General features: G+C 66.8%; 45 protein-coding genes and 2 pseudogenes (1 of these 47 running past the window's edge). 17 read left to right on the forward strand and 30 right to left on the reverse strand.

Translation table 11 applies throughout. From position 1 onward, the window contains the following. Positions 1-724: 724 nt before the first annotated feature. Positions 725-985, reverse strand: coding sequence for a hypothetical protein (locus J2739_RS10110; protein ID WP_309901121.1), 261 nt, complete (start codon positions 983-985; stop codon positions 725-727). A gap of 374 nt (positions 986-1,359) precedes the next feature. Between J2739_RS10110 and J2739_RS10115 the strand changes: the two genes are divergently transcribed. Next, positions 1,360-1,503, forward strand: coding sequence for a hypothetical protein (locus J2739_RS10115; protein ID WP_309901125.1), 144 nt, complete (start codon positions 1,360-1,362; stop codon positions 1,501-1,503). 318 nt (positions 1,504-1,821) lie between these two features. Next, positions 1,822-2,016 carry an NAD(P)-dependent oxidoreductase gene (locus tag J2739_RS10120; RefSeq protein ID WP_309902104.1) on the forward strand — a complete coding sequence of 65 codons (195 nt, stop codon included), beginning with the start codon at positions 1,822-1,824 and terminating at the stop codon, positions 2,014-2,016. Positions 2,017-2,079: 63 nt separating this feature from the next. Here the strand turns inward: J2739_RS10120 and J2739_RS10125 are convergent, their stop codons facing one another. From J2739_RS10125 to J2739_RS10145, 5 genes are read right to left on the reverse strand one after another with little or no spacing between them, the layout of a single operon-like run. Further along, positions 2,080-2,922: a citryl-CoA lyase gene (locus J2739_RS10125; protein ID WP_309901126.1), complete on the reverse strand. Its 843-nt coding sequence runs from the start codon at positions 2,920-2,922 to the stop codon at positions 2,080-2,082. Beyond that, positions 2,919-4,118: a CaiB/BaiF CoA transferase family protein gene (locus J2739_RS10130; RefSeq protein WP_309901128.1), complete on the reverse strand. Its 1,200-nt coding sequence runs from the start codon at positions 4,116-4,118 to the stop codon at positions 2,919-2,921. The genes J2739_RS10125 and J2739_RS10130 overlap by 4 nt, the downstream gene beginning before the upstream one ends. A gap of 10 nt (positions 4,119-4,128) precedes the next feature. Continuing rightward, entirely contained in the window at positions 4,129-5,091 is a 963-nt protein-coding gene (locus J2739_RS10135) for a Bug family tripartite tricarboxylate transporter substrate binding protein (RefSeq protein WP_309901129.1), read from the reverse strand. Positions 5,092-5,121: 30 nt separating this feature from the next. Further along, on the reverse strand, positions 5,122-6,099 hold the full coding sequence (locus J2739_RS10140; RefSeq protein WP_309901131.1) for a Bug family tripartite tricarboxylate transporter substrate binding protein: 978 nt from the start codon (positions 6,097-6,099) through the stop codon (positions 5,122-5,124). A gap of 45 nt (positions 6,100-6,144) precedes the next feature. Continuing rightward, a complete protein-coding gene (locus tag J2739_RS10145) occupies positions 6,145-7,158 on the reverse strand; it encodes an amidohydrolase family protein (RefSeq protein ID WP_309901133.1) in 1,014 nt (337 codons plus the stop codon). A gap of 176 nt (positions 7,159-7,334) precedes the next feature. Between J2739_RS10145 and J2739_RS10150 the strand changes: the two genes are divergently transcribed. After that, positions 7,335-8,135, forward strand: a complete 801-nt coding sequence (locus tag J2739_RS10150) for an IclR family transcriptional regulator (RefSeq protein WP_309901135.1) — start codon at positions 7,335-7,337, stop codon at positions 8,133-8,135. A 572-nt stretch (positions 8,136-8,707) separates the two neighbouring features. Here the strand turns inward: J2739_RS10150 and J2739_RS10155 are convergent. Then, positions 8,708-8,833 (reverse strand): annotated as a pseudogene (locus tag J2739_RS10155) (2-keto-4-pentenoate hydratase); the annotation flags it as partial. A gap of 385 nt (positions 8,834-9,218) precedes the next feature. On the opposite strand from J2739_RS10155, the gene J2739_RS27995 reads away from it, so the two are divergent. Continuing rightward, a complete protein-coding gene (locus J2739_RS27995; RefSeq protein ID WP_473774980.1) occupies positions 9,219-9,668 on the forward strand; it encodes a YunG family protein in 450 nt (149 codons plus the stop codon). Here J2739_RS27995 and J2739_RS10160 read toward each other — a convergent pair. The 3 genes from J2739_RS10160 to J2739_RS10170 all read right to left on the reverse strand — a co-directional run bounded on the left by J2739_RS10160 (position 9,662) and on the right by J2739_RS10170 (position 11,568). Further along, on the reverse strand, positions 9,662-10,660 hold the full coding sequence (locus tag J2739_RS10160; protein ID WP_309901137.1) for an ABC transporter substrate-binding protein: 999 nt from the start codon (positions 10,658-10,660) through the stop codon (positions 9,662-9,664). The genes J2739_RS27995 and J2739_RS10160 overlap by 7 nt on opposite strands. Before the next feature lie 482 nt (positions 10,661-11,142). Then, entirely contained in the window at positions 11,143-11,313 is a 171-nt protein-coding gene (locus J2739_RS10165) for a hypothetical protein (protein WP_309901139.1), read from the reverse strand. A 15-nt stretch (positions 11,314-11,328) separates the two neighbouring features. Then, positions 11,329-11,568: a hypothetical protein gene (locus J2739_RS10170; protein ID WP_309901141.1), complete on the reverse strand. Its 240-nt coding sequence runs from the start codon at positions 11,566-11,568 to the stop codon at positions 11,329-11,331. Positions 11,569-11,661: 93 nt separating this feature from the next. On the opposite strand from J2739_RS10170, the gene J2739_RS10175 reads away from it, so the two are divergent. Beyond that, complete coding sequence (locus tag J2739_RS10175; protein WP_309901143.1) at positions 11,662-12,138, forward strand: Crp/Fnr family transcriptional regulator; 477 nt, start codon at positions 11,662-11,664, stop codon at positions 12,136-12,138. 559 nt (positions 12,139-12,697) lie between these two features. On the opposite strand, the gene J2739_RS10180 is transcribed toward J2739_RS10175, so the two are convergent. After that, on the reverse strand, positions 12,698-13,675 hold the full coding sequence (locus J2739_RS10180; protein WP_309901145.1) for an ABC transporter substrate-binding protein: 978 nt from the start codon (positions 13,673-13,675) through the stop codon (positions 12,698-12,700). Between the two features lie 323 nt (positions 13,676-13,998). Here J2739_RS10180 and J2739_RS10185 point away from each other — a divergent pair, with 323 nt between their 5' ends. The 3 genes from J2739_RS10185 to J2739_RS10195 are packed head-to-tail and all read left to right on the forward strand — an operon-like array spanning position 13,999 to position 17,185. Next, on the forward strand, positions 13,999-14,628 hold the full coding sequence (locus J2739_RS10185) for a TetR/AcrR family transcriptional regulator (RefSeq protein ID WP_309901147.1): 630 nt from the start codon (positions 13,999-14,001) through the stop codon (positions 14,626-14,628). Further along, positions 14,612-16,306, forward strand: a complete 1,695-nt coding sequence (locus J2739_RS10190; protein ID WP_309901149.1) for a PEP-utilizing enzyme — start codon at positions 14,612-14,614, stop codon at positions 16,304-16,306. Before J2739_RS10185 ends, J2739_RS10190 begins: the two co-directional genes overlap by 17 nt. 15 nt (positions 16,307-16,321) lie before the next feature. Next, positions 16,322-17,185, forward strand: a complete 864-nt coding sequence (locus tag J2739_RS10195) for a PEP/pyruvate-binding domain-containing protein (protein ID WP_309901151.1) — start codon at positions 16,322-16,324, stop codon at positions 17,183-17,185. Here the strand turns inward: J2739_RS10195 and J2739_RS10200 are convergent. Together J2739_RS10200 and J2739_RS10205 are read right to left on the reverse strand one after the other, a co-directional pair. Further along, a pseudogene (locus J2739_RS10200) lies at positions 17,186-17,587 on the reverse strand (IS630 family transposase); the annotation flags it as partial. It lies immediately after the preceding gene. Between the two features lie 214 nt (positions 17,588-17,801). Continuing rightward, the gene (locus J2739_RS10205; protein ID WP_309901153.1) at positions 17,802-18,749 is read right to left on the reverse strand and encodes an alpha/beta fold hydrolase; all 948 of its coding nucleotides are present in this window, start codon (positions 18,747-18,749) and stop codon (positions 17,802-17,804) included. 115 nt (positions 18,750-18,864) lie between these two features. Here J2739_RS10205 and J2739_RS10210 point away from each other — a divergent pair, with 115 nt between their 5' ends. Next, positions 18,865-19,791 (forward strand): LysR family transcriptional regulator, encoded by a 927-nt coding sequence (locus J2739_RS10210; RefSeq protein ID WP_309901155.1) that lies wholly within the window; start codon positions 18,865-18,867, stop codon positions 19,789-19,791. 388 nt (positions 19,792-20,179) lie between these two features. On the opposite strand, the gene J2739_RS10215 is transcribed toward J2739_RS10210, so the two are convergent. Continuing rightward, complete coding sequence (locus J2739_RS10215) at positions 20,180-20,626, reverse strand: cupin domain-containing protein (RefSeq protein ID WP_309901157.1); 447 nt, start codon at positions 20,624-20,626, stop codon at positions 20,180-20,182. Positions 20,627-20,687: 61 nt separating this feature from the next. Here J2739_RS10215 and J2739_RS10220 point away from each other — a divergent pair, with 61 nt between their 5' ends. Beyond that, positions 20,688-21,299, forward strand: a complete 612-nt coding sequence (locus tag J2739_RS10220) for a TetR/AcrR family transcriptional regulator (protein WP_309901159.1) — start codon at positions 20,688-20,690, stop codon at positions 21,297-21,299. Positions 21,300-21,461: 162 nt separating this feature from the next. Here J2739_RS10220 and J2739_RS10225 read toward each other — a convergent pair whose 3' ends face one another. The 5 genes from J2739_RS10225 to J2739_RS10245 all read right to left on the reverse strand — a co-directional run bounded on the left by J2739_RS10225 (position 21,462) and on the right by J2739_RS10245 (position 28,864). Continuing rightward, positions 21,462-22,967, reverse strand: coding sequence for a sensor histidine kinase (locus tag J2739_RS10225; RefSeq protein ID WP_309901161.1), 1,506 nt, complete (start codon positions 22,965-22,967; stop codon positions 21,462-21,464). Beyond that, positions 22,968-23,774, reverse strand: a complete 807-nt coding sequence (locus J2739_RS10230; protein ID WP_309901163.1) for an alpha/beta fold hydrolase — start codon at positions 23,772-23,774, stop codon at positions 22,968-22,970. It abuts the gene before it with no gap. Between the two features lie 312 nt (positions 23,775-24,086). Continuing rightward, positions 24,087-26,408 carry a CHASE2 domain-containing protein gene (locus J2739_RS10235; RefSeq protein WP_309901165.1) on the reverse strand — a complete coding sequence of 774 codons (2,322 nt, stop codon included), beginning with the start codon at positions 26,406-26,408 and terminating at the stop codon, positions 24,087-24,089. A gap of 25 nt (positions 26,409-26,433) precedes the next feature. Beyond that, the gene (locus tag J2739_RS10240) at positions 26,434-28,158 is read right to left on the reverse strand and encodes a FecR domain-containing protein (RefSeq protein WP_309901167.1); all 1,725 of its coding nucleotides are present in this window, start codon (positions 28,156-28,158) and stop codon (positions 26,434-26,436) included. Beyond that, entirely contained in the window at positions 28,148-28,864 is a 717-nt protein-coding gene (locus J2739_RS10245) for a response regulator transcription factor (RefSeq protein ID WP_309901169.1), read from the reverse strand. Before J2739_RS10245 ends, J2739_RS10240 begins: the two co-directional genes overlap by 11 nt. A gap of 274 nt (positions 28,865-29,138) precedes the next feature. Here J2739_RS10245 and J2739_RS10250 point away from each other — a divergent pair, with 274 nt between their 5' ends. Both J2739_RS10250 and J2739_RS10255 read left to right on the forward strand, forming a co-directional pair. Further along, on the forward strand, positions 29,139-29,459 hold the full coding sequence (locus tag J2739_RS10250) for a hypothetical protein (RefSeq protein WP_309901171.1): 321 nt from the start codon (positions 29,139-29,141) through the stop codon (positions 29,457-29,459). Between the two features lie 21 nt (positions 29,460-29,480). After that, positions 29,481-29,819, forward strand: coding sequence for a hypothetical protein (locus J2739_RS10255; protein WP_309901173.1), 339 nt, complete (start codon positions 29,481-29,483; stop codon positions 29,817-29,819). A 33-nt stretch (positions 29,820-29,852) separates the two neighbouring features. Here the strand turns inward: J2739_RS10255 and J2739_RS10260 are convergent, their stop codons facing one another. The 5 genes from J2739_RS10260 to J2739_RS10280 form a co-directional block, all read right to left on the reverse strand. After that, positions 29,853-31,943, reverse strand: coding sequence for a site-2 protease family protein (locus J2739_RS10260; protein WP_309901175.1), 2,091 nt, complete (start codon positions 31,941-31,943; stop codon positions 29,853-29,855). Next, positions 31,937-33,289 (reverse strand): efflux RND transporter periplasmic adaptor subunit, encoded by a 1,353-nt coding sequence (locus J2739_RS10265; protein ID WP_309901177.1) that lies wholly within the window; start codon positions 33,287-33,289, stop codon positions 31,937-31,939. Before J2739_RS10265 ends, J2739_RS10260 begins: the two co-directional genes overlap by 7 nt. 25 nt (positions 33,290-33,314) lie before the next feature. Continuing rightward, positions 33,315-34,094 carry an efflux RND transporter periplasmic adaptor subunit gene (locus J2739_RS10270; RefSeq protein ID WP_309901178.1) on the reverse strand — a complete coding sequence of 260 codons (780 nt, stop codon included), beginning with the start codon at positions 34,092-34,094 and terminating at the stop codon, positions 33,315-33,317. Next, positions 34,091-35,974, reverse strand: a complete 1,884-nt coding sequence (locus J2739_RS10275) for a TolC family protein (protein ID WP_309901180.1) — start codon at positions 35,972-35,974, stop codon at positions 34,091-34,093. Before J2739_RS10275 ends, J2739_RS10270 begins: the two co-directional genes overlap by 4 nt. A gap of 62 nt (positions 35,975-36,036) precedes the next feature. Beyond that, the gene (locus J2739_RS10280; RefSeq protein WP_309901182.1) at positions 36,037-46,917 is read right to left on the reverse strand and encodes a cadherin-like domain-containing protein; all 10,881 of its coding nucleotides are present in this window, start codon (positions 46,915-46,917) and stop codon (positions 36,037-36,039) included. A gap of 470 nt (positions 46,918-47,387) precedes the next feature. On the opposite strand from J2739_RS10280, the gene J2739_RS10285 reads away from it, so the two are divergent. Next, a complete protein-coding gene (locus J2739_RS10285; protein WP_309901184.1) occupies positions 47,388-47,939 on the forward strand; it encodes a hypothetical protein in 552 nt (183 codons plus the stop codon). Positions 47,940-48,310: 371 nt separating this feature from the next. Here the strand turns inward: J2739_RS10285 and J2739_RS10290 are convergent, their stop codons facing one another. Together J2739_RS10290 and J2739_RS10295 are read right to left on the reverse strand one after the other, a co-directional pair. After that, entirely contained in the window at positions 48,311-48,847 is a 537-nt protein-coding gene (locus J2739_RS10290; RefSeq protein WP_309901187.1) for a cupin domain-containing protein, read from the reverse strand. Between the two features lie 349 nt (positions 48,848-49,196). Beyond that, entirely contained in the window at positions 49,197-50,120 is a 924-nt protein-coding gene (locus J2739_RS10295; RefSeq protein ID WP_309901189.1) for a LysR family transcriptional regulator, read from the reverse strand. Positions 50,121-50,243: 123 nt separating this feature from the next. On the opposite strand from J2739_RS10295, the gene J2739_RS10300 reads away from it, so the two are divergent. From J2739_RS10300 to J2739_RS10315, 4 genes are all read left to right on the forward strand, one after another. Continuing rightward, positions 50,244-51,146 (forward strand): alpha/beta fold hydrolase, encoded by a 903-nt coding sequence (locus tag J2739_RS10300; RefSeq protein ID WP_309901191.1) that lies wholly within the window; start codon positions 50,244-50,246, stop codon positions 51,144-51,146. A gap of 367 nt (positions 51,147-51,513) precedes the next feature. Continuing rightward, a complete protein-coding gene (gene leuC, locus J2739_RS10305; protein ID WP_309901193.1) occupies positions 51,514-52,920 on the forward strand; it encodes a 3-isopropylmalate dehydratase large subunit in 1,407 nt (468 codons plus the stop codon). Beyond that, complete coding sequence (gene leuD, locus J2739_RS10310; RefSeq protein ID WP_309901195.1) at positions 52,917-53,597, forward strand: 3-isopropylmalate dehydratase small subunit; 681 nt, start codon at positions 52,917-52,919, stop codon at positions 53,595-53,597. Before leuC ends, leuD begins: the two co-directional genes overlap by 4 nt. Next, positions 53,594-54,592, forward strand: coding sequence for a tripartite tricarboxylate transporter substrate-binding protein (locus J2739_RS10315; protein ID WP_309901197.1), 999 nt, complete (start codon positions 53,594-53,596; stop codon positions 54,590-54,592). The genes leuD and J2739_RS10315 overlap by 4 nt, the downstream gene beginning before the upstream one ends. 179 nt (positions 54,593-54,771) lie before the next feature. Here J2739_RS10315 and J2739_RS10320 read toward each other — a convergent pair whose 3' ends face one another. From J2739_RS10320 to J2739_RS10335, 4 genes are all read right to left on the reverse strand, one after another. After that, positions 54,772-55,191, reverse strand: a complete 420-nt coding sequence (locus tag J2739_RS10320; RefSeq protein WP_405053867.1) for a hypothetical protein — start codon at positions 55,189-55,191, stop codon at positions 54,772-54,774. A 237-nt stretch (positions 55,192-55,428) separates the two neighbouring features. Then, positions 55,429-55,611: a hypothetical protein gene (locus J2739_RS10325; protein ID WP_309901202.1), complete on the reverse strand. Its 183-nt coding sequence runs from the start codon at positions 55,609-55,611 to the stop codon at positions 55,429-55,431. A gap of 26 nt (positions 55,612-55,637) precedes the next feature. Further along, complete coding sequence (locus tag J2739_RS10330) at positions 55,638-57,344, reverse strand: flavin-containing monooxygenase (RefSeq protein ID WP_309901203.1); 1,707 nt, start codon at positions 57,342-57,344, stop codon at positions 55,638-55,640. Positions 57,345-57,447: 103 nt separating this feature from the next. Next, positions 57,448-57,671: the end of an SDR family NAD(P)-dependent oxidoreductase gene (locus J2739_RS10335; RefSeq protein WP_309901205.1), read on the reverse strand. Its footprint extends 547 nt past the window's final position; only the last 224 of its 771 coding nucleotides appear in the window; its start codon lies beyond the right edge, outside the window — the gene reads right to left on this strand; its stop codon occupies positions 57,448-57,450.

The raw sequence follows: 57,671 nt of genomic DNA on the forward strand, positions 1-57,671 counted from the left end.
AAAGTTGGACATCGGGGGACTTGGTTGGGCAAAGTGCGCGTGCGGCGGGGGACCCAACTCGCGGGGCAAATTTTAGGGGAGAGGAAATTTCCCCAGTTCGACGCGGAGATTGAAATGCCTCCCGCAATCGAATACACGTCAAGTGGGAGCCATGGATGCTTCATCCATGGCAATAAGGAACGGTCAGGCACATAGCGTGACAGTGCACGTAAACGGTCCCGTTCATTTCTCGTTAGTTGACCCCGGGGAGCCGGAGCTCAGGGCAAATCAGGGCTCATCGTCGAATGACTGGCCTCAAGGCCGTATTTCGCAGCGATATCCTTGGCCTCCTGCGAAGCCTGGCGCGTCGGGCTGCCGGTATCGAGCGCTGAGACTTCGGCTTGAGCAGCTTGCCGTCGAGGCGGAAGTCGTAGTGCCCTTCGCAAATGACAAACGTCTCGTCGTAAGTTGCGTGACGGTGATAACCAGGACCAGAGTCCGGCGGCTCGATGACTTCGCAGACCGTATGCATTCCAGCACTCTGCAGCGGTCGTCTTGAACGTCATCGTCATCCTGCCGAGCCAGGCGGCTGTCCGAGCTTCAACTGCTCGCTCCTGAGCCGGAGCATATGCACAGCTACTACCCAACCCTGGCCGAGTTCGAGCAGGGGCAGTTGCCGGCTTAAGACTCGCAAGGGACCGACGCGACGAAGTGAGCCATACCTGCTGAGCGACTCAAGCGGCAGTTACCGTAGTTCGGCGGGCATCGTCTCGACATACCAGTCGGCGCGGATGCCTGATAGCACGGCTCTTGCGCCACTTCGCGCTGTTCGGTGCCAGCGTAGTGCTGCCGAGCCCGCGTCCGCGGCCGCTCTGTGCGTCGGCATTGGGCCGTGCGCGAAGTCCACGACGGACGGATCCTTCCCCGGCGCCTCGCGCACCGAGAGAAGCCAGTAGAAGTGGCCCTTTATCGGCTCGTCGACGACAAGTTCGTAATCGATTTCCATTGCCTGCCCTCAAAGATTGGGAGGTCATGTTGCCGTTCCACATGCGGACTGAGAAAGCGAAAAGTTCACGTTACCGAACTATCGGTTCCCCGAAACCGGATCTGCCGTGAAAAGCTTCACGCACAAATTAGTTCTTAGGTACTACATTTGGCGACATGAAACACGTTTGGGAACCACGCAGGGCCAGGAAACGGAAGCGCAGCCGTCCCTCCATTGTCCTCGCCTCCGAAATGGTGCACCTCGTTTTCCCGCCGACCGGACCTCTCGTCAGCCTGCCAGACACCCACCAATCCCTTGCAGTCATGGCCTTCAATTCGACCCCCACAACCGCTTCGTCGAGGAACTCAAAGGGCGCCCGCTCTCAGGTAGCACCTTTGACCCTCCCCCAGCACCTCAAAGAGCGCGAGCGGCAGGCTGACAACGCCGCGGCTTGGCGGCAGAACCTGTGTCTCGCCGCACTTGCAATCGAGGTTGTAGTCGTCGCATTCCTTATCGCGCGGCGCTGGGGCATGCTGTGAGGGTCTGCAAGGCGATTGCTCACGCCAAGTCGCCGGGAAACCCGACCGGCATCGGCAAAGGGGCCCGCCAGCGAGTGCACCCGTGAGCGGTCTCGATGTGCTCGCCGCTCGGCTCCAGGACGCGGAAGCGATCGTGCTGCTGCGCGAGAGAACGCCGGTCGGCGAGACGCTGCTGCAGCGATCCTGACGTCGCGGCCCTCTTACGCGGCGGCGGAGCTGACTCGGGGCTTGATGATTGCGGCTCTGCGCCACATTCCATTTGACGTCGAAGCACTGAAGCACTGAAGCACTGAAGCAGGGGAGCTGGCAGCGGACGCGATAGGACGCGGCTTGCGGGGCCGCACGCTGGGCATCCTCGGCTACGGCCACATCGACAAGGTAATTGGCGGCTACGCCAAGGCATTCGAGATGCCGGTGCTCATGTCGGGGCGCGGAGGCAGCCGCAGCGCAGCCGAGGGTGACGGGCTCGCGATGGCAAGCGACCGCGCCGACTTTTTTCGGCGCTCGACGTGATCTCGCTGCACCTACACTCAACGATGAGACGCGCGGAGGCAGCTAGCCGAACCTCGAATTTGATTAGCGCTGGTCAGGCACCTCTCGGACGTGTGGACCTTCGTACGTCGGGATGTACTGCCGCGGAATTGGTCCTTTAATGCGCCCGCCTTGCTGGGTCTGCTCCCATGCGTGAGCAAGCACCCCGACAGACCTTGAGAGACAAAACAGTCCGCGGGCCAAGGGTGCGGGAAAGCCAAGCTCGGCGTAGATGACTGCCGTCGCTCCATCGATGTTCATCGGGATGGGCTTGCCCTTGCTTGCACTCAGCTTCGCTTCGACGGCCCGGCCGATATGCGCGAATCGTCCACTGACCTCACCGCGGCCAGCCGCCTCGTCAACGAGTTCCAGAAGTGGTGCACTTCGCGGGTCGACGGGGTGGAAGCGATGGCCGAATCCTGAGATGACCTTGCCGTGCACTTCAACGAATGCCCAAAGCCCTGCGTCGACAGCCTCATCCTCGGGCGAGCCGGCGTCGATGCGCGCAGCGATGTCCTCATAGAGTTCGACGGCCTGCTCGCCAGCGCCGCCATGGACATCGCCAAGGACGTTGACCGCAGATGCCATCGCGCTGTTCAGCCCCACGCCGCAGGTCGCGGCCATACGTGCAATCGCAATGCTCGGCGCCTGTGGGCCGTGGTCGACCGCGGACATCAGCGCAGCCTCCAGAAGCTGGCCTTGGATGCGGGTCGGCAGCTCTCCCCTTGTCATCAGCCAAATCATCTGGGCCAGGCTCACCTTCTGGCGAATCAAGTCTTCGATGGGGTACCCGCGGTAGCGGATGACCCCGGGGGACATGTCGATGATGCTCGTGCGCCACCAGTCTTCCGTGGCCTTTCTAGCGTCCGGGAACGTGGCATCGGTCATATCGCATTCTCCATTCTGAGCGCTTCGATTTCCGAAGCCGAGTAGCCAAGGCTCGCCAGGATTTCCTCGGAATGCTGACCCAGCATCGGCGGAGGCGAGTCGACCTGCGGCGTCTTTCCATTGACCTTGAAGCCCGTGCGGAGGAGCCGGATGTCGCGACCGACACCCGGCGCGTCCGGGAAGGTTCCAACCATGCCGCGCTCGGCAACCTGGGGATGCTCCAGCGCCTGCGGCACGCTGTAGACCGGCCCTGCCGGCACGCCGGCCTGATTGAAGAGCTTCCACCACTCGTCGGTGGACCGAGAAGCCATGGCCTCCTCAAGGATGGCTTTGAGCTCGAAGCGATGCTGGAGCCGATTCTGGCGCTCGCTGAAACGACCATCTTGAATGAGTTCCGGCCGACCGACCACATGGCAGACGGCCTCGAATTGCTCTTGCTTGTTCGCTGCAATGTTCAAGAGTCCATCGCCCGTTCGGAAGGTCCCCGACGGACTCGCAGTGACGTTCTCATTGCCCATCGGCTTGGGTTCGCGTCCAGCGACCAGGTGATTCGAGACTGCCCAGCCCATGGTCGACATCACGGCCTCCAACATGGAGACGTCGATGAACGTGCCACCCTCGCGGCTTCTGTCCGCCAGCGCTGCAGCAACAGCGAACGCGGCTGTGATGCCTCCAATGGTGTCCGCCATGGGATAACCGACGCGATACGGTGCGTTTTCCGGCGCGCCCGTGATGCTCATGACACCGGACATGCCCTGGATGATTTGGTCGTATGCCGGCAGGTCCCGAAGAGGCCCCTCTTGTCCGAAGCCGGAGATGGCGCAGTAAATGAGCTTTGGGTTTTCCTTGAGCAGCTCTTCGTAGCCAAGGCCCAGGCGCTTCATGACCCCCGGCCTGAAGTTCTCCACGAGCACGTCGGCGGTGCGCACGAGCTTACGAAAGACATCCTTCCCCGACGGATGCTTGAAGTCGATGGTGATGGAACGCTTGCCGGGATTCTGCGCCAAGAAGGACACCCCCATATGGCGCTTGTTCAGGTCGGCGTCGGCGCCGAGCTGGCGTGCCAGGTCTCCACCATTGCGGGTCTCGACCTTGACGACGTCGGCGCCCATGTGAGCGAGCTGGTGACAGGCGAAGGGACCGGCGAGCACGTTGGTCAGGTCCAGAACGCGGATGCCGCGAAGTGCGTTGGTCATGTCGGCCTCTTCAGTCGGCTTTGATGCCGGCCTGCTTGATGACGGTCGTCCAGCGCTGGATTTCGCTGTTCACCAGTTGAGTGGCCTGTGCTGGCGTGTTGGCGACGACGGTCATGCCCATCTCGGCGAACTTCTTCTTGGCCTCAGGTTGAGCGAGCGCAGCGTTGAACGCCTTGTTGAGCTTGTCCACCGTCGCCTGGGGCGTACCTGCCGGCGCACCGATGCCAATCCAGTAGTCGATGTCCATCTTGGGGATGCCGGCTTCCTTGGCGCTGGGTACATCGGGGAGCATCGCGTTGCGCTCGGCGCCCGTCACCATCAGGGCGCGCAGCTTGCCGCTCTTGATGTGCGGCAGCGCGGTGGGGACGGAAGTGATGAGCGCCTGCACCTGGTTGCCCATCAAGTCCGTCAGCACAGCGCCGGCGCCCTTGTACGGAACGTGCACGATGTCCACGCCCGTGGTGCTCTTGAACAGCTCGCCTGCAAGGTGGGTGTTCGTGCCATTGCCGCCCGAGCCGTAGTTGAGCTTGCCGGGCTGCGCCTTGGCCAGTGCGATGAACTCCTGAACGTTCTTCGCGGGCACGGCGGGGTTGACCACCAGCACGTGGGGAACCTTGACCGCCGTCGTGACTTGCGTGAACGCCTTCTGTGGGTCGAACGGGAGCGTGGGAATCAGCCCGGCAGCGATGGCATAAGACAGCTCGACCGTCAGCAGAGTGCTTCCGTCTGGCGCGGAGCGTGCGGCCGCGCCCCAGCCAACTACACCACCGCCACCGGTGCGGTTGTCCACCACCATGGGCGCACCGACGCCAGGTGCGGCGAACTGAGCGAGTGCGCGCGTTGCCAGGTCGGCGCTTCCGCCGGCTGCGTAGGGAACGATGATGGTGATGGGTTTCTGAGCAAGTGCCGATGCACTGAACAGGCCGGCCGCACCGGCAAGAACCAAGGCGCGACGGATCGTGCTGAATTTCATAATGGTCTCCTGAATCGGTTGAAGGAAATCTCAGTCGAGCTTCGCGCCCGACTCCTTGACCGCGGCGCCCCAACGGGTGTTCTCCGTCTTTAGGAACGCACCGAGTTCTGCAGGCGTGCCGCCGCGCGCGACGCTGCCCTCATCCTTCAGGCGGGCAACGACCTCGGGGCGGGCCAGCGCGGCGTTCATGACCTGGTTCATCTTGTTGATGGCGTCGGGAGGCGTGCCGGCCGGTGCGACCACAGCCTTCCAGTCTTCCGCAACAAAGCCGGGGTAGCCGGATTCGGCGACCGTGGGCACGCTGGGCAGGACGTCGATGCGCTTGAGCGACGTCACCGCGACGGCGCGCAGCTTGCCGGCTTTGACCATGGAGATGACGCTGGACGGCGTGGCGAAATAGATGTCGGTCTGCCCGCCAAGCAGGTCGGTCGTGGCCGGGCCGGCGCCCTTGTAGGGCACATGCATGACCTTAATGCCCGCGCGCTTGGCAAACATTTCGCCGCCGACGTGACCGACAGTTCCCGTACCCGCGGAGGCCATGGTGAGCTGTTTCGCCTGGCCCTGAGTCTTGAGGTCTGCCAGGTTCTTGATGGGCGAATCCGCACGCACCACCAGGACCAGCGGCTGCGATGCGAGCAGCACCACAGGTTCGAAGTCCTTCAACGCGTCGAAGGGCATCTTTGTGTAGAGCGTCGGGTTGATGGCCAGGTTGGCCGTCTGTCCGGTGCCGAAGGTGTAGCCGTCCTTCTTTGCCTTGGCGACGGCATCCATGCCGATGTTCCCGCCGGCGCCGGGCTTGTTGTCGACGATGAAGGTCCACCTGTTGTCCTGCAGGGTTACCTCATTCGCTACCAGACGCGTCAGCACATCCGTGCCTCCGGCAGGCGGGAATGGCACAACGACCTTGATGGGCTGTGATGGATAGTTGGCTTGGGCGCTGGCGGCCGTTGCGCAGAGTGCGAGTGCGGCGCAGACGGCGAGGCGGAAGGCGTGCTTCTGGGATTTCAAGGGAAGTCTCCTGATGGATATAGACAGCGGGAAAGGGCCGGGGCGTCAGGCAAGTCGGTACACGCGACTTGCCGTCCCCTCGAACAGCGCTCGCCGCTCATCGGCACCTGCGCTGGAGGTCAGTCGTTTGAAGGCGTTCCAGCACGTCGCATAGCTGTAGGAACCCTTGTCGACAGGGAAATTGCTTTCGAACATGCAGCGGTCTGCACCGAACAGCTCTATGCAGGGCTCCATCCATGGGCGCCATGTGTCGACCAGTTGGTGGGAAGTAGGCGGTGTTGCGCCCTTCTCGAACTCGAAGCCGTTCATGCGCATGCCGAGGCCACCGAGCTTCACGTAGACGTTCGGCAGCTTCGCGAGTTGGCGCATACCTTCCAGCCATGTCTCAAACACCTGAGAGCGGAAGCTCTCGTAGGCTCCAATTCGAACGATGCCGCCGCAGTGGTTGATGACCACGGGGGTGTCTGGTACGGCTTTGGCGAGCTCGAACAGCTCGGGCAGTTGGTGAAAGAACAGCCAGGCGTCGTAGGAAAGGCCAAGCTCGGCCAACTGCGCGACGCCCTGGCGGTAGCCCTTATCCGCGAGCAGGCCTTTCGGCGCGACGGACAACGGGTTGACGAGGGACGAATCCGCGTCCCAGGTGCTCAGATGGCGCACGCCTCTGAACCGGCCTTGGCCCGCCCGGACATGAGCTTCGAGGACTTCGCGCACAACAGCGCCCAGACGAAGGTCGGCATGGCCAACGATGGCCTTGGCAACTTCGGGAACGCCACTGGCGTGCTGCTGGGCAACCGCAGAAACGAATTCAGTTTCGCCAACAGGCTTGAGGGCGGCGGGCCCATCCGCTCGATAGCGGGTTTGAGCCTGCATGTAGACCGAGGCGACGACGTTGTGGCCTGTGCGGGTGTCGTCCAGGAAGTCGTCAGCCAGGTAGGTCCAGTCGGGTCGTTCGTAGAAGTGATGGTGGGCGTCGACGATGCGAAGGCCAGGCTCAAGGACTTCCTCCTGGTGCATAGCCAGCCAATCGGCGCGAACGGCGAGGTAGTGGGTACTGCTCATCTTGAGTTCTATCCAATAGAACCATAGTCTGTTAGATAGAACTATAAGCGCGAACTCGTGCTTTTCGGATGCGGGTAAACCCTTTAGTAGGTGTGTGCTTAGCCGCGGTGGTGGCCATGTCAAACTGCGGTCCGCAGCTCTGAAAGAAGCGCGTCCCCGATTGCCTGGTGATTCCCATGACCGAACCAAAGCCCACCGCTCAAACTGCCGACAACGCCGAATCCAGCGGCGTTGCGGTGTTGGACAGGGCCTTTTCGCTGCTCGCCGCCTTTGGCGCAACGGACGCGGCGTTGACACTCACCGAGCTGTCGAAGAGGACCGGGCTCTACAAGAGCACGGTGTTGCGCTTGCTATCGGCGCTCGAACACGGTGGCTTCATTCGCAAGCTGGCCGATGGGCAGTACGCCATCGGTCCGCAGCCGCTTCGCTTGGCTTCGATATATCAGCGCTCGTTCCAGGTAGGGCATGTCATCGAGCCCATCCTGAAGCAGTTGAGCGTCGCGACGGGCGAGACCGCATCCTTCTACGTCAGGCACGAGGACAAGCGAATCGCGCTCTTCCGGGTCGAACCTTCCAGAGCGGTTCGTGCGTCGGTGCAGATAGGCCAGGAATACGCGGTCGCGCAGGGTGCATCGGGCAAGGTGCTGCTTGCGTTCTCGCTACCTGCACGCCCCGAATTACAAGCCGTTCGCGAGCAGTACTGGGCAGTGTCTTATGGGGAGCGAGACCCCGAGACCGCATCAGTTGCCGCGCCGGTGTTTGGCGTGACCGGAGAACTCCAAGGGGCGTTGGCTATTTCGGGGCCGCGGGCGCGACTCGCACCTTCCGAGACCATGTACGAAGCATGTCGTCATGTGCTGGAGGCTGCTCGCGAGGCAACGATGGCCCTCGGAGGGCCTGCGATTCACTATGCGCAGAGTCTTGAGCGGATGACTGCCGAAAGCTTCGATGCACCCACAGCAGCCTTGGTCAGCTGACAACCGCGTCACCGCCAGGAAGCGACCGACGTTCTGTGCAAGCTCCACGGGACTATGAAGGTCGGTCTTTTGGCCGGAATCTGCCCTCGTTAGGCGCGGACGCAGAATTGAGCCTGCTCGCGAACTTGCGGACAAGGACGAACTGTAGTCTTCGCAGCATCAAAGGCAAGCTAACCCGACGTTCCCAGGGACGTCTGCGCCCGGCCGCATTCCGATGGGCGTCCCTCTGCAACTCGGCTTTTGGCCTGTAGCCGGTCGGCGCCCATAGATTGCGCTGTATCGTTAGCCATGATGATTTGTGTGGAGTGTTGCGTCGGCTATCGCGGTGAACCGGAACCATCCGCTTTCTGGCTTGGTGAGCGCCGACGTACGGTGCGTGGCATCGTTGACCGCTGGTTTGGGCCCGCACAGCGTTGGTTCAAGGTTGACGCAGATGACGGGCATCTGTACGTCCTCCGGTGCGACGAGAACACGGGAGACTGGGAGCTTGCTGCTTTTACGCAGGGCGCCGGCTAGGTCCGGCAGCTCTGCCGCCCCAAGGCGTTTTTCGTCGCCAGCTTGCAAGATTGGGGCTTGGGGAGCGCGGGCGCATCGAGCGCTTCCTGCCAGCGCGGGTCGACCAGCTCGATCGACACGGCCATCGCATCGACCAGCTGCGCCGCGCTCGCCGCATCGAGTCGCGCGGCCTGTGCAACATCGCCGGCGCCGAGCCAGTCGGTCAGGCGGGTCTCCACCACCTCAACACCGGCAGCACCGATTCCGCGCCTATCCGATGCGCGTCTCGCTCGGCAGCCTGGCCGCCGGCGACCGTCGCATGCGCTCAAGTCAGAGAAAGACCGTCGATAGGCCATGGTGCTAATTGACGCCTTGATAGAGAAGTTTCCCGACTGGCTCACAGCAGCTGTCGTCGACCTGGATGAAAGCGCCCGTCCTCGGATTGCTTTGGCCGCTACCCAAGCCATGAATCTTGTCACCAACTCGTCAGAGCGCGCTCCGGATTTTCTGGCTGATTTAGGCTCCCACCCGTAGCGCTAAGCGTGCGCCGTGCGCCGTGCGCCGTGCGCCGTCGGCGACTGCGTATCTATGGATTGCGCACGCACCGTCGATGTCCGCTTCTCTGATCGGGCCCGTCGGTCAACAGCGGGGGCTGGCTCTGTATTGTGGGACTGTGCTGGAATCGTCTCGCGGATATGGTCAACGGATACGTCAAACCCAACCGGCGCCGGGTCGCCGTCCAACCCGGCAAAGAACCATTGCAGCGTCACGTCCTTGATCGTGCAGGATCATTTTGGCGGTGAGATTCTCAGTACCAGGACTCCAGGCGGAACCCATTTCCACAATCTTGTCGACGGCGCGAGGTGGGATCTGACGGTCAGTCAGTTCGCAGAGCCGGTGCCATATGACGATGCGGCCACGTCGCGCGCTGCAGCACTCGCGTCAGGCTTGCGCAAGCCATTTAGCGCCTTGCCGTCTGCCCAGTATGGCCAGAACCGAAAGCGTCGTAGCTCCGGCTTCGGCAAATTCCACTACTGAATCACCTCATCCGCTCGCAGCAGCACCGACTGCGGGATCGTAAGGCCGAGTGCCTTCGCGGTCTTCATGTTGATGACCAGCTCGAAGTTGGTCGGCTGTTGGACGGGCAGGTCGGCAGGCTTAGCGCCCTTCAGTATCCTGTCGACATAGCTGGCGGCACGTCGGAACAGGTCGGGGAGATTCGGCCCGTAGTGGATGAGGCCTCCGGGATCTACCATCTGCCTGACCCCATGCATCGACGGCAGCTGGTTCTTTGCCGCGAGGTTTGCGAGCCGTGCTGCGTGAAGACCAAACATCGGGTCGGACACAACGAGGAGTGCCCCCACGCGCTCTTTGACCATCGCTGCAAAGACGCCGTCGAACTCGTCGGGATCTCGGGCCTCCAGGATTTGAAGCCCTACTCCCAACGACCGGGCCGCGGCCTTCATGTTGATTATCGCGAGCGCATGACTCGGATTGGCCGGGTTCGAGAGGATCGCCACACGGCGGACCTTGGGGACGACCTCCTTCAACAACTCCAGCTGTTTGCCGAATATTTCCATGTCCACGTTGAAGGCCTGCCCCGTGACGTTCCCGCCTGGGTGCGCAAGGCTCGAGACGAGTCCCAGTCCAACAGGATCGCCCACACTAACCATGACGATGGGGATCGTCGCAGTGGCGTCCTTGGCTGCCGCCGCCGCCGGCGTCGTTGTTGCAACAATTAGGTCCACCTCGAGCCGAACAAGCTCGGCCGCGAGATCGGGCAGCCTGTCGAATCTGCCCTCCGCAAATCGATAGTCGATGACGATATTCTGCCCTTCAACCCACCCGAGCTCGCGCAGCCCTTGCCGGAAGGACTGGAACGCCCTGATGCCGGCGGCGTCGGAGGGCGACGATGGGCCGGGCGCGAGATAGCCTATCCGGCGGACGCCGCCCGCCGGCTGGGCGTGAGAGTTCAAGGGTCCGGCGACAAGCCCGAAAGCAACGCGGGTGATAAACGTCCGCCGATCCATCACTGAGTCACCTCATCGATGCGAAGTACCAGCGCCTCTTGAATCGCGGCATCCGACCACTTTCGAGTCCATGGCTTCTGGAACGAACATCGCGACGCTACGTCGCCTGCCATCAGAAGGTCGAGGAATGCGCCTCGTGCATCCCGTTGAAAGTCACGCGCGGTTTGCCGAATTATAGAGACACCTGAATGTTGCCGTGTCGGCAAGCCACGCTCAACTGCCGACGTAATGCGCGCCGCTCGCAATCGTCGATCAGGGACGTGAGGCGGTCGACTTTCCTGTGTCGAGCGGCGCAATGGGCGCAAGCTGCCGTTGGGAGTGAGCGGCTGTATGCAGAAGCACAAGAAGAAGAAGCGTAGGCAACTTGGTCATGACAAAGCTTTTTTGGCTGAGCCTGCGAAGGTGGAGCGCTGCCGAGCGCCAATCGTGCGCAGGCGAGCTCGGATGACCGCCCTACGGCATGCTTTACGCTCCGTCCTCGGTCATTCGCCCAGTACGCACAGGCGGTGCCACTTCACCACGCGATGAGTGCAATATTCCGCGACGATACGGCTGACCATTTCCGTGTGGTCAGACACGTCCCGGCGCCTGTCGATCCATTCCAACGCCTCATAGAGGTCGTTCGAATCGCCCGCCAAGTCGTACCTGTCCATCAAGGCATTGCTGAGTTAGAGATTAGAGCGTTCGTCACCGCTCGCTGCCTGGTTGCGAAGTGAATCGAAGCGGGAACTCATGGAAACGGATGCGGCGCCGCCGTTGGCCAGAGGATGCCTCATCGCTGCCTCGAGATTGCCGGTCGGAGCGCGCCAGGCAAGCGCTAACAGAACGCCGGCGAGCAGCGCCACGAAGTAGCGTGGGGAGGTCCACCTTGCGGCAGTGGTCAGGTATCGAAGGGTTCGATCGAACATTGACAAGCTCTCCTTGCGAGGCCCTATGTGGAGTTGAAGCAACTTCGTTCATCAAAAAAGCGAGAACAAGCAATAAGGCCGCAGGATTGATGTGTGGTCGGGGACGGCGGGCGCGTGGTGGAGCTCAACACGCTGCACGCGGGTGAGCTCTTTGGCGAGCTGATGCTCAGTGGTGAACTGCGCTCCGCCACTGTGCAGGTCACCACGCGAGCGCGGCTGACGCGCGTGACCCGGGCCGCGGCCGAGCGCGTGCTGGCGCAGCGGCCCGAGCTCGCGTTCGAATTGATCCGGCGCCTGGTGCAGCGCGTGCGCACCCTGACACGCACGGTGGGCCGCCTGGCTTCGGTGGACGTCTACGGCCGGGTCGTGGGGCTCTTCGACGCCTTGGCGGTCGACGACAAAGGCCTGCGCGTGGTGCCCGGGCCGTTGAGCCAGCAGCGCATCGCTGAGCGCGTGGGCGCTTCGAAGGCGATGGTCAACCGGCTGCTGACCGATCTGGCCAAGGGTGGCTACATCGAAGTCTCGCGCGAGCGCATCGTGCTGCTCAGAAAGTTGCCGCCGAAATGGTGAGTCAATTGCTGACTGACACGCAAATGCCATAACTCGTGCAGCGACCTCGACGTCTGACGCCAATCTAGGGGTGGTCTGCAGACACGCGCAGCGCCCTTTGACCCGGACTGCGACGGTCTTGTTGCCCCAGTCGACGTTGCGCAATGCATCGATGGCCAGCTTGCGCGCGGCGTCCCTGCCATTCTGGCGAAGGCTTCACTGGCCACTCGCGCGGACGCGCCTCCGCTGCCCTATGCATACTTTCCGGGATTGGCCTTGGCGAGGGCGACTTCCCTGGTGCAAACGGGTCACCGTCGTTCGTTCGGAATCGTCGAGAGTGCCTTCAAGGCAGCCTCTACTCGAGGCCTTTCACGCGATGTCTGCTTTCGTCGCCTGCCTAGGCCGCTGAGCGCCGCCTTCCAGTCACTCGCCTGCCGCAAGGCCAGACGTTCAGCTAGCGAAGCCGGCCTGCGCTGAATAGAGGCTGTACGTCCTCTATTTCACAATGACCCAGCTCCCATGGGCAATCCCCCTCGATGGCATCAAGAGGTTGCTTGAGCGCAGCAAATCGCTCTTCGATTCATTGGATCACCTCATCAGCACGGAGCAGCAGCGACTTCGGGACAGTGATTCCGAGTGCCTTCGCAGTCTTGAGATTGATCAACAGCTCGAACTTGGTTGGCTGTTCCACAGGAAGCTCGCCGGGCTTCGCGCCCTTGAAGATCTTGTCGACGAAGCTCGCAAATCGGTAATAGAGGTCGGGATAGTTCACCGCGTAAGCTACCAATCCACCGGCCTCGACGAACTCGCGGGCGGGCCAGGCGGCAGGCAGCGTATTGCGGTCCACCAAGTCGAGGATCGTTCGCTGGTGCATCTGGATAAGACCGTCTGCCCCGATGACAAGCGCGTCGACATGCTGTCGAACTGCCTGCTCGAATGCGCGGCTTAGGTCGCCTTGGCTCCGCACGTCGAGAAGCTCGGCGTGGAGACCTAGCGCGCGAGCCGCCCTCTTTGTCTCTTCCCATTCGGGTGGAGCAGCTGGATTGCCCATGTTGTGAAGCAACGCAACGCGCGAAAGATTCGGAACCATCTCTTTGATGAGTTCAATCCGTTTCGCTGTCAGCTCGGTACTGAAGGTGGTCACCCCCGTAATATTGCCCCCGGGATGGGCGAAGCTTGTCACGATGGCACGCGGGTCGCCCATCGTCGCCATAAGCAATGGAATTGTTCTCGTCGCGTTCTTGGCCGCTATCGCGGCAGGGGTCCCCCTCGTTACGATCAGATCGACCTTGAGACGCACCAGTTCGGATGCGAGATCCGGGAACCGCTCGGCACGACCTTCTGCCGATCGATATTCAATGATCAGGTTGCGCCCTTCAACGTAACCGAGATCCCGCAGTCCGTTACGCAGGGCGTCAAGATTGGCGGCGTTCTGTGCGGCGGGGATCGTCTCCAGAAGCCCAATGCGATAGATCTTCCCCAATTGTTGCGCGCGCGCGGCAAGCGGTGTGCCGACCAGGCCACCCGCAACACCGCCGATGAACGTCCGCCGGTCCATCACTGAAGAACCTCGTTGACGATACAACGCCGAAACATACCACGCCTGCCGCCGAGGACCGGGTATGCACCGGATGCCAACGGCCGGCGTTTGAGGCGCGGGTGAAGTTCCGCTTCTGGCCCAACTGTAGCCTGTCGCCGGCCCGCGGCTCCGAGCCCTTGCGGTTGATGTCGCGGCTAACGGGCTGGCGCGGGATGAGTCGCGATGCAGCGTAGAGATTCACGATTTTCAATCGGCTTTGCCACCGCATCATGGGTGCGGCAATTGACGACATGCCAGCATGCCTTATTGACACGACAACGTGACATGATTATTCTGCTGTCATGCGCACGACCACGTACGAAAGCCCGCTCCGCGCAGAGCAGATGGAGCAGACGCGCCTCCGGATACTGGAGGCGACGGCAGATGTGCTGGCGGACGAGGAGGTCAACGAGGTCACCGTTCCGCTCGTCGCCGTGCGCGCCCGCGTGTCGGTCCGTACCGTCTACCGGCACTTTCCGACCAAGGAGGCGCTCTTCGACGAGTTCGGTGAATGGGCGGAGGAACACCTCCGGGTCGTCCTCCTTTCCTACCCAGACACGCTCGAGGGCGTCCGCGAGATGGCGCCTGCGCTCTATCGCATGTACGACGAGCGAGCGCCGCTGATCCGCGCCCTCCTATCCAAGCGCGGACAGGAGATCCGGGCCCGCACGCGGCGCCGGCGACTGGCGACGTTCGAGAAGGCGATGCGGGAGGTCACCGACGGGCTCGGTCCGGCCGAGCGCCGACGCGCCCTTGGGGTGATCTATCTGCTCGTGAGCGCGCCCGCTTGGCAGGCGATGCGCGAACAGTGGGACCTCGAGGGCCAGGAGGCCGGCAAGGCCGCCGCCTGGGCCGTACGCGTGCTGACGGACGAACTTCGCCGCAATCCGGCAAGCATGAAGGAGGTTGGTAACGATGACACTCGTCGCTGAGCAGACCTTCGCCCCACCCGGACCGGGATCGTGGTTCCTCGACCCGACTCACTGGACGCGGCCGGTGACCCGCTTGCACGTGGAGATCTTTCCCGACGCGTTCCAGCGCGGCTTCGGCGAGAGCCTCCGCCGCTACGGATCGTTGCTCGAGTACCTGGAGGCGGGCTTCGTCAACGGGTTCCCGTACTACTGCGCACGTCCCGTCGGCGCGCCGAAGGAGGCGGTTGGTCACCCTCCGAAAGAGGTGTGGGACGAGCTCGCGCGCAGCCACCCAATGATTCGGCGCCGGCTCGAGACGAGCGCGACCGTGTTCGAGCGCAAGCTCTGGCGTGAGGACCTCGTGCGCTGGGACCGGGAGGTGAAGCCCGCGGCGATCCGAGCTCACCTCGCGCTGCTCGCGGTTGATCCGGCGGCGCTCGACACGCCTGCGCTCCTCGCATACATCGATCGCTGCCGCGAGAACCAGATCCATGGCGCGTACATCCATCACCTCTTCAACGTGCCGGCGCTCCTGCCTGTGGGCGACTTCCTCGTGCACGCGCAAGAGTGGACAGGCCGCTCGCCGGCCCAGTTGCTCGGTCTCCTCCAGGGCGCGAACCCCGATCCGCTCGGTGCAGACGAGGAGCTCGAGCGACTGGTCGGCGCTCTCCGACTGGATACGGCGGCGACGGCCTTGCTCACGTCGCCCGGAGAGCCGGGCGAGGTGGTCGCGGCGCTTCGCTCGCTGTCCGGCGCCACGGGCCGACTCGCTTCGGCATATATCGACCGTGTCGCCTACCGGCCGGTTAACGGCGAGGACGTGGGCGACCCGTCGGTGCACGAACTTCCCGAGCTGATCGTCGGAGCGATCCGCACTGCATTCGATCGCCTCCAGGGTCCACCGGCGAACGATCTGGACCGGAAGACGTCTGAGTTGCGCGACGCAGTGCCTGCTCGGCATCGCGGTGCCTTCGACGCGCTGCTCGAGGAGGCTCGGGCGACCTACCGGCTACGCGACGAACGGGGCATCTACGCCGACCTCTGGGCGATCGGGATTATGCGGCGCGCGATCCTGGCAGCCGGCCGCCGGCTTACGGCGGCGGGGCGGCTCGCCGATCCGGGCCATCTCGTCGAGGCTGGCTACGCGGAGCTGCGAAGCCTCGTCGAGTTCGGCGACGGCCCATCGGGCGAGGAACTGGCCGAGCGTGCGCGCTATCGGCTCAAGGCGCGCTACGCGGATGCGCCGGCGTTTCTCGGCGGCGAGCCGGGCGACCCGCTGCCGGCCGAGTGGCTGCCGCCCTCGGCGGCAAGGCTGGAGCGCGCGATCGGTGCAGCCGTGCAGGCGATCTTCGCCGCGCCGAAGCCACGCACCGAGGAGCGAAAGGTTCACGGTCTCGGCGTCAGCCCGGGCGTGTACGAGGGCACCGCACGGGTGATTCGCGGCACCGAGGAGTTTGGTCGCATCGAGCGGGGCGACATCCTTGTCACGAACTCGACGACGACGGCATTCAACATCGTGCTGCCGCTCCTCGGCGCGATCGTGACAGACCGGGGCGGGCTGCTCTCGCATGCCGCGATCGTCGCGCGCGAGTACGGGCTGCCAGCAGTCGTCGGGTGCACCGATGCGACCTCCGTGCTCCTGGACGGTGCGAGGATCACCGTCGATGGCACCGCGGGCGAGGTCGAGCTCGTCGCATGACGGAAGCAGGCGACGATGAAACCGGCAGCACTTACCGAGGAGCTCGAGGAAAGCCTGTTTGGCGGCAAGGCCGCGCAGCTAGCCGCGGCCACGCGTGCGGGCCTGCCCGTTCCCGCGGGTGTCGCGCTTCCGTACGGGTTCGTGGATGCACTCGCTGCCGACGAACGCGATGCGAGGCAGCGGCTGGCTGCAGTCTTTTGCACGCTCGGCGCCCCGCTCGCGGCGCGCTCGTCCGCAGTGGGTGAGGACTCCGAGCAGGCGAGCTTCGCAGGACAGCATCTGACGCAGCTGAACCTGCGCTCCGAGTCCGAACTCGTTGACGCCGTGTCCGCCATCTGGCGCTCGGCGCGCTCGCCTTCAGCGTTCGCGTACCGCGAGCGCCTTCGGCTGCCCCGCGAGCCGAGAATGGCCGTCGTCGTGCAGGAACTCGTCGATGCGGACTCCGCCGGCGTGCTCTTCAGCCGTAACCCCGTCAACGGGTCGGACGAGATCGTGATCGAGGCGGCCTGGGGGCTCGGGGAGTCGGTCGTTGCCGGTCTCGTCATCCCAGATCGGTTCCGCTTGAGGCGTGACGGCGCCGTCGCCGAGCGAATCGCGGGACTGAAGGACGTCGCCATACGCACCGACCCGGAAGGCGGCACAAGCAGCACACACGTTTGCGAGGGGCTCACCCACGTGCTCTGCCTCGACGATGCACAGCTCGCCGCGCTTCATGCGCTCGCGCTCCGCTGCGACGAGGTGTTTGGCGGGAGCCACGACATCGAGTGGGCGTTCGCCGGCAGCCGGCTCTATCTCCTGCAGCGGCGAGCGCTCACGGCGATCCTAAGTCCGGCTGCAGGCGACCACACGGACGAGCACGTGCGCTGCGCCGCAAAGTAACTAGCGTAATGCGCCACTCAGATATGTACTTATCTTTTGTTTCTTGCCCCGCGGCCTTGCGCGCGTGACCTTGGCCAGGATGTCGTTGGCGCTGGCAGTCCAGATGAAGGGCTTGGGATTGGCATTGTGGTGCTCGACATAAAGGTCGATCGCCAACTCCAGTTCAGGCACGCTGGTGAAGCTGTCGCGTCGGATGCGGTTCTCGGAGATGTTGCGGAAGAACCGTTCGACCCTGTTGAGCCACGAGGCGCTGGTGGGCGTGAAGTGCATGACGAACCGCGGGTGCTTGGCCAGCCAGGCCTGCGTCGGGGTACGCGTGCGTGCCGTGGCGCTTGTAATCATGGGTGACGTGCCGGCGCGGCCTTTCTTCATCGGCAAGCCCGGCTGGTCAACCTCGACGGCGATGTCTTTGTTCTGCAGGCCCTGGGCGGCGAGCAAAACGACCTTGGCCCTTTGCTGTACGTGCGCCTCGATGCGACCTCGCCGCGCCAAGGCCCTCAGCTCTCGTTGGGCAACGGCATCCAGTTCGATTTTGGGGCAATGCGCATGGCTGCGACCTCCATCGAGGATGGAGTGTGCCGCATCAAATAAGTCCGACTATTTCGAGCGCACTGCCCTAGCCCAGGAAGTCGATCAAAGCCGGAATGACTTGCTCTGGCGCTTCTTCCATGAGCCAGTGTCCAGAGCCCTTGACGATCACGCCCTGCACGTTGGTCGCAACCATCTTGCCCTGCTCTATCAGGAAGGTTCCGCCGGCCTTTTCACCAGAGAGGACCAGCATGGGCATGGGCAGGGGCGTTTTGCCCAATTCGGCGAACTCGGCCGCGTCCTGCTCGAAGGCCTTGAAGTATTCGAATCCGGCGCGCATGCCGCCGGGTTGCGCGTAGGCATTGGCGTAGAACCGGCGATCGGCTTCGGGCACCGAGTGCTTGGCGTCGGCCGCAAAGTCGTTCCAGAAATGCTCGAAATAGATGCGCTCGCGCCCCTTCACAAGCGCCAACGGCGTCGGGCCGTGGAAATGGAAGTGCCATAGGTCGCGCAGCAGCCAGACGTTTTGCCATTCGCCGATGCCAGGAAGAAAGGCATCCATGAGCACCACCTTGTCAGTCTCCGAAGGGAACTGTGCGGCGTACGCATAGGCCACCATCAGCCCGATGTCATGGCCGACGATGCTGGCGCTGCGGATGCCGAGCGACCGGACGAGCTCGTGGATGTCGATGGCCATGTTCTTCTTGCCGAAGCCGGTCTCGGGCTTCGACGAATCGCCGGCACCCCGGAGATCGGGCACGACCACGGTGTGTGTTCTCGCCAGCAGCGGCATCAGCGGATTCCACATGTGCCCGGTCTCGGCGTAGCCATGCAGCAGCACGACGACCGGCCCGCTGCCACCAATGCGGTAGTGGATGCGGGTGCCGTTGACCTCGACGCTGCCTGCGCGAAAGCCAGGCACCGCGTCGGCGGCCGGTGCGGCGTGCGCCGTACGACCCATGGTCAGAGCGGCGCCAACGGCGACTGCGCCCGCGATCAGTGCGCGGCGGCTGGGGGCGGGAGGGGTGTCGATCATGGGAACGTCCTTCGGTCGATTGGGGTGACGCGAATTTATGATTCAGCTTCGCTTTCAAAAAGAACCCGAAAGTGGTTTACTCATTCAGCTTTGCTGAATGATTGGAGCAGTCCCGATGGACCGTCTGCGTGCGTACGAGGTGTTCGTCACCGTGGTGGCGCGGGGCAGTTTCACCAAGGCGGCCGACGCGCTGGACACCTCTCCGGCCAACGTGACGCGCTACGTCAACGAGTTGGAAGCGCACTTGCGCGCACGGCTAATCAACCGCACCTCGCGCCGCTTGTCGCTCACGGAAGGCGGCGAGGCGCTGTTCGACCGGGCGAAGTCGATCCTCGAGGAAGTGGCGGAGACGGAGGCGCTGGCGACCACCGCGTCGCTGCAGCCGCGCGGGCGCCTGCGCATCAACGCGCCGCTGAGTTTCGGCAGCCTGGTGCTGGCGCCACTGTGGCCGAAGTTCATGGCGAAGTACCCCGACGTCGAACTCGACATCGCGCTCATTGACCGTGTGGTCGACATCGTCGAAGAAGGCTACGACCTTGCGATCCGGATCTCGCGAACCACGTCGGGCAACCATATCGCGCGCCGCCTGGGCTGCTCGCAGAACCTGGTCTGCGCCTCGTCCGATTACCTTGCCCTCCATGGAATGCCCAAGGTCCCGGCGGATCTTGCGCGGCATCTGTGCCTGGGCTACACCTACGGCGCCACGTCCGATGAGTGGCAGTTCGCCGGCCCCGACGGAACGCTGGAATCCGTGCGCGTGCGCTGGGCCTTGAGGGCCAACAACGGCGATACCGCCCGTGCCGCGGCGCTCGCCGGTAGCGGCGTCATCTGGCAGCCGCGTTTCGTGATCGGCCAAGACGTACAGGCCGGTCGGCTGGTCGAGGTCATGCCTGGCTACCGCATGCCCCCGATCGACATCCTCGCCATCTACGCAAGCCGCCGCCATCTCAGTGCGAAGGTGCGGGTGATGGTGGATTTCCTGGTAGAGGCCTTTCAAGATTCGCCGCTGGCGAAAGGCGAACTGGCGGGGGTTGGCAAGTGAGTTTCTGCCGATCTCTTGCCTGGAGTTGGCGCACTTGCGTTCGCTCTGTGAGCCACAGCACGCGGCATCGGACTCTGAACGAAACGGAGCAGATGCGTTTCGCAACTCCCACTGGCTTCACGGCAACGTTGGCGAGCACCCCGACCGGCGCGCAACCTGGTCACTGCCTTGACCAACTGCGGCGATCGGCTGCGTCACGGTCGCTGCGTCATGATCACGGGGCGACCGGCGTCAGCAAGTGCGCCGAACTCGGAACATGGGCTTCCCCATTCCTCTTCCTGGCCAGAGTTGGCGCCCCGACGGATGCACAAGACTGCCTTCCAGGCGGCACCGGCCGGTGCCCCCGATCCTGCCTCCGCCTCATTGCCGATGTGACCCGCCAGCTTCTTCAGCCAGGTGCATGAAACCGCATCTGATGACGACGGCCGATCTCCGGGATCTTGCTACGGTCTGACGGTGATTTGACCTCCCGATCGACTTCCCTGAAAAATCCCTCAGCCGTGGCCGGCGCATCCAGCACGAGGACACGCGCCGGCTCGGGCAGCGCACCCTTGAACGCGTGCAGCGTGCCCCCGGGTGCATAGATGAAATCGCCCTTGCGAAAGACCTCTTCCTGCTCGCCGAGCAGAAATCGCACCTCGCCCTCCAGGACGTAATAGGCTTCGTCCCATGGATGGTCGTGCGGCGGCGGTCCCTGGTCCTGCGGCAAGACGACTTCCATCAGCGAGAAGGCGTGGCCGGTGCGCTCTGCCTCGCACAGGAATCGCACCTGTGTGCCGAGTACCGAAAGCGCTTCCGCTGTGCCACAACGCACGGCGATGGCTTGCTTGTCCATGTTCACTCTCCTTTGAGACGTGTGCTAGGATGTCATGCAGTATGACACCTAGGCATGATGTATGTCAACACCACCATCGCTTCTTGATCGCCACGCCGACGCAACGCAGAAGCTGATTCTCAGCTCTTCCATTGAACTGCTCGAGCGGTACGGTGTTTCCGAGCTCACGATGCGTGCGGTCGCGCGGCATGGAGGGATGTCCGAGCGCACGCTGTTTCGCTACTTCGCGTCCCGAGAGCAGTTCCTGGATGCCGTCGCCGCGGAAGTCACGCGCGAGATTGACGCTCCCGCACCGCCGCGGAGCATCGACGACTTGCGCACTTATCCGGGTGCACTGTTCTCGAGGTTCGAGGAGAAGGCGGAGTTGGTGAAGGCGGCATTGCACACCGAGCTGTACGATCGCCTGCGCCTGGGCATTGCGAACGAGCGCTGGGCGGGCGTGCGCCGCATCGTCGACGAGCACGCCCCCCACCGAACGGCACGAGACCGCAAGCTCGCGGCGGCTAACATCCGCTTCTATCTTTCGGGTAGCAGCTGGCACTACTACCGGTTTCACTTCGGCTTCACGCTGAAGGAGACGATCGACAGTGCACAACTGGCGATCCGGCTCGCGCTTGATGATATTGGCAACGGCGATGCTCCCGGTCTGCGGCGTGAGGCTGTTCTGACCTGAACCCAGACGATGTGTCTTCGGGTCCTTTCCCTCCTTCGCCGCGGCATGCGCGCACCGATTGCGTTGCCGGGCGCCAGTCGTTGATGCACTGCACGCCACTTTCAATTGCAGTAGACAGCCTTTGAGCCGAGTGGAGGTCTCGCGTGAACGCGTACGTGGGGGTCATTTCCTCGGGAAGGTGAAAGTAAACATCGTGCCAGCGGACCGGGACGAGCTCACTCTCACGTCTCCACCATGCGCACGAGCGATGGCGCGCACGATGAAGAGGCCCAATCCCACGCTGCGTGCGGCGTTTCCCGCAGAATTGCCTCGCACCATGGGTTCGAAAAGCGATGACTGCATCTCGGGCTCGATGGGCTCGCCCCAGTTTTGGACGGAGAGACTCGCCGAGTCCTCCCCAAGTGTCGAGGTCACGGTCACGGTGCCGCCAGGCTCGCCGTAGGTCATCGCGTTGCCCACCAGATTGCCGAGGAGCTGGGCCAAGCGGTCCGCATCGGCAATGCAGTTGCCTGCGCCTTCTGCGCGGTGAACGATGACGCGGTCGGGGAACGCAAGTGCGAGTTCGCCCACGATCTTGGCGACCAAGGCATGCAGGTCCAGGCTCGCGGGGGCAACCGCGAGGCCCCGCCCTACCCGCAGGAGCGTGAAATCAAGCAGTTCCTCAATCAGCCGCTGGGCACGCTGCGCCGAGCTGTTGACATGGCCGAGCACGCGAAGCCTGTCGGGGGAGGTCTCGCCACGTGCGAGCAGCTTCGCGCCCATAAGGATGGCGGACAACGGATTCCTCAAGTCATGGCTAACGATGCCCACCATCTGTTCCGCGAAAAGCGCCCTGTCGTGGGCACGCGCGCGCTCATGGGTGGCTTCGGTGATATCGCTCAGCACGCCGATGAAGTAGGCCAGGCTACCGTCATCGTTGAAGAACCCCTGTCCAGTGGAGGCCACGGTCCGTTGCACGCCATCGACGCCGAAGAGCCTGTAGGTGCAGTTGTAGACGTCCTCCGTCCGCCCCAGCGCGCATTCCAAGGCGTGACGCTCGCTCTCCCGGTCGTCCGGCGCGACCGCGGCGGCATAGAGCGTGTCGCTCACGGGGCGTGGCGCATCGAATCCGAGCAGCCGCGCCACGTCGTTATCGTAGCGACGCGCGCCTGTGGCCACATCGACGTCCCACAGGAAGAGATTGCCCAGCCTCAAGGCCTGCCTCAGCCGGGCCTGCGTCACCTTCAGTGCGGCCTGGGCTTCGCGTTCCATCGTCACCAGGTCGTCGGCGCGCTTGCGCGCGGCGAGGAGCTCCCGCTCGTACTTGTTGCGCTCCTCTGCGACCACCATCGAGACCTCGTCGTAGCTGCCGGACTTCGTGGTGCGCCGAATCGCGTTGAGCATCATCGGAAGGGTGTGCCCGTCCTTGTGGCAAACATCGAGCTTCACTTCGGACAGGGAGCCCTGCATGTCCATGGTCGGCAGCCAATGTGTCTGATGGAAGATGCGCCCACCCATCGTGAAGAGTTCCTGGAGCCGCTTCCTGCCGACCAGCTCGTCGCGCTCCATGCCGAGCCAGTTGCAGAAGGTCTTGTTGACCTTCAGGATGGTGCCGGTGACGGTCGTTACGAGCAGACCCGTCGGAAACTCATCGAAGAGCTGATCGGCATTCGGTAGTTCAGGGGCCATTCATCGGATGGAGAGTGTCGCGAGGAATTCATCCACCGCTTCTGCGCATGCGCAGGGTGCGCTCAGGTGTGGGCAGTGGCCCACGTTCTCCACGATCCGCAGCATGGAGTTCGGCAGATGGCGCTGCATGTACTCGCCAACGGCGATGGGTGCGATGAGGTCGTCGCTGGACTGGACGATGAGAGTGGGCGCGGTGAGCTTGGGCAGATCGGCCCTGTTGTCCGACAGGAAGGTGACGCGAGCGAACTGCCTGGCGATGTCGGGGTCGGTGCGGCAGAAGCTATTCGTGAGCTCGACACCCAGCTCCGGCTGATCGGGCGCACCCATGATGGCCGGCGCCATGCTGCTGGCCCAACCCAAGTAATTCGATTCCAGCGTGTCCAGGAGCGAGTCGATGTCTTCCCGGGTGAAGCCGCCGACGTAATCTGCATCGTTGATGTAGCACGGCGATGGCCCCATCATCACGTGGCCGGCAAAACGCTCCGGAGCGCGAATGCCGGCCAGCAGGCCGATCATGGCGCTCACGGAGTGTCCGACGAAGATGACCGGCCCGGTGGCGAACTCGTCGATCAGCTCCAGCAGGTCGTCGGCGTAGCCGGACAGATGGTCGTACTTGACGGGGTCGTAGGCCGCGATCTCCGACTGCCCGGCGCCGACCAAGTCGAAGACGACTGTGTGGAAGCGCGAGGAATACTGCGGCGCGAGGAATCGCCACATGTTCTGGTCGCAGCCAAAGCCGTGCGAGAAGACCATCGTGGCGGGCCCATCGCCAAGAACCTTGACGTTGTTCCGCTTTTTGACCGACATGCCCTGTCCTTTGCCGAAGGTACCGGTTCGCCCAGTGGAGCGGCTAGCGGCAAAGGTCCATTATTCCCCATACGTGCAGCCCGGCCTCTCCAGCAGCCTGTCGAAATTCGCCGAGAAGCACCCCACGCCATCACCGGCCTGGACTGTGCCGACGAACATGGCCCAGCCGAAGCTCTGCTCGATGAGTTCGCTTGCGCGCGGACGACCGGCGAACTCGAAGCGGATGACGTTGCGTCGATCCGCGAGCCAAGGCTGGCGTTTACTGGACCACAGCGTGCCTGCGCTGCGCGATGAAGGACCAATGCTTCTCGCTCAAGCCCGGGGCAGGACAAGACGGAAGGCACTGCCGCGCGCCGGCGCGCTGTCCAGCAGCACCTTGCCGCCATGCCGCTGGGCCACGGTCTTGACGAAGGCCAGTCCGAGGCCCGCTCCCTCGACGTTGTCGCCCGTCGTTCCCCTTGAAAAAGGTTCGAACAATCGGGCCTGGAGTTCCTCGCCGATGCCCTCCCCCTGGTCCTGCACCAGCACCGCCCACTCGAGCGGGAGCGGCTCGACGGCGCAGGTGATCGACGATCCCGCCGGCGAGAACTTGAGCGCGTTGCCCAGCAGATTGCCGATGGCGCGAGCGACGAGTTCCCGGTCGATCACGCTGTGCGCCTCCTCCGGCGAAGGCGCCATGGTGATGCGCACGCCATGCCGGCGGGTCGCTTCCCACGCATCGTCGACGCACTCGAGCAGCACGTCGACCAGGTTGTAGCGTTCGACCCGATAGCTGCTCGACTGCGCCCTCACCAGCTGCGTGAAATCGTCGGCAAGGCCCAGCGCCTTGCGCGCGTGGCGCTCGATGCGGTCGTGAAACTGCGGCTGCGTCATCGCCGATGGGCTCTGCCGCTGCAAGCTCAGCAACGTGAGGATGGAAGCCAGCGGTGCGCGCATGTCGTGGCTCAGGAAACGCATCGCGTGGTCCCGTTGGCGCTGGGCCTGGCGGATCTCGGTCACGTCCACCAGCGAGACGATCCACCCGAGGTGCTCGCCGCTGCCGCTGAATGAGGGCGCTTGCTTGACGAGCAGGTCGCGCTCGGACCCGTCGCGCGCGGCCGCAGAGACCGTCGCCCGCGCAGCCAGGCTGGTGGCGCTGATGACCGGCTGGTGGTCCGCTTGCGACAGCACGTCCGCCATCAGGACGGGCGCCGGGGCGCCCTGCAGCAGGGCGCCGGAGTCGGCACCGAAATGACGGGCCGCTGCAGCGTTGGCCAGGAGCACGATCCCTTCCCGGTCGCAGACGAGGGTCGCGTCGGGCAGGCCTTCCAGGCTGTCGCTGACGAAGCGCTGCAGGTTGCTCAATTGCTCGGCCACCTGTCGCAGCGCGTCGATGCGGCGGCCCAGGAAATCGCCCGAAGCGGGCGCGTTGCCGGACAGGGCTCCCATACGCTCGCTGCGACGCAGCCGGCCGAGCTCGTCCACGAGGTAGCGCGAGGCCACGTCGAGTTTTCGCCAACTCCACAACGCGTAGCCCGCGCCTACGCCGAGCATGCCCGCCACCGGCGAGCATTGAACGCCGAAGGATGCAGCAGCCGCCGTCGCGGCCAGGGGCAGCGCCATCATCGCCACCGTCAACAGCAGCGCCGGCAAGGGGCCGACCAAGGCCATGCCCGCCAGCGCCAGCAGCACGGGAAGAACGTTGAGCGCCGCATTGAGCCCACCGGGCAGCGGGGCCATGCTGCGCTGGACCAGCAAACTGTCGAGCACGTTGGCCGAGAACTCGACGCCGGACATCAGCTTCGAGCGGCCCGAGAGCGGCGTGGTGTACAGGTCGCCCAGGCCGGCCGCTGTGGCGCCGATCAGCACGTACTTGCCTTTGAAGGTGTCTGGGGCCAAAGCGCCATCCAGCACGTCCACGTAGGACAGCTGCCGAAAGTGCCCCGGCGGACCCGCGAAGGGCACGATCATCCTGCGTGAGCGTTGCCAGGCGGGAACGCCGTCTGCACCAGTGCCCGCCGCATCGGCCTCGGCCTGGGGCGAACCCGACCCTGCTTCGCCGATCCTGCGCATGGCGAGGCTGAAGTGATCCCACTGCCGGCCGGCGAGGCCCTCCTGCAGGTACACGCTGCGGGCCACGCCATCGTCGTCGACGGCGAGATGCACATGCCCCAGCGCCGCGGCACCACGCCGCAGCGCGGGCAGCGGCTCGACGATGAAAGGCTCCGCGTTGTGGCTTTGCATCATCAGCGGGAGCACCACCTTGCCACTGCGCGACACGGCGGCGGCCAGCGCGGCATCATCGGGGGGGAAGTGCTGTTCCGGCTCGATGAAGAGCAGGTCCATGCCGATGGCGGCCGGCGCGTCCTTGCTGATGCGGTCGATCAGGTTGGCATGAAAGGATCGCCGCCACGGCCATCGTCCCAGGGCCGCGACGCTCTTGTCGTCGATGGCCACGATGACCACCTCGCTGTGATCGACCGGTCGCGCCTGCAGGAACATCAGCGCGTCCTGCAGCGATCGGTTCGGTCCCTGCAGCGTGCCGGAGCCGTCCAGGGCGAGCACCATGCCCGCGATGACGACCGCCAGCGCCAGCCATTCGAACCGGCGCCAGGGCAGGCGAAGACCTGCGGCGAAGAGGCGACGGACCAGCATGGTTCGCAGCAAGTCTTGGGCGCAGCTACTGCCGGCCGATGGGCCGGCCGCCGCCATCGCGCACGGTGCCGCCGCCGGCGTCGTGCAGCACGGCCTCGATCCGCACGGCCTGGGCGGGAGAGAAGGCGCCGCTCTCGCCTCCGGGCGCGATCGCCTGCATTCGCACGTAGTAGGTGCCGGGGGGCAGGTCCTTCAGATGCAGGAGGCCTTCGGTTCCCGTCGCGTCGTGCACGCGCTCTGCGAAGTCGCGGTCGCGCGCGACCTCCACGTGGTACCGGAAGCCGGGCACCGCGGTCCAGTAGACCTGCAGCGCGCCGTCTTCGCCGCCCACCTTGGGCACCGGCGGCGGCTCCGCCACCTCGAAGCGCTGGCTCGCGCTGAAGGGCCCCTGATCGGAGCTTCCGTCCGGCGCCAGGCCCACGGACGCCACGCGCCAGAAATAGCGGCCCGGAGGCAAGGCGGCCGAGTGCCGGCACTCGGAGAGTGCCTCATCGTCGACCCGCACGGCCTCGAAGGCCTCGTCGCTTGCGACCTGCAGCCTGAAGCGGCGAACGCCGGCGGGTTGCGTGCAGCTGAACTCGACCGCGCTGCCCGCGATCTTCTCTCCGGGCGCCGGTCGCTGCGAAAGCGGCGCCACCGGCCGTGCCTTGACGCGAAGCGCACGCCTGCTCTCCAGGCCCGAGAGACCTTCCGCGTCCACCGCGCGTGCACCGACCCAGTAGTTGCCGTCCTCGAGGCCGGCGAACTGCAGCTCGGCGCCCGTGAACACGCCGTTACGCACCACCTGCTCCATCGCCTCGTCTCTGGCGATGCGGACCCGATAGGCCGCAACGCCTGCATCGACAGGCAGCGGCAGGCGAACGAAATCGACCTCGGTCACGGTCGCGGGCAGACCTGCCAGCCGCGGGGGACCCGGCAGCTTGCGCACGGGCCCCATCGCGCCGTCGCTGCTCACGCGCGCGCCCTCTCCCTCACGCAGCTGTTGCTGCTGCCGGGCGGGGCGTCGGCCCGCATCGGGCCTCAGGCCTTTCAGGTCCACGGCGCCGTGAGTGACCTCGCCGGTGACGGCGGCGTCGGGCTGCAGAGCCAGGCCGAACTCGGTGCCGCGCACGCTGGCCACCGCCAGGGGCGTACGGATCTCGAAGCGGCTGGAGGGGCTGCGCTGCGGCTGCGCGGAGGCATCCACGCGGCCTGCTTCCAGCTGGATCAGGATCTCGCTGGCCTGCAAGGCCTCCTGCTGCCGCACGCCGACCAGCCGCACCTGCGAATTCGCAGGGATGCGTACCAGAGAGCCGTCGTTCATCTGAAGCCGGACATAGCCGTCGGCACCGACCTCGATGCGCGTGCCCTCCGCCAATCGTGCGCCCGCCTGCAGCGGCTGGGGCAGCCGGTCCTGCGCAGCGAACTGGCGCGCCTCGCCCGTCACGTAGGCCACGGTCGCAAAGCTCGGGGCAGCGGACAGCAGCACGGCGGGAATGCGCACACGAGTGCCCGGATCGAGACGATGTGGATCCGCGATGCCGTTGTGCCGCTGAAGCAGGGGCCAGCGATCGGAACGCCCTGTGTAGCGCTCGGCCAGGCCGAACAGGGTTTCGCCCGCCCGCACCGCATGCACCAGGTCCGGCAGCGCGGTGGGCCGGGGCTGCGAGAAGGCCAGCGCGGCCTGCAGCGCCAGCAGCACGCCCGCCATGCACCGCCCGATGCGCCCTGCCCCGCGGCGTGCGGCCCGCGCCGCGAGTTCAGCCGGCATGGCTGTCATCGGTGCCGAGCATTTCGAATCGATAGCCTTGCCCGTAGATCGAGGCCAGGCGATAGCCGCTCGCGGGGCGCAGCCCGAGGATCGTGCGCACGCGGGAGATGTGCGTGTCGAGCGAACGCGACATCAGCCCGGTCCCCGGCGGATTGCTCACGCCCCAGATCGTCTCCAGCAGATGCTTGCGCGAGATGAGCCGCCCCGCATTGCGGAACAGGAACAAGGCGAGGTCGAACTCCTTTTGCGTCAGCGCCACCGGCTTGCCCTCGATTTCCAGTTGCCGGCTCGCCAGCACGAACCGGTAGCGTCCCCAGCTCTGCTCGTCGGGCTGCGGGTCCGCGTAGGCCCGCCGCAGCAGCGCGCGCACGCGCGCCGCCAGCTCGCCGACGCGCACGGGCTTGACCATGAAGTCGTCGGCGCCCGCGGCCAGGCCCTCGATGACGTCGCGCTCTTCGTGACGGTTGGTCACGAAGAGAATGGGGATGCGGGCCTGCAGGTTCGAGCGGATCCAGCGCACGATCTCCGGCCCCGTGATGTCGGGCAAGTGCCAGTCCAGCACCAGCAGATCGAAGGTCTCGCGCTGCAGCTCCCGCCGCAGTGCAGCGCCCCCGGAGAAGACATGGCAGTCATGCCCGATGGCCTGCAGCGTGCACCTGACGAGGTCGAGCTGATCGACGTCGTCGTCCAGTGCGGCAACTCGCATTTTTCTGATACCCCTTTAGTGAGTGCCCAGCGAAGACTGCCGGGCGCCGATCGGCAACAAAGTGTACCGGGGCACCTCGCGCGAACGCGGCCGGGGATTGTCAAGCAATGTCAATTCGGGGTCCTTCGTTGTAGGAGGAAACTGCCGCCCGGCCTGCCGCTTGGACTGCACGGCCCGCGCATCTCGTGCGCATGAATTCTCATGCTTTGTCAATTCGATTGTGGAGCGCAGGCAGCGTCACTACATTCGCGCTCCATAGACGCACCCGGTCCGGATGCGCGATCCCGAGATCCTTCAACGTATGCACGAGTTTCCTCGCCCCATCGACCTGCTGCAGCGCCTGGCAAATACCAGGCTGCCCATCCGTATCGTCGACCACAGTGAAATCGAGACATTGAGAATCCTGAAGCTGAGCGGCTCCATCAAGGCCGCCATCCCCGACGCAGGGCGGCCGCCGGGCGGACTCCAGCGCGCCCAGGCGCAATCGCCCGCGACCGTCGACGAGATCACCCGGCTCGGACGCATCCTGCTGGAGCGCTTCGCGAGTCGCTCTCCAGGCAGAACGCTGGCGCGTCCGCACACGCAGTGCCTGTAGGCACCACCCGCTCACCGCCCTATGACCAGCATCTTCAATCCCCAGGAAAAGGCCGCGCCCTGCCGGCCGGCCACGACGATGGATCTCCTGAGCATGGCGCTTGAAAAAAACAACCTGCGCGTCTGGGCGTTGCGCCTGGGACTGTCGGACGAAGCCTTGCGCACGGCGCGCAGCCGCGGCCGGCTCTCGCCGGTGATCGCCGGTGCGCTGGCCGAAGACCTGCAGCTGGACCCGGCCCAGTGGATCATCATCGCCGCGCTCGAGACCGAGCGCGAGAGCGCATGCAAGACCCGGATGGTCCAGCGCTTCAGGAAATCGTGGCCCTGCCTGCGCGAGCCGCGCGACTCCTCCAGGGCTTGAGCGCCGATCGGGCTGCGCGCATCGGGTCGTCACTCAGAAGCCCGACTGCTGGATCACGACCGAGAGCGCATTGTCGATCCAGTTGCGCGCGAGGCTCTCGCGCGTGCCCTCGAAGTGCACTTTCACCTCGCCCACCGCGGCCAGCGAGGTCTCCGACTCGCCCTCCACCAGCACGCGAAACCACGCCTCCGCCGGCCGCAATTCGGCCTTGGGCCGGGTCGGGTTGAGCGCGATCGGGCCGCCGTGGTCCCGCGCAAGCAGCATGTGCGGCAGTCGCTTGACCGGGCTGTTGTCGATTGCGCGCACCTGCCCTTGCAGCTTGCGCGTGCGCCCTTTCACGATGACGGTGGCCGTACTGCCCAGCGACAGGCGCTGGCGGTCGCGCTCCGGCACCAGTACCTCGACGCGCCAGCGCCGCCCGTCCACCACCATGGCGATGAGTTGCGACGGCGCGACCCAGGTGCCCGGGCCGACCAGCGGATCGACATCGCGCACCTCGCCGGGCATCGAAGCGACCAGCTTCAGCCGCAGCAGCTCGGCCTCCCGCGCGCGGCGCTCGGCGTCCCATCGGCTTGCCTGCTGTTCGGCCACCGCCAGCTGCGCGGCGGGGCCTTCATCCAGTCCCAGCGCACCGCGCGCGGCGCGCGTGTAGGCATGGGCCAGGGCGCGCGCCTTGTCGCGCTCCTCGGCCTGGTTCGGCGCATCGAGGATCATCAGTTCGCGGCCGGACTCGATGTTGAGTCCGTCGGCGAGATCGAGCGCCGTCACCCGCGCCGCGAAGGGCGAATACACAGGCTGCTCCGCGCCGGCCTTGATCACCCCCGGCGCCGTGATGCCGGCGTGCCACGGCAGCCAGAGCACGAGCGCCGCCGCTGCGAGCGCCAGCAGCCAGCCGGCCTTGCGCCGGCGCGGGATCTCTGCGCGGCGCCGCATCCACACACGCAGTTCCGCGACCACGGGCCGGCCGACGAAGACGCCAATCTCGACGAAGAACATGAACACGCCAAGGGCCTTGAAGAAGGCGTGATAGACCACCACCGCGATGCCGACGAACAGGACCAGCCGATAAATCCAGGTGGCGAAGGCGAAGGCGATCAGGAAGCGCCGGAAGCCGACCGAGAGCGTCTCTGGCAACGGGTCGTCCAGGCCCAGCAGCCACCGCCGCAGGAAGCGGCGCGCCTGCTGGCCGGCGCGTTCGTGCAGGCCCGGGAAGTCGATCGCGTCGGCCAGCATGTAGTAGCCGTCGAAGCGCATGAAGGGGCTGGCATTCACCAGCAGGGTCAGCACCCAGGCCGTGGTCGCGAGAAAGAAGAGCGCGTTGCGCAGGTCGCTGTCGGGCAGGAAGGCCCACAGCAGGGTCGACCAGGCCGCCAGCACCAGCTCGGACGCGATGCCGGCCGAGGCGATTGCGAAGCGATGGCGCGAGCGCGCGAGCTTCCAGCTCTCGCCGGTGTCGGTGTAGGCCATGGGCCACATGACGAGCAGCGCGACGCCCATGTGGCCGACGCGCACGCCGTGGCGCGTGGAGACCAGCGCATGCCCCAGCTCATGCAGCAGCTTGGAGACGATCAGCGCGCCGGCGAAGCCCAGCACGCCGTCCCAGCTCAGCGCGCCGCGCAAGTTGGCTTCGACCGTGTCCCACTGGCGCGCTGCCAGCACGAGGCCGGTGAATGCGGCGAGCGCGCTCAGGCCCGCGAACCAGCGCGTGAACAGCCAGCGCACCCAGGGCAGGAGCCGCTCCAGCCAGTGCGCCGGTCGCACCAGCGGGATGCGCACGAACAGGTAGTTGTTGAGCAGCCAGCGCCAGGCCGGCATCGGCGCCTTCTGGCGCACCGCGCGCAGCAGCTGGTGGCGGGCCAGGAAGGCCTGCAAATCGTCCACGTCGTCGGGCGCGGGCGCCAGCGTCGTGGCGTCGGCGACCTCCCGTGCGATGCGCTGCGGATCGGCCAACCGCCAGCGCTGCAGGATCTCGAATTCGAGCCAGCCGATGCGGAAGAACAGGTTGCGCACCGGGTCGCAGATATGCCAGGCCGGCGAACCGTCGCGGTTCGCCCCCGCCGCGTGGATCTGCAGTTCCTCGCGCAGCGCGGGCCAGGAGGCGGTGCCGGCGGCGGGGCTCAGCATCCGCACCACTCCCGCACCGCGGCGAAGGGGCGCCGGAACATGAGATAGCCCAGCACGGTCCAGTCGCCCGACACGCGTGCGGTGCCGCGCAGCCCGATGCGGGCGATCGGTGCCGCCTCGTCGAGGTGCCCGCGCAGCAGGTAGCTTGCGATGCCGTTGGGCGCCTCGACCGCCTGGTAGCCGGCGTAGTCGAGCCGCGCGGAGACGGGATCGAGCGGCGCCACGCGCAAAAACAGCGTCATCGGGGCACCGGACGCAAGGTTGACCGCCTCGCTGACCGGCGCCCACGCCTGCACGCCCAGCGAGGACGGATCGGCGAGCAGGCCGACGCGCTCGCCGGTCTGTACCGGTCGGCCGGCCCAGTCGTCGGGATCGGAATAGACGAACACGCCCTTGGCTGGCGCCTTGATCGAAAGCTGCGCCACTTCGCGCTGCAGGCCCGCCACCTCGACCTCGCGCTCGCGAAGCTTGCCCTCGGCCAGGTTGAGCTCGGCCTTGGCGCCCTGCGATTCGATCGCGCGCTGCGAAGCCTGGTGCAGCTCGAGCCGGGCACTGGCCAGCGCCGCCTGTGCGACCGCGAGGCGGTTGAAGAGCGTGGTGTCGTCGAGCTCGGCAATGGTCTGCTGGGCCTCGACCGGCGTGTTGGGCGGAACCACGATGCGCTTGATGACACCGTCACGCGGCGACGCGATCACCTGGCTGCGCAGGGAGACCACCTCGGCCTGAACCAGCGCGTATTCGCGCACCGGCACCAGCAGCAGCAAGGGCAGCAGCACGAGCGACCAGCGCAGCGCCTTGCGGGCCCAGAGGCCTTGCCAGAGCGCGCCGATGGAGCGGCGGCGGCCGGTCAGGGCCCACCAGGCGTGACCATAGGTCGCGGTCGCCTGCAGCAGCAGGTACTCGGGCGACTCGGCATCGAACTCGGCCGGCCATGGGTCCTCGCGCGCCAGAAACAGCACGGCGTGCGCGCGGCCATCGGGGTCTGCGAGCGGCAGCACCCAGACATGGTCGGGCAGCCAGTCGGCCCAGGAGGCCGCCAGCGCGGCCGGCAGCATGGCCGGGGACAGCGCCAGCACGGGCGCAGCCGCGGGAAGCGCATCGAGCTGCGGCCGCAGATGATCGGCCAGCTCGGCCAGCCACAGGGCATAGGGTGAGTCCGCCTCGATGTCCGCCAGTCCCGAATGGCCGACGAGCCGGGTGCGCCGGACGCCGAAGTAGCCGACCAGCGCCGCCTGCCGGTAGCTGGCGAGCGCGTGGGTCTCGTTGCAGATGACGAAAGCGAGATCGGCGGCGCGGCCGGCCGCGCGCACTTTCGCGGCCAGCGCATAGAAGGCCAGATGGGTCATGGTGTCTTTCCGCCCGGAAGCCGGCTCAACGCCCGGCCGGCACGCGAACCTGGCCGCTCATGCCGGGCAGCACCTGGCCGGCGGCGCTGGCCAGCTCGGTCTCGATCTCGACCGTCTGGCTCACCGCATCGACACGGCCGGCCACGCGCGTGACCTTGAGCTCGCAGGCGCTGCCGGTCTCGTCGACCGTGCCTTGGAGGCGCTCGCCCGGCTTGAGCCAGGCCAACCACTGCGAAGGCACGTTCATGCGCGCCTTGAGCGGGCCGCTGCCGACGAGCTCGATCACCGGCGCGCCGGGATTCACGCCCTGCCCGACCTTGACGTGCACGCGCGCCACCTTGCCGGCGAAGGGCGCCACGAAGGCGCACTGGGCCAGCTGCGCGTCGAAGATGCGGATCTGGCTTTGTGCCTTGTTGACGTTGGCCGCCGCGAGCTCGACCTCGACCTCGGCAGCCGACTGCAGGCCCTGCAGCTTCATCTTGGCCTCGTACTGCACGCGCGCCGACTCTGCCTCGGCACGTGCCGCATCGCGCCGCGCCTGGACCTCGGCGCAGTCGAAGGCGGCCAGCACCTGGCCGGCGCGCACCGGGTCACCCAGGTTCGCCGACACCTTGGCGAAGCGTCCTGCGACCGACGCCGAGAGAATGCTCTCCTGCGCTGCCACCACGAGAAAGCGCACCGGCGCGGCGCTGGGGGCGCCCTGCATGGGCGCGCGGCCCGGCACCGGTTCGGCAGCGGCCTGCTGCAGGCCGAGCCCGGACAAGGAAAGAACGAGCAGCCCGACGGCCTTGGCAGCCCGCTTCACGGCTGCTGCGCCACCGAGGCGCCGCTGCGCGACAGGCGTCGCACGTCGGAGATCACCGACAGCGTCGCCGCCTCGGCGAAGGCGCCGAGCGCGCGCTCGGTCGGCGCATTCGGCAGGAAGCTCGCATAGCTCTGCGACAGCAGCTGCCGCCCGCCCGGCTCGGACAGCGTGACACGCCATTGCGCACGCGTCGTGGCACGCGAATCCATGCGCTCGAAGGCGAGCGTCAGCACCAGGGCCTCGCCGCCCTGCGCGATCGCCAGGTCGTTGCGCGTGACGATGCGCTCCACTGCGCCGCGCACCGCGGCTTCGCTCACGCCTTGCGGCAGGTTCTGCACACGCACGGCGACCGGGCGGCTGGGCGTCTGCACCGCGGCGGTCTGCACGAATGCCCCCTTCTCGCCTTCCATCAAGCTCTGGTCGATGGCTTTGGCCAAGGTCGGGAGGTCGGTGCCCGTCACGGCATCGGGCAGCAGGTCGATGCCCACCGAATTGAGCACGCGGGCATAGGACGCCTGCGTCGCCGCGTAGGCCGTGGCAAGCTGGAAGCGCGAGACCAGCGCGCGCGAATCGGTGCGCAGGGCTTCGAGCTCGCTTTCCAGCCGGTTGCTGCTGCCCGCGCGCGAGACGCTCGCGAGCCGCTGGTCCACGCGGCTCGACTCGGCTGCGAGCTCCTGGTCGACCAGTGCCAGCTTGTAGCGCTCGACGGACACGCGCACCTGCGTGATGACGGCCATCGACAGCGCCAGGCGCCGCGCCTCGTCGTTGCGCAGGCGCGCTTCGTTGGTGCGCTTGATCGCGGGAATGGCTGCAAGGCGGAACAGGTCTATCGACACGCTCACGCCGACGTCGCTCCAACTGTTGTTGTAGAGCAGATCGTTGGAGTCGTAGCGCGGGCCGGCGTAAAGGTTGAGGCTCGGGAACAGCGCCGCGATCTGCTTGCGGGTCTCGTTGACGCCGACGCGTGCCTTGTAGTCCTCCTCACGCAGCTCGGGCCGGCTCTCGAGCGCCGCGCGCTCGAGCTTGTCGATGTCGAGCGTGGCCGGCACGGGCCTGTCGCCCGCGCTGTCCACCAGCGTGAACTCGGTGCCCGGCGGCAGGTTCATGAGCGCCGCGAGCTCGCGCTTGGCAAACTGCATTTCCTGGCGCTTGAGGTTGACCAGCGTCATCGCATCCAGCAGCGCGCGCTGGTAGGCCAGGCCCTGGGTCGGCGGCAGGACGCCGGCGCGCTCGGCCTCGCGCGATTTGGCCAGTGCGTCCTCGATGCGGGTGGCGAGCTGGTCCGCGTCGGCGAGCAGGCGCTGCGCGCCGAGCGCGCGCCAGTACGCGTTGCGCACGTCCTGCACGATGTTCTGCAGGATCTTGCGGCGGCGCTCCTCGGCGATGTTGACCTCGTCCGCCGCCTGCTTGGCGCGAAAGTAGGCCAGGCCGAAGTCGAGCGCATTCCACGACAGCGTGGCGCGGCCGTAATAGCGCGTGCGTTCCTCCGAGGTCGAGGGCCGCAGGCTGACGATGCGGTCCTCGATGCCGATGCTGGTGCCGCCGGAATCGTTGCTGCGGTCGTTGTAGCCTGCATCGGCGACCAGCTTGGGGAGCATGTCGGCGGCCGAGACGTCGAGCAGGCCGCGTGCGAGCGCGCTCTCCATCAGCTTGAGCCGGTAGTCCAGGTTGTACTTGAGCGCCCGCGCCAGCGCCTCGGAATAGCCGATGGGCGCGGCGACGGGCGCCTGGTCCTTGTACATCTGCGCCTGGTCACCCGCGACGCGCTGGGCGACTTCATCCGGCGTCACCTGGACCGGACTGACGCTGCAGCCGGCCAGCAGCACGGCGACGGCCGTGGCGGCCAGGATGGGCGTGCCGGGGAGTTTCGATTTCTTCACGTTGACTCTCTCATGTTGTGTTTCGAGGATGGATCCGATAGCGCGCGATGGCCGTGGGCCGGTCAGGAGCGGGCCTGCGGTACCTTGACGCGCGGCACCTCGCGCTGCTGCAGGCGCACGACGTCGCGCACGGTGCCGCGTTCGGCGGCGCTGGCGGCGAGTCGGACGGAAAAGGATCGCGCGGCGTCGGCCGGCCGCGCCGAAACGCCTGCGAGGTCGGGCATCGCCGGCAGCCGGATCGCTTCCGCCTGCTGCGCGCGCTCGTCGAGCGGCGCGGCCGAGGTCTTCGCCCCCGGCACCACGATCCGCTCGCCGGCGCGCGGCGAAGGCGGCTCGGGTTGATCCTCGGGCGCGGCGAAGCCCGGAAAGTCGCCGAACAGCGCGTTGCTGCCATCCGGCAAACCGGCGCCCAGTCCACGCAGCGCCAGCGACTGGCGCAGGTCCTCCAGCAAACGCAGGGAGGACGAGACGCCATCGCGGCTCACGTGCTGGACGTTGCTCATGTCCTGCCCGATACCGAACGGCTCGCCCTGGTCGAAGGCGCCGTACGACGCGCCGCCCGCCACGCGTGCGGCGACGGAGGCCAGCGCTTCCTGGCTGACGCGCTGCGATTCGTGCACGGAGAACTGCACGTAGAGCGCGGGCGCCATGCCCTGCGTGATCGAGCGCTGCTGAGCCGGGTACTCGATCGGGAAAATCCGGTCACCCGCCAGCGGGCGGAACTGAGAGGCACCGCGGATCGTCACCACCAGCCGGGCCGTGCTGGTGCTGCCGTCCGCGTCGGTGATCGTGTAGCTGAACACCTCGGTTAGCGTCTGGCCATCGCCGAGCGAGGCCACGCGCGAGTTATTGGCGTCCACCGCGTAGCTGTAGCTGCCGTCTGCATTCATGCGCAGACTGCCGTAGGCGCCGGCGAGCGGCGCGCCGCCGATCACGCCCGGCCGGCCCTCGAAGGAGAAGCCGGTCACGGGCTCGGCCACGACATCGGCGTCGATGCGGTCGCTGACGTCGCCCGGCCCGCGCCCGCCGGGTCCGAACACGTTGCCGCCGACGGTGGAGGTACCCGGGCGCTCGGTATTGACTGATGCGGCATCGTCGCGTGCGGTCGGCACGTCATCGATCACCAGCACCCGCAGCGTGCCCGCGCTGCTGTCGCCGTCGCGGTCTCGCACGACGATGGCGATGTCGTCGGTCACCTCGCCGCCTTCATGCGTCTGCCGGCCCGTCAGCGTGTAGCTGTAGTTGACGGCGCCGGTCGCCGGGTCGTAGCCGGTCAGGGTCAGCAGCCCCTTGTCGGTCAGGAGGGTGAGCGGCGTGGTGCCCAGGCCGGCCAGCTGCGCCGGCGTCACGGTCGTGCCGCCGACCTCGATGCTGCCGAGACCATCGGGCGTGCGGACCACGAAGCGGCCGGTGGTGGTCTCGCTCGCATCGCCGCCGTCGCCGAGCCCGCGCTCGTTGACGCTCGCCTCACCGGTGCCGGCGGGGCCGTTGCCGTCTTCGAGCGCCAGCGCCACGCCGTCGTCGGCACCGCGGATGGTGATGGTGATCGTGGCCGTCGAGCTGTCGCCGTCGGCATCGGTGATGGTGTAGTTCACTGCCTCGGTCAGCGTCTCGCCCGGCAGCAGATGCTGGACGGCGGGGCTCGCATTGTCGAGCGTGTAGGTATAGCTGCCGTCCGCGTTGACGACGATGCTGCCGTAGGCGGTCGTGAGTGGGCTGCCCACGCTGCCGCCCGTGCTGCCGAAATGCACGCCGGTGACCGGCACGCCGTTCGCATCGTCCGCGCCGTTGGCATCGTTGGCCTTCACGTCGCCGCTCACCGTATTCGGCGTCGCGTCTTCGGTGATGCTGGCCCCGTCGCCGGTTGCCAGCGGCACGTCGTCGACGATGCGCACCTGCAGCGTGCCGGTGCTCGAGGCGCCGCCCGCATCCCTGACCTGCAGCGCAACGGCATCGAAGCTCTCCGGGGCGCCGGGCTGGCCGATCGGGTTCTTGAGCGTGTAGGTGTAGCTCAGCTCGCCGGCCGTCGGCACGCCGCCGACCGAGCTGGTGGCCGTGAAGCCGGTGAGCACGAGCGTGCCCTCGCCGGTGTCGATCCGGGCCGGCGTGGTGCCGAGCGCCTGCAGCTGCGCCACCGTCAGCGTGGTGCCGCCGACCGTGACCGAGACCAGGCCGTCGGCCGCGCCGATGGCGATGGTGCCGCCACTGGTCTCGCGCGGGTCGGTGCCCCCGGGGCCATCGGTCAGACCGCTTTCGTGGACCTCGGCCTGGCCGCTCGCGGCGCCGTTGCCATCGACCGGGACGATCGACGGAGCGCCGGCATCCGTCCGGCCGTTGATGGTGAGGGTCAGCGTGGCGGTCGAGGTGTCGCCGTCGGCGTCGACGATGGTGTAGCTCAGGGTCTCGGTCAGCGTGTCGCCGTCTTTGAGTGCGTTGACGACGGGGTTGTCGTTGTCGAGCGTGTAGGTGTAGGTACCGTCGGCATGGACGACGATGCTGCCGTAGGCGGTGGCGAGCGGACTGCCCAGGGTGCCCGGCGTGGCGCCGAAGTTCACCGAGGTGAGCGGCACGCCGTTGCCGTCGTCGGCGCCGTTCCGGTCGTTGATCTTCAGGTCGCCCTCGACCGTGTTCGTCGAGGCGCCTTCGCCGATGCTGTTCGCGTCGTTGGCCGCCAGCGGCACGTCGTCGGCGATCAGCACCGTGAGCGTGCCGTTGGCGACATCGCCGTCGCGGTCGATCACGGTCAGCGCGAACGGATCGGTGACCTCGCCGCCGCTGTGGTCCTGCGGCTGCAGCAGCGTGTAGGTGTAGCTGACCTCGCCGGCGGTCGTCAGGCCGGCGGCCATGCCGGTCGGAGTGAAGCCGGTGATCTCGAGCACGCCGTCGGCGGTCGTGATGGTCAGCGGCACGCCGGGAGTGGCGGCCTGCAGCTGCGCAAGGCTCAGGGTGGTGCCGTTGACGGTGATGCCGCTCAGGCCGTCGGCGGCGCTGATCGCGAAGGTGCTGTCCGCCGTTTCGCTGGTGTCGCTGGCGCCGGTGAGACCGGCCTCGTTCACGCTGAGGTTCCCGGTGGCGGCGCCGTTGTGGTCGCTCGCCACGATGGTGGGCAGGTCGTCGGCCGGGCTGCCATCGGCGGCGCCGGTGATCGTGATCGTGAGCTGGGCGGCGTCGGTGCCGCCCGCGCCATCGGAGATGGTGTAGGTGTAGACCTCGGTCAGCGTCTCGCCGGCCGTCAGCGCCTGCACCCGCGGATCGGCATTGTTCAGCGTGTAGCTGTAGCTGCCGTCGGTCTGGAAGACGACGCTGCCGTAGCTGCCCGCCAGCGGGTTGCCCACGCTGCCCGCGGTGCCGGTGCCGGCCTCGGTGCCGGTGCGCACGGCGCTCACGGTCAGCACCAGATCGTCGGGGTCGGTATCGCCCTGTCCGGGCAGGCGTCCGGTGATGACGTTGGCGCTGACCGAGACCGAGTCCTCGGCGATGCTGTGCGTGTCGTCGTTGGCCGTGGGCGGGTCGTTGGCGGCCACGATGGTGAGCGTGCCCGTGAGCACGTTGCTGTCGAGCGCGGGGCCGCCGGCATCGCCGCCCGCCTGCATGTTGTTGCCGTCGTTGACGACGATGGTGTAGACGCGGTCGGGGTCGGCGCCGAAGTTGCTCGGGCTGTCGCTGGTGCTGCGGTACGAGAGCGCGTTCAGCACGCCCTGCACTTCGGCCAGCGTGGTGTCGGCATGGAACTGCACGACCAGCGGGGCGCCGTTGCCGCCGGAGATCGACACGCCGGGCGGAAGTGCGCCATCGACGAGCAACAGGTCGCCCGGCCGGTAGCCGTCGAGACTGACCGTGATGCGGCCCGCGCCGAAGATGCCGGCCGCCAGGCCGGGGGTACTGGCGAGGTCGAGATCGGCCACGCCGGCACCGCTGAGCAGCGCCACCGGCGGAATGCTGTCGCCGCTGCCGGTCTGCCCGTTCTCGACCGCGCTGGCGTTGGTCGGGGTTCCGGCGAGGACCGGTGCGTCGTTGCGCGGCGCCACGCTGGTGGACAGCGTGTGGGTGGCGGACCACTGGCTGGCGGCGTCGCCGACCGCGGCGCCGATGTCGCCGGCGCCCGCACCCACGGGGGCGTCGGACACACGCACGGTCAAGGTGCCGGGCGTGCCGTTGTAGTTGGCCGCAGGCACGAAGCGCAGCTGCGCGTCGGGCGGCAGCAGGATCGCATTGCTGTCGGAAGCGCCGGCCGGGACGGCGGTCCAGCTGGCGCCGTTGTCGGTCGAGTATTGCCAGCTGCCCTCTGCCGCGATGGCGGCGTTGCCGACGATGGCAATGCCGCCGAAGGCCGTGGCTGCATTGCCGCCGCCGGCGATGGCGGTCCGATCGTCGGTGGCGTCGCTGTAGCCCGTGCCGCCGAACAGGCTGGCGGCGCTCGCCGCCGGCGCGGGCTGTCCCTGCTGGTCCTCCACGCCGGCAGCGAGCACGGCGTCGGTGGCTGTCGGCCGGTCGTTGACGTTGGCCACGCTGGTGGACAGCACGACGGTGGCCGCGCTGTAGAGGGTCGTGCCGCCGTTGCCGGCCGCGGCCACGTTCACGCTCGAGCCGGAGACCGGGTCGGGCGTGGCGCTGTCGGCGTTGGCATCGGTCTCGACCAGGCGCACCGTGAGGGTGTTGGGTGTGCCATGGAAATCGGCGGCCGGCACGAAGCGCAGCTGCGCGCCCGCCGCGAGCACCAGCGCATTCGCGTCGCTGCGCGCGCCGACGGCGGTCCAGGTCGTGCCGTCCAGCGAGTATTGCCACTCGCCCTGCGCGGGATTGGGCGCGAGGCCGCTGATCGCCACGCCGAAGAAACCGTCGGACGTGCTGCCGCCTGTCGCGCCGGTGCCGCTGTTGTCGATCAGGTCGGCCGCATCGCCGAAGTGGCTGCCGAACAGTGCCGCGACCGTGCTGCCGGCTGCCGCGTTGCCGGCGTCCTCGCTGACGACCGGCAGGGTTTCGGCATTGCCGTTGACCACCACCGGCGCGTCGTTGAGCGGGCCGACCGTGAAGCTGAAGCTGCGCGTGGTGACGAGGTCGGCGGCCACGCCATCCTGGTAGGCGAAGGTGCCCGTGGTGCTGTTGTCGCCGGGTGCCAGGGTGGCCGGCCGGCCGCCGGTGTTGCCCTCGTCGTCGACCACGACAGTGACCGTGAAGGAGCCATTCCAGTCCGGGCGCCCGGCGGCACCCAGCGCATCGGGCAACTGCACGGCGATGGTGTTGACGCGGCTGTTGATCTCGGCCAGCGTGCCGGTGATGGTGACCGACAGGCCGTCGCCCGCGATCACCGCGCTGCCGCCGCTGCCGGAGCCGATGCCGGTGATCGTGAAGCCCGCGGGCACCGACACGGTGGTGCTCAGGATGCTGGTCTCCAGGGCGTCCTGGTCGGTCACCGTGATGCCCGTGATCGTGACGCTGCCGCTGCCCTCCCCGGCGTTCAGGTTGCCGGCCGCGATCTGCGCCGGATCGTTGATCGACGACGGGAACAGCGTGCGGTAGGTCGAGGCGACATTGCTCGCGAGTCCGCCGGGCGTGGCCGCGTAGGGATCGATCGCGGTCGCGGGCGGCACGACGGTGCCGTTGCCGGCGTTGTCGTTCTGGCCGCCGTTGGCACCGGTCACCACGCCGCCGCCGTCGCGCACGCGGTCGTCGGCGATGACCTCGACGCGGTACACCACGTCGCCATTGGCCAGGACGCCGGTGAGCGCGACAGCCAGGCCGTCCAGGTAGGCCTGCACCTGAGCGCGGGTGCCGCTGATCACCAGTGCACTGCCGGTGCCGTCGAAGGCGCCATCGATCGCCACGCCGGACGTGCCGGCGTTGCTCGAAGTGATGGTGACCTCGCCGTTGGTGCCGTCGTAGGAAGTCGCGGGCAATGCGTTGCCGTCGGCATCGGTGATCCGAATCGTCACCTGCAGGAAGTCCGTCTCGCCATCGCTCACGTCAGACGCGGCGCCGTTGCCTGCGATGTCGCCGTCGACGTCGACGTCGCCGACCGTGAAGCCGGGCACCGACGTGGGCGTGGCGCCGCCGGTCAGGACCAGCGGCGTGGTCGGCGTGACGCCGCCGCCGAGCGACACCGTGGGTGCGTCATTCACCGGCGCGATGGTCAAGGCCACGGTCACGTCCGGCGCATTGTTGGCGACGCTGCCGGCGCCGACGTCGTCGCCGATGCGCGAGCCCGCGTCGTCGAAGGACACGGTGAGCGTCACATCGCCGGCAGCGCCGCCGTTGCTGTCGTGATTGACATTGGCCGCGCTGCGGTAGGTGAGGCCCGTGCCTGCGCCACTGTTGAGCAGCGCCTCGATGTCGCTGGCGCGGCCGGTGAGGACGAGCAGGCCGGTGTTGTCGCCGGTGATCGTGACGGCCTGGCCGCCGGCCGGCGTGGCGCTGCCCTGCACGCCGGCACCACCGATGCCGAGCGTGCCGCTGGGCACCGACAGCCGCAGCGTGATCGGCGTGTCGAAGGCGGCCGACTCCGGGTCGGCGACGACGAAGCTGCCACCGATGTAGCTGGCCTGGTCCTCGAGCACGTTCGCGCTGGTCGCAGCGCCCAGCGTGGCGGGGTCGTTCTCGCTGGAGGCATAGATGCGCACCGAGGCGGCAGACAGGTTGCCCGCGATGGCACCCGCGGTCGGCACCGTCGCGCTGTACCAGTCGTACTCGGTCGCGGGGATCGCGATGCCCGCCGTGCCCTGCGGGTCGGATTCGTTCATCGGACCGCCGTTGGCGCCAGGCTGAACGCCGCCGGTGCCTGAATCGGTGTCCAGCAGCGCGCCGGCCGCATCGCGCAGCCGGTCGTCGGCGATGACCTGCACCTGGTAGACGGCATCGCGGTCGTCGCCGAAGCTCACGTTGAGGCCGGCCAGGGCCGCGTTGACTTGCGCGCGGGTGCCGCGCAGGGTCAGGAAGTCGCCGGCGCCGTTCTTGTCGCCGTCGACCGTCACGCCGCCGAGCGAGGTCGAGCCGATGGTGACGCCGGCGTAGGCGCCGGCGCCCAAGGCGTTGCCGTCCGCGTCCAGCAGGCGCACCGTGACCTGCACGAAGTCGCTCTCGCCGGCGGTCGCCGTGTCCATGTCGGAGTCGGCCACGCTGAAGCCCGGCACCGGATTGTTGGCACCATTCGCGCTGTCGACCTCGACCGGGCCGGCCGGCGCCGTCACGACCGGCGCATCGTTGGCCGGCGTCACGTAGATCCAGAACTGGTTGCCCGGCTGCTCCTTGTCGCCATCGCCCAGGCTGAAGGTGAACGAATCGCTTGGCGCGCCCGGATAGGTGGCGCCGGTCGACTCGTCGCCCCCATGCAGGTAATAGATGCGCCCTGCGCGCACGTCGGCCTCCGAGAAGGAGGAGCCGACGCCCAGCCGCAGGAAGGTGACGCCGTTGGTCGAGTAGGCGATGCTGCCGTGTGCCGTGGCGCCGGTGATGGTGTATTGCACCTGCGTCGTGCTGCTGTCCGGATCGAATGCCGAGAGCATGGACGTGGAGATCTGCGCATAGCCCCCCTCCGCCACCGTCAGCGGGTTGTTGACCGAGGTCGCGGGATCGGCCTGCGTCGGATCCGGCGCGATCTGCGGCGCATCGTTGAGGTTGGTGATCTGGATGCCGATGGTCGCCGTGTTCGAGGTGGCGCCCCAGCGATCGACCGCGCGCACGTCGAAGCCGGTGTTGCGCAGCTCCGAGCCGTCGTTCACGAAGCGCAGCCCGGTGGTGCCGGCCGTGCCGGTGATCAGCGCCGCGTCGATGAACTGGCCCGCAGTGACGTTGAGCCAGCTGGCGCCACCATCGGTCGAGTACTGCAGCGTGCCGCCCGGCGGCAGCGACAGGACCTCGAACTGCAGCGCGCCCCCCCCGCTGGCGGCGTTGTCGAAGGCATAGTTGTTGCCGCCCCCCGGCACCGCGGCGGAGCTCTCGAGGTAGCTTTCGCTGGCGGCATCGTCCCGATCGCTGATCTGCAACTGCCCGGTCGTGATGTAGGCCGTGCCACCTTCAGGAATGACCGTGTTGGACGAACCGACCGTGACCGGCGCGTCATTGACCGGCGTGATGAAGAAGGCGAAGCTGGTCTCCCACGCATCGGAGGTGAGCCCGCCCGCGCCGTCGTCGACCAGCACGCCCGCCGATGCGGACAGTCGCACGCTGGATTCGAAGTCTTCACTGTCGCCGTTGTGCTGGAAGCGGATGCTGCCGGCATCGAGGTCGGCCTGGGTGAAGGTGTCGTACACCCCCATGGCCACCCAGCTCGTGCCGTTGAAGCGCTGCAGCGTGCCGTTCCATGCGCCACCGCTCACGCCGTCGAAGCCGAGGATGGTGTAGACCACCTGCTCCGGGGGCACGCCGTCGGCCGTGTAGCTCAGGCCCGGCGTAACGCTGAAGTCGCTGCCGGTGCCGGCCAGGACGATGGTGCCGCCCTCGCTCAGGCTTCCGCGCGAGATGCCGCTGACGTTGGTGCCGGCGTAGTTGGAATCGGCGTGCGTGGTAGCGTTGTCGAGGGGCGGGAAGCTGCCGCCGTTGCCCGTGGGCGTCTCCGCCAGGTGGAAGGTGAAGCTGAAGCTGCGCAGGCTGTCGTCGTTGTAGTTGCCGGGCGTGCCGCTGTCGTCGTAGTCGCCGCCGTCGCGCTGGGTGCGCGTACCGTCCGCATTCCAGCGCACGCTGGTGGTGTTGTCGCGCACCTGGAACTGGAAGCTGTCCGTCTGGTTCGCTCCCGCACCGGCCTGCTGCACGTACTGCACGCGACCCGCCTTGACGTCGGCCACGGTGAAGGTGCCGCCGTTGGGCAGCACCTGGCCGTTGAGCAGCAGGCGGCCTTGGTCGAGCAATGCCTGCGAGGTCACGGCGATGGTCAGGCGATCGTCGCTCGAATCGACGTCGAAGGCGTTCAGCATCGCCTCGGTCAGGGTGACCGTGTAGGGGCCGCCAACACCGCCGGCGGCGGTGACAGTGGCCTCCCGGGTGCTCGCCGGATCCAGCGTCGGATCGTCGTCGGTGGGCTGGATGGTCAGTGCGATGGTCGCGTTGGTGGTCTGCACCGCGCCGGCGCCGGCGCCGCCGCCGGCGTCGCTCACCGCCACGCCGAAGCCGTCGGCGTAGGGATAGGGCGTCGCGGGATTGGTGTCGCGGTTGCCGGAATTGGCGTAGGTCAGGCCGCCACGCGCGCCGTAGGTGAAAACGAAGCCGGCGTCGATGTCGGCCTGCGTCACGGCGCGATTGCTGACGGTCTGCGACACGCCCCCGATGGTGACCGTCCCGCTGAAGAACAGCGTGCCGTCGCTGGGCAAGGCTGTCAGCCGCACGGTGAGCGCCGTGTCTGCATCGTCGCCGCCGCCTTGCGCGACGATGAAGTTGCCGACCACCGACGCCGGATTGCCGTTGGGATCGAGTGCGTTGGCGGGCTGGCCTTCGAGAACGACGCCCGAGCCGCTCACGGTCGGCCCCTGATTGAATGGCGTGACGTCCAGCGTGATCGTGGCCGTGTCCGAGCGGCTCGATGGCGTCGCGCCGTCGTTGATCTGGACGGCGAAGCCGTCCTGCGTGTTCTGGTCCGCGCCCGTGGCGGTGTGGACGTACAGCACGTGGCCGTCGATCACGTCCTGCTGCGTGAACACCGCGCCGATGCCCAGGCGCGCTCCGTTGAGCGACAGGTAGCCGTGCGCCGTATCCGCGGTGAGGGCGTACACCACCTGGCTCGGAACCTGCGTGCCGAGCGTCACTTCGGGATCGAGCGCGTTCAGCGTCGCGACGGTCAGCACGGTGCTGCCGATCTCGTTGACGGACTGCGCCGCATCGGCGACGGCCACGGGGTCGTTCGACGGGGTCACCGTCACGTCGAGGGCGTGCGTCGCCGTCAGGGCCGGCGCTTCCGAATCGGTGACGGTCACGACGATCCGGGTGCTGGCCGCGGTGGTGCCGAGCTCTGTGTCGGCCGAGGTGAACACCAGCTGGTTGACCCAGGCGCTGGCGGCCGCCACGCTGCCGGTGAAGCTGTAGCCGCCGGCGATGCCCGTCACGCCGGTGGTGCTGGCCGAGGACAGCGCGCCCTTCGCCGTGTCTTCCACCACCACGGTGACGGTCACGTTGCCGGAGCCGTCGTCGGTGATGGTCCAGCCGCTCAGGGTCGCGCGGTCGGCCCCCGGCGCGTTGAGGCTGCTCGGCTCCGCCACCACCAGGCGCGTGGCGGTGGTGGCGACCGTGGGCGCGGCCATGACGCCGTCGAAATCCGCGTCGGCGAAGCTGCGCGCCTCGATGCGGCCACTGGCGGATTCGAGGGTCCAGTTCGCGCCGCGCGCGGCAGCGCCTGTGGCATCCGTGGACGATGCCACGTCTGCGCCGGTCAGGTTGCCGAGCGCCTGGGAGAACTGCGCCCCATCGGCGGCCACGTCGCAGCCGTAGAGCAGGATGTCGCCGTCGGCGGTGAGGCTCGCGCCGATCGTTCTCCACAGTTCGGCGGAGCGGTCAAGGCTGGCGGTATCCACCTGCTCGTTGCCGAGCGTGATTTCGCCCGCGCTGCCATGGCTCAGGATGTGCAGCGCGGTGATGCCGGTTTGGCCCCTGAGCGCGTCGGCGAGCTGCTGCACGCCGGAAGAACCGGTGTCCAGCAGGATCAGCTCGGCACCCGCGGGCACGGCGGCGGCGAGCTGCTGCCAGTCGGTCACGTTCTGGTCGACGACGTACACCTCGTGCGGCGCCGCCGCCGCGGACTCCGGCATCGGAGCCGATTCGGTGGCAACCCGGTCGCGCTGTTGCGGCGCCGGCTGCGGCAGCTCCGCGTGGTGCTGCGCCTCGGCCGGAGCGCTGCCGGCCTGGGGGGCCTCGGCTGCATGCGTGGCTGCTTCGACGAAGGCGGCGCCGTCGAACAGCTGGCGGCTCTCCAGGGCGAAACGATGCGTGCGCGGACGTAGAAAATCGACCTTGGGATCTGGCATGAGGGGCTTTCAGCTTTCGGGAGGCGATGGCACGCGCGAAGCCTTCGTTGTGCACGACGCGACGGTCGTGACGAAGCGGATTCGGGACGGGTATGGATGCAAGCGAGATCACACGAAGTGCAACTCCGCGGGCTTCGCCGTCGTCGGAGCGTTTCCAACCCTGAGAGCGCACGTGATGCCTTCTCGGCAGCGGCGCAGAGGGGTGCGATCGTATGTGTTGCTAATGAATGTTACGCGATGTATGTAGGCGCTTAACAACAATGCGCCTCATTTGCTGACAAATGCCGCGCAATGCCGTAGCCCTCGGCGGCCGCAGGTTCACCACCGGCAAGACGCACGTCAGTGGCAGATCGCGAGGGCGTCAGAGCCCGCGAACCTGACGCGCCCCGCCACGGGCAAATGGCACGAAAGCGCTACGACTGCGATGCGGTGCAATCAGCGGATCGCGACCGGCACCGCCAGCGCCGGCAATGGGCGGTCCGCTGTTCGGCGCCGCCGTCGCCGAGCTGAGTGCTGCGAGACTGGAAGGAATGTCACGCCCCAGCGAGTTGCTGGGTAGGGTCGCCACCACTGTCGGGCACGACGGCGCCTGCCACCATGTGGCTTGCCCGCGCTTGCGGGCGACCAACAACTTGCAGGAGGTCTTCATGAGAAAGCTGGTTCTTACGATAGGCATGGCCCTGGCCTCGATGATGGCTACGACCGCCTTTGGCCAAGGCGGCGAGGCGGACCCCGCGCAAGCGAAGGCACGGCCCGCGCCCAAGACGAGCGCGACGCAACGCGCTGCTGCGCGGAACGAGCGCAAGGCTGAGGGTGCAGAAGCCGCACGCGGCCCGCAGATCGGCGAAGGCGTCAGCAAGCCCGAGCCAGAGGTCAAGGTCTCCAGCGAAGAGCGCCGGGCCGCAACCGCCAAGCGCCGGGCCACGAACCGCGCGGCCAACAAAGCGGGCGCATTCTCGCGCGGCGGCAACGTCGACGCGCCGGAGAGACAGAAGCCACCGGTCTCGCCCCGCTCGCCCTGAGCGTTCACGCAGCGGCGCTGGCCGCAGTCACCACGTGCTTGCCTGCCGTCCGGCCTGCAGGGCGCGCCAGGCGGCGCTCGATCGGCTGCTGAAGGTCGGCTGCTTCGAGGATGGCCGCGGCGACAGGTAAGCAGCGTCGGGGCCGGCGCAGGAGGTCGTCGAAGGCCAGGAAGAGATTTGGGAAAGGGGCGCGCGCATCGGCGGTGCGCCCTTGTGCCCAGCAGCGACTGACGCTGATGTGCCGGCTAAATCAGCCGAGAATCCGGAGTGTAGCGATTGGCACTTGTGAGCGTCCCACTTTTGTCGGGCGCCGAGGTCCATTGCGCAGGTGCGCATCTTTTCACCTCGGTGCCGCCATCCTAGGCGAGCAGCTACTGCTTTTTCGATTGGTCAGGATTGTCTGCAGGGCTCAAGTAAATGATGTCGAAGGGGCCATTGCCGTTCACCTGGACCACTGTCGGCACCTTCGTGAACGCGTAGTGGGGCGTCTTGGCGGGCAGCGAGTGGAAACCGCCAGCCTTGAGCGCGTGCTCCTGTGCTTTGTCGACCTTCTCGCCCATGCCGAGGTAGAGCGTCCCCGAAATCACTGTCAGCTGTTCTGCCTGTGAATGGGTGTGCGGCGCGATCCTGTAGTTGGCCGGCGTCTTCAAACGCATGACGAAGGGCCCCTCCTTGGATGGATCCCCGGAAAGCACGGCCAACTTAGCGCCCTTTGGCATAGAGGGCGGCGCATCGCTCCATTGGATGGCCCCAGGGTCGATCATCGTCATGTTGGCCTGCTCGTTGGCGGCAAGCGCGGCAGGTAGCGCGAGAAATGCCGAAGCGGCGGCCAAAAGTGCCAGTCGCCAAGAAAATCGAACTGGCGTGCGAAGCGTCGTTTGATCCCGTAGAAGCGCAGTTTGCAGCATGGAACCTCCTGATGGCCAAAAGGCCTCGTGTCATGTCTACTCTTCTGGCGGGAAGAGGTCAAGCTGCCGTCGGTCTCGAGAAGTACGCCGTAGAGAGATTCGTAGCTTGGGCATTCTGCTGCTCGATGGCAAAGATCGTCGAGGGTAGAAGGCCCGCCGGGAATGGAGTGCCGGTCACGATGCCGGAATCGGTGGTCTCGTTGCGCCGAGAGACGCAGTGTCAAGCCACACTTTGGAACGCGGTTCAAATCATTGATCTGGTGCATCCGACGTCCAAGTTTCTCAGACACAGCGAAGGACCTGAATGCTTGGTGAGAGAAGCGCCCGGCGTCCCGTGGCGGGTGCTGCGTCACCACGGCGAATCGTCGGCGTCGACGCCTTCACGGTGCGCCGCAAAGCCGTCATGCAGGAACTCGACCAGCGCGCGGGTCTTGGCCGACAGATTTGCCTTGGTCTGGAAGACCATGAAGATATCCGCCGGCGGCGGCGCCCAGCCGCCCAGCACCTGCCGCAGCCGCCCCGAGCGCAGGTAGGGCGCGGCGTCCCACCGCGAACGCATCAGGATGCCGTGCCCGTCGAGCGCCCAGGCCAGCGCGCACTCGCCGTCGTTGCTGCTCAGCGCGCCGCGCACTTTCACCGTCTCCTGCTTTCCGCCGGAGCGCAGGTGCCATGAGCCGAAGGCCTCGTCACCCTCGCGGATGAACAGGCAATGGTGCTGCGGCAATTCGCGCGGGTGTGCGGGCTCGCCGGCCTTGGCCAGATAGCGCGGCGACGCACATAGCACGCGTGCATTCGAGGCGAGCTTGCGCGCCGTCAGCCGCGCATCGGGCAGGGTGCCGATGCGCACCGACAGGTCGAAGCCCTGCTCCACCAGATTCACCGGCCGGTCGGTGAGGTGCAGTTGCACCTCCACATCGGGAAAGGCGCGCGCGAACTTCGACAGCGCCGGCGCGATGAAGCGCCGCCCGAAGCCCAGGGTGGCGCTGACCTTGAGCAACCCGCGCGGCACCACCTTGGCGCCCGAGACCGCGCGCTCCACCGCGTCGAGCGCCTCGAGCACGCGCGCGCCTTCGGTCAGGTAAGTCTCGCCTTCGGGCGTGAGGCTGATGCGCCGCGTAGTTCGATTGAGCAAGCGCACGCCCAGGCGCGTCTCCAGCGCGGCTAGGCGCTTGCTGACCGAAGGCGGCGTGATGCCCAGCTCTTGCGCGGCGGAACTGAGGCTGCCCTGCTTCATGAGCACGGCGAAAAAGGAAAGGTCCGAGAGCGAGTCCATCGTCAGATATTAAGTCGCCAGGAGAAAGAATCAATTGCCTTGGGCGACTTTGTGGCGCGAGAGGAACTAACTACGATCCATCGCAGCGGCACAGCACCTTGGCGAGACATCGAAAGACACCCCATGAATGAGCTCTTTCCCGGCTTCGAGCGGCACCACGTCGAGGCAGGTCGCGGCATCGTCATTCCGGCAGTCGTCGGCGGCCGCGGCGCGCCATTGCTCCTGTTGCACGGCCACCCGCAGACGCACGCCATCTGGCACCGCGTGGCACCAGTGCTGGCCGAGCACTTCACGGTGGTCGCGGCAGACCTGCGCGGTTATGGCGATGCGTCGAAGCCGGCCGGCGATGCCGATCACGGCAACTATTCCAAGCGCGCCCTCGCCGCGGATCAGCTGGCGCTGATGCGCCACCTCGGGCATGCGCGCTTCGACGTGCTCGCGCACGACCGCGGCGCGCGGGTGGCGCATCGCCTGGCCATGGACCACCCGGAGGCCGTGCGTCGCCTGGTGCTCCTCGACATCGCGCCGACGCTGAGCATGTACGCGCAGACCACTGATGCCTTTGCGCGTGCCTACTGGCACTGGTTCTTCCTGATCCAGCCAGCGCCTCTGCCAGAGCGCCTTATCGAGGCCGACCCCGCCGCCTACGTGTGCGAGGTGATGGGCCGGCGCAGCGCGGGCCTGGCGCCGTTCGATCCGCGCGCACTGGCGGAGTACCAGCGCTGCCTGGCATTGCCGGGCGCGGCGCACGGCCTGTGCGAGGACTATCGAGCATCGGCCAGCATCGACCTGGTCCATGACCAGGCCGACCGCGACGCCGTTCGCCTGTTGCAGCCGCCGCTGCTGGCCCTGTGGGGCGAGCATGGCGTGGTGCATCGCTGCTTCAAGCCGCTCGACGAGTGGCGCCGCGTGGCGCGACAGGTCGAAGGCGAGGCGCTGCCCTGCGGTCACTACATCGCGGAAGAAGCGCCGCAGGCGCTGCTCGCGAAGGTGCTGCCCTTTCTCGCGCAAGGAGAAGAAGGATGATTGCAAGCCCATCGAAAGGTCACAGCGCGGCTTTTGCCCCATTCGTAGGTCACGGGCACCACGCCGGCTTCGGCGGCGAGCTGCTCCACACCGACGAAGACGCAATGATTCATAGACAAGCTCCACGGCTTAGGGGTAAGACTGTCCTTGTCGGAAGCCGCGGCGGGAAGCTCATTGATGGGCGCTCTGGCTGGTCAAGCGTGGCGCTACATCCGGTGGCCCGTTGCGGTCTTCCGGCACCTCGGGCGCTGCAGGACTCATGCGGGCTGTCAAGCAGCCAGCGCCGCGGGCAGTCACCACGAGGGCACGGAAGTCGGCTCGCCACCTCAGCACTCGACAAAGGCAGCGTCAAGCAGGAGGTTGCCCAATGAGCGCCCCGGCCACCCTTTACCGCAAGCTGGTCGACTCGCACACCGTGGCGCAACTCGACGCGCAGAACGTGCTGCTGTTCTGCGATCTTCACCTGATGAACGAGTACACCAGCCCGCAGGCCTTCGCGGGCCTGCAGGAGCAGGGCCGCGGCGTGGCGATGCCGGGACAGAACGTAGCGACCGTGAGCCATATCATCCCGACCCATCCGGCGCGCTACCGCGTGATCCAGGACCCGGCGTCGGCGTTGCAGGCAAGCAGCCTGAAGCGCCACTGCCAGCGCCATGACATTGCGCTGTTCGACACCAACGACGCGCTGCAGGGCATCGAGCACATCATCGCGCCCGAGCACGGCATGGTCCGCCCCGGCATGGTGGTGATCTGCGGCGACAGCCACACCACCACCTACGGGGCGCTCGGCGCGCTGGGCTTCGGCATCGGCACGTCCGAGGTCGAGCATGTGCTGGCCACGCAGACCCTGGTGTACCGGCTCGCGCAGGACATGCGCATCCGCGTCGATGGCCGGCTGTCGGCAGGCACCACTGCCAAGGACCTGGTGCTGATGATCATCAGCCGCATCGGCGCCCAGGGCGCGCGCGGTTTCGTGGTGGAGTTCTGCGGCGAGGCCATCGAGGCGCTGTCGGTCGAGGCGCGCTTCACGCTGTGCAACATGGCGGTGGAGGCGGGTGCGCGCGGCGCGCTGGTTGCGCCGGACCAGAAGGCCATCGACTACGTGTTGGCGCGCGCGCCGGACATCGACGGCCTCGAGCGCGAACGCGCGCTGGCGCACTGGGCCACGCTGCGCAGTGACGAGTGCGCCCGCTTCGACGCGGAGCACTGCTTCGACGCCACGCAGGTCGCGCCTTACGTCACCTGGGGCACCAGCCCCGACCAGGCGGTGGCTATCGACGGCGTCGTGCCGGGCGCCGAGGGTGCGCAGCGCACGAGTGTCGAACGGGCACAGCGCTACACCGGCCTGGCGTCAGGCACGCCGCTCGAAGGGCTCCCGGTGCAGCATGTGTTCATCGGCTCCTGCACCAACGGGCGCATCGAAGATCTGCGCGCCGTCGCGCAGGTGGTGAAAGGCCGGCACGTGGCGCCGGGTGTTCGGGCAATGGTGGTGCCGGGCTCCGGTGCCGTGCGCGCGCAGGCCGAGGCCGAAGGCATTGCCACGCTGCTGGTGCGCGCGGGCTTCGAATGGCGACAGCCCGGCTGCTCCATGTGCCTGGCGATGAACGATGACGTGCTCGCGCCCGGCGCGCGTTGCGCATCGACGACCAACCGCAACTTCGAGGGACGCCAAGGGCGCGGCGCCATCACCCACCTCATGAGCCCGGCCATGGCCGCCGCCGCCGCCCTCACCGGCCGCATCACCGACGTCCGCAAACTGGAGCCGCTGCAATGACCGACAAGTACACGCACGACGTGATCGAAGGCATCGCCGCACCCATTCCCATTGCCAACCTCGACACCGACCAGATCATGCCGAAGCAATTCCTGCGCGGCATCGGCAAGGCGGGCTTGTCGAGCGGCCTGCTTTGGGACCTGCGCTTTCATGGCGACGGCAGCCCGCGTGAGGCGTTTGTGCTCAACCGCGCCGCCTACGCAGGCACGCGCATCCTGGTGGCGGACGCCAACTTCGGTTGCGGCTCCAGCCGCGAGCACGCGGTGTGGGGCCTACAGGAGTACGGCATCCAGGCGGTGATCGCGCCGAGTTTCGGCGAAATCTTCTATTCGAACGCCATGAACAACCGGCTGCTCGCGGTAATGCTGCCGGAGGCCGACGTGCACGCTCTGCTGGGTGCCGCTGCCGCGGCGGAAGCGCCGCTGCAGCTGCAGATCGACGTGCGGCGCCTCGAGGTGCGCTCGCCGCTAGACACGCATGCATTCGTGCTGTCGGATCGCCATCGCACCATGTTCCTCGAAGGACTGGATCTGATCGGGGCCTCGCTCGCGCATCGCTCGGCCATCCAGGCCTTTGCACAGCGCCATTGGGCCGACAAGCCCTGGACGCACGACGTCGCGCGCCGCACCAAGGCGCGACTCGACCTCTTCAATTCAACACTGGAGACAAACCAATGAAGAACAGACGCCTGCTGTTGCGAGCGCTCCCTGCAATCTCCGTGATTGCAACGATACCCTTGGCGACAGGCGCGATGGCCCAGTATCCCGACAAGCCCCTCACGCTGGTCGTGCCGTACACGGCGGGCGGCCCGACCGATCGCGTCGCGCGCGACTTCGCCGAGGCGATGCGTAAAGCCTTGGGCGGGCAAACGGTCATCATCGACAACGTGGCTGGTGCCGGAGGCAACATTGGCGCAGCCAAGGTAGCGCGTGCCGCGCCCGATGGGTACACGCTGCTCCTGCACAACATTGCCATGGCCACTTCGCCAGCGCTGTATCGCAAGCTGGCGTACAAGCCCCTGGAAGACTTCGAGTACCTGGGCATGATCAGCGAAGTGCCCATGACGTTGGTGGGGCGCCCCGACTTGCCCGTGGCGAACCTCGCGGAACTCACAAGGATGGTGCTGGCCGAGCCCGGCAAGCTCACCATCGGAAATGCCGGCGTGGGCTCGGCGGCGCACCTGTGCGGCCTGCTCTTCCAGCAGGCCATCAAGGGCAACATGGTGGCCGTGCCCTACAAGGGAACGGCGCCCGCAATGTCGGACCTGCTGGGCGGGCAGGTCGACCTGATGTGCGACCAGACTACCAACACCAGCGCTCAGATCGCGAACGGAAAGCTGAAGGTCTTCGGCGTGACCACCGCCGCGCGCATCCGCACGCCGCAACTGGCCGCAGTGCCCACTTTCGACGAGGGCGGGCTAAAGGACTTTCGCGTGGCCGTGTGGCACGGCCTGTATGCGCCCAAAGGCACGCCGCCGGCCATTCTGAACAAACTCAATGGCGTGTTGAAGACCAGCCTGAGAGATCCCGACTTCCTCCGCCGCGAAGCCGACCTCGGCGCCGTGGTCGTCACGGACGAACGCTCGGGCCGTGAAGACCACAAGCGATTCGTGATGCAGGAGACCCAGCGCTGGGCTCCGGTACTGAAGGCCGTGGCGTCAGCCGCAGACTAGTCGCCGCCAAGCGCGGCCCAGCAGGGGCTGGTCACGGTATGAAGCAACGTCCGCGAACGCTGCATCGACAGCTCGTGGACCTGGATTTCGGCCACGCGCCAGGTGAGACACCGCATGAGCGCTGCGTCCGTGCCGGTCTTTGAGGGCGAGTCGTGGTCCTGCTCGTCGAAGCGCGCTGCCTATCGGGGGCGCGTGACGGCCTGCACGATCACGTGCGACAAGACGTCCACCGCGGTCTTGTCGTCAATGACCCGATCGGGGAAGTCTCCTCCTCGGGCTGTCCAGTTGTAGCAGGCGTACTCGATCATCGACGTGACTGCGGAGGCGATCAGCTCCGGGTCCAGGCCTGGAGCGCCACCGGCGGCCTGCCCCTTGCGAACCATGGTCGTGAACCCGCGGATTCCCTGTTGTCTGATGTTGTGCCAGGCGCGGGCGAACTGCTGGTCGGTCATCGACATCTGGAAAGCCGCCGTGGCGATGGGCCACTCCTCCCGATAGATACGCCAAAACGCCTGCAGCCGACTCGTCAAGTGGTGAGCGATGTCCTCGCTTCGTGAAGGCGCTGCATTGACCTCGGCTAGCAACTTGCGCGGTATCAACGCCCAATGCGCGCGCGCAAGTTTCTAGGCTGAAGAAGGAATGGAACTGCTTCATGAGTGAGCAGCCTTGTGCGTTTCGATGCACCCATGATCGTCAACCAGGGAACCGCGCTTGGGGACTTCTTCGAGATCGCCGCTTGGGCGTCAAAGCCGGCCTGAATCCAGCGCGTCGATCAGGTCCATATCCACGAGGTGCGGGCTGCGACCGACGTTGATCAGGGCCGCTCCGGAAGGCAACTAGGCAAAGAGCTCTCTGTTCAAGATGCCCTTGGTGGCCGGGGTGAGCGGCAGGAGGCAGACCCGGACGTTGCAGCCGTCCAGGAAGGGCGGCAGCTGCTCGACCGTGAATTTCGGCTCCCGCTTGCCGCGTTGCGCACGGGCGAGAACGTGACTTCGACGCCAGCGCTGTGCTGAAGCCATGCACGGAATCAAGGTCGCCGCGGCCCTTAGACCCCCGTCACCGAATCCCCCGCCGCGAACCGCGGCTCGCGCTCCGCCTCGGCCTTCGCCGGTCCGAAGCTGAAGCTGGCATACCCATCCTGCACGGCCGCCGCCGTGTACTGGCGGTAGGCATGGAAGCCCCCGGTGAAGAGCGTGAGTCCCTGCGGCTTGTCCTTCACATTCGCACCGACCCACCAGGTCTTGGCCTTGTTGATCAGCGAGCGCTTGGCCAGGTTGCGCACGATGCCCATCCAGTCCTCCTCGGCCTTGGGAGTCGGTTCGATGGTGGTGAGGCCATTCTTGTGCATGTGGGTGATGGCCCCGGCAATCCAGTCTACGTCGTGCTCGCTGATGCGGATGATGTTGGCGAGTGCCGCCGGACCGTTGGGGCCGGTGGTCATGAAGAGGTTCGGGAAGCCTTCCATCATCAGGCCCAGGTACGAACGCGCGCCCTCCTTCCACTTGTCGTTGACCTTGCGGCCGCCGCGCCCGACCACGTCGAAGGCCGTCAGTGCGCCCGTGAGTCCGTCGTAGCCGGTGGCCAGGATCAGCATGTCGAGTTCTACCTCGCCCGACTCGGTGCGCACGCCTTTCTCGGTGATCTCGACGATCGGGTCGGTGAGGCAATCCACCAGGTGCACGGTCGGCAGGTTGTAGGTCTCGTAGTAGCTGGAATCCAGGCAGGGCCGGCGCGCGAAGATCGGATAGCCCTTCGGCTTGAGCTTCTCGGCAGTGACCGGGTCCTTCACGATCTCGGGGATCCTGTTGCGCACGAATTCCGCCACTTGCTCATTCGCCTCCTCGTTGAGCATCAGGTCCGAGAAGGTCCCGAGCATGGCCAGGCCACCCTGCTTCCAGGCGTCTTCGAGCAAGGCCTGGCGCTGGGCGCGGGTCACGCTGAAGAAGGCCCGGGTCGATTGCGGCCGCGTTCCCCCGACCGCGCTGTTGCGTGCGGCTTCGCGGATGCCCGCGTAGTGGCGCTTGACCTCGGCCATGTATTCGGCGTCAAGGTCGACATTGCGCATCGGCATGGTGAAGCTCGGCGTGCGTTGGAAGACGAAGAGTTCGCCGGCCTTCGGCCCGACCTCCTGCACGATCTGGATACCGGTCGAGCCGGTGCCGATGACGCCCACACGCTGGCCCTCGAAGCTGACGGGTTCGTGCGGCCACTTGGCGGCATGCAGCAGGCGGCCCTTGAAGCGTTTCACCCCGGGGATGTCCGGCTCCTTCGGAATCGACAGCGGGCCGGTCGCCATGACGCAATACGGCGCCTCCCAGGTCTCGCCGCGGTCGGTCTTGAGCACCCACAGCGCGCGCGCCTCGTCCCAGCTGGCCCGGTTGACGCGCGTGTTGAACTGGAAGTGCGGGCGCAGGCTGAGCTTTTTCGCGACGAAGTCGATGTAGCGCAGCAGCTCGGGCTGGGCCGCGAACTGCTCGGACCAGGTCCATTCCTGCTCGATCTCGGGAGAGAAGGAATAGCTGTAGTCGATGCTGGGCAGGTCGACGCGTGCGCCCGGGTAGCGATTCCAGTACCAGACGCCACCCACGTCGCCCCCGGCCTCGAAGGCCTGCAGGCTCAAGCCCATCTCGCGAAACCGGTAGACGGCGTACATGCCTCCGAAGCCGCCGCCGACCACGAGGACGTCGACCCGTCGGGTGCCTGGACTCTGACTGGAGGCGGAGTCGGAATTCTTTGAAGTGTCGGCGTTCATAGGCATCTCCATGCAGGTTCTGGTCAACAAAGGGGTTCCGCGCCAAGGCGATCTCGTGCGGTCACGAGCTCGAGTCAGCCGGTCATGTCCTCGGGTCCTCGCGTCATGCAGCCAGCACCCCGCCGTCCACCGGCAAGGTGACGCCGGTGATGTAGCTGGCCATCGGAGAAGCCAGGAACAGCGCCGGCTCGGCGATCTCTTCGGGCTGGCCGACGCGGCCCATCGGCGTGCGGCGCAGAAAACTCTGCAGCCGCTGCGGATCGGCACGGGTGGCATCGGTCATGGACGTCTCGATCACGCCGGGGGCGATCGCGTTCACGCGGATGC

The sequence above is a fragment of the Variovorax soli genome, from assembly GCF_031454625.1.
GTDB lineage: Bacteria > Pseudomonadota > Gammaproteobacteria > Burkholderiales > Burkholderiaceae_C > Variovorax > Variovorax soli_A.

What these genes read in the sequence shown, in the direction of transcription:
- J2739_RS10110 (WP_309901121.1), bottom strand. Translation starts at nt 985, where the DNA reads ATGGAAATCGATTACGAACTTGTCGTCGACGAGCCGATAAAGGGCCAC.
- J2739_RS10125 (WP_309901126.1), bottom strand. Translation starts at nt 2,922, where the DNA reads ATGACCGATGCCACGTTCCCGGACGCTAGAAAGGCCACGGAAGACTGG.
- J2739_RS10130 (WP_309901128.1), bottom strand. Translation starts at nt 4,118, where the DNA reads ATGACCAACGCACTTCGCGGCATCCGCGTTCTGGACCTGACCAACGTG.
- J2739_RS10135 (WP_309901129.1), bottom strand. Translation starts at nt 5,091, where the DNA reads ATGAAATTCAGCACGATCCGTCGCGCCTTGGTTCTTGCCGGTGCGGCC.
- J2739_RS10145 (WP_309901133.1), bottom strand. Translation starts at nt 7,158, where the DNA reads ATGAGCAGTACCCACTACCTCGCCGTTCGCGCCGATTGGCTGGCTATG.
- J2739_RS10150 (WP_309901135.1), top strand. Translation starts at nt 7,335, where the DNA reads ATGACCGAACCAAAGCCCACCGCTCAAACTGCCGACAACGCCGAATCC.
- J2739_RS27995 (WP_473774980.1), top strand. Translation starts at nt 9,219, where the DNA reads ATGGATTGCGCACGCACCGTCGATGTCCGCTTCTCTGATCGGGCCCGT.
- J2739_RS10160 (WP_309901137.1), bottom strand. Translation starts at nt 10,660, where the DNA reads ATGGATCGGCGGACGTTTATCACCCGCGTTGCTTTCGGGCTTGTCGCC.
- J2739_RS10165 (WP_309901139.1), bottom strand. Translation starts at nt 11,313, where the DNA reads ATGGACAGGTACGACTTGGCGGGCGATTCGAACGACCTCTATGAGGCG.
- J2739_RS10170 (WP_309901141.1), bottom strand. Translation starts at nt 11,568, where the DNA reads ATGTTCGATCGAACCCTTCGATACCTGACCACTGCCGCAAGGTGGACC.
- J2739_RS10180 (WP_309901145.1), bottom strand. Translation starts at nt 13,675, where the DNA reads ATGGACCGGCGGACGTTCATCGGCGGTGTTGCGGGTGGCCTGGTCGGC.
- J2739_RS10185 (WP_309901147.1), top strand. Translation starts at nt 13,999, where the DNA reads ATGCGCACGACCACGTACGAAAGCCCGCTCCGCGCAGAGCAGATGGAG.
- J2739_RS10190 (WP_309901149.1), top strand. Translation starts at nt 14,612, where the DNA reads ATGACACTCGTCGCTGAGCAGACCTTCGCCCCACCCGGACCGGGATCG.
- J2739_RS10195 (WP_309901151.1), top strand. Translation starts at nt 16,322, where the DNA reads ATGAAACCGGCAGCACTTACCGAGGAGCTCGAGGAAAGCCTGTTTGGC.
- J2739_RS10205 (WP_309901153.1), bottom strand. Translation starts at nt 18,749, where the DNA reads ATGATCGACACCCCTCCCGCCCCCAGCCGCCGCGCACTGATCGCGGGC.
- J2739_RS10210 (WP_309901155.1), top strand. Translation starts at nt 18,865, where the DNA reads ATGGACCGTCTGCGTGCGTACGAGGTGTTCGTCACCGTGGTGGCGCGG.
- J2739_RS10215 (WP_309901157.1), bottom strand. Translation starts at nt 20,626, where the DNA reads ATGGACAAGCAAGCCATCGCCGTGCGTTGTGGCACAGCGGAAGCGCTT.
- J2739_RS10220 (WP_309901159.1), top strand. Translation starts at nt 20,688, where the DNA reads ATGTCAACACCACCATCGCTTCTTGATCGCCACGCCGACGCAACGCAG.
- J2739_RS10225 (WP_309901161.1), bottom strand. Translation starts at nt 22,967, where the DNA reads ATGGCCCCTGAACTACCGAATGCCGATCAGCTCTTCGATGAGTTTCCG.
- J2739_RS10230 (WP_309901163.1), bottom strand. Translation starts at nt 23,774, where the DNA reads ATGTCGGTCAAAAAGCGGAACAACGTCAAGGTTCTTGGCGATGGGCCC.
- J2739_RS10235 (WP_309901165.1), bottom strand. Translation starts at nt 26,408, where the DNA reads ATGCTGGTCCGTCGCCTCTTCGCCGCAGGTCTTCGCCTGCCCTGGCGC.
- J2739_RS10240 (WP_309901167.1), bottom strand. Translation starts at nt 28,158, where the DNA reads ATGCCGGCTGAACTCGCGGCGCGGGCCGCACGCCGCGGGGCAGGGCGC.
- J2739_RS10245 (WP_309901169.1), bottom strand. Translation starts at nt 28,864, where the DNA reads ATGCGAGTTGCCGCACTGGACGACGACGTCGATCAGCTCGACCTCGTC.
- J2739_RS10250 (WP_309901171.1), top strand. Translation starts at nt 29,139, where the DNA reads ATGCGCGATCCCGAGATCCTTCAACGTATGCACGAGTTTCCTCGCCCC.
- J2739_RS10255 (WP_309901173.1), top strand. Translation starts at nt 29,481, where the DNA reads ATGACCAGCATCTTCAATCCCCAGGAAAAGGCCGCGCCCTGCCGGCCG.
- J2739_RS10260 (WP_309901175.1), bottom strand. Translation starts at nt 31,943, where the DNA reads ATGCTGAGCCCCGCCGCCGGCACCGCCTCCTGGCCCGCGCTGCGCGAG.
- J2739_RS10265 (WP_309901177.1), bottom strand. Translation starts at nt 33,289, where the DNA reads ATGACCCATCTGGCCTTCTATGCGCTGGCCGCGAAAGTGCGCGCGGCC.
- J2739_RS10280 (WP_309901182.1), bottom strand. Translation starts at nt 46,917, where the DNA reads ATGCCAGATCCCAAGGTCGATTTTCTACGTCCGCGCACGCATCGTTTC.
- J2739_RS10285 (WP_309901184.1), top strand. Translation starts at nt 47,388, where the DNA reads ATGGGCGGTCCGCTGTTCGGCGCCGCCGTCGCCGAGCTGAGTGCTGCG.
- J2739_RS10290 (WP_309901187.1), bottom strand. Translation starts at nt 48,847, where the DNA reads ATGCTGCAAACTGCGCTTCTACGGGATCAAACGACGCTTCGCACGCCA.
- J2739_RS10295 (WP_309901189.1), bottom strand. Translation starts at nt 50,120, where the DNA reads ATGGACTCGCTCTCGGACCTTTCCTTTTTCGCCGTGCTCATGAAGCAG.
- J2739_RS10300 (WP_309901191.1), top strand. Translation starts at nt 50,244, where the DNA reads ATGAATGAGCTCTTTCCCGGCTTCGAGCGGCACCACGTCGAGGCAGGT.
- leuC (WP_309901193.1), top strand. Translation starts at nt 51,514, where the DNA reads ATGAGCGCCCCGGCCACCCTTTACCGCAAGCTGGTCGACTCGCACACC.
- leuD (WP_309901195.1), top strand. Translation starts at nt 52,917, where the DNA reads ATGACCGACAAGTACACGCACGACGTGATCGAAGGCATCGCCGCACCC.
- J2739_RS10315 (WP_309901197.1), top strand. Translation starts at nt 53,594, where the DNA reads ATGAAGAACAGACGCCTGCTGTTGCGAGCGCTCCCTGCAATCTCCGTG.
- J2739_RS10325 (WP_309901202.1), bottom strand. Translation starts at nt 55,611, where the DNA reads ATGGCTTCAGCACAGCGCTGGCGTCGAAGTCACGTTCTCGCCCGTGCG.
- J2739_RS10330 (WP_309901203.1), bottom strand. Translation starts at nt 57,344, where the DNA reads ATGAACGCCGACACTTCAAAGAATTCCGACTCCGCCTCCAGTCAGAGT.